Here is a 49,523-nt window from a genome sequence, read left to right as displayed (position 1 = left end):
CCGGCGGGGCGAGAAGGGGGACCCCTCCCGCCGCAGCTTGCGGACTGCGACGAGAGGGGCGTCTCGGGTGCGACCCTGACCCTGCGGTCGCCGTGGGGCCCCTTGTGCGCCGGGGCAGGGCGAGGTGTCAGCGGCGCGGGCGCCGGGCGTTGACGCAGCGAGCGTGGACGTGGCCGGAGCGGGTCGCGCCACCGGACGGGCTGATCTGGTCGTATTCCACCCAGTCGTCGCTGGGCTTGATCACCTGGTCGCAGGCCAGGCACATCCGGACGCCGGTCAGCGCGTCGTAGTGGTCGCACAGGGCCACCACGGAGCGGGCGAGCCGCTTCACCCGGTCGACCTCACCGAGCAGGCCCGCGGCCTCCGGCAGGGAAAGCCGCCGCCGGGCCTCCTCGACCCCGGCGAGCGCCACCTTGGCCTGCACGTCGTCGCTGTCCCGGTCAACGGCCAACTGCTCGATGCTCGGAATCAGCTCCCCCAGGTGGTCGCGGAGGTCCTGGTCGAAGGACTTCACGACGCCGTGGCGCGGCAGTGTGACCTGCGCGACGAACCAGGCTGCGGAGGCCCGCATCGTGGTGGTGGCCGGCGGGGCCGTCTCGGGACGGGTCGTGTTCACCTCGTCACCGCCTTACCGGCCCGGTGGATCGGGCACTTGCAGGGCGGGAAGTTGTTGGGCGGCACCGGTCCCTTGTGGTCCGTCACGCAGACGGTGCCCTGGTCCTCGGTGACCTTGCCGACGGGGTCGACCCGGTACACGTGGATGGTCATCCTGGCGCCGCGCTTTCTGCGGGCTGTAGCTTTCATGGTGTCGACGCTCCCTCGAAGCGTTGGCCGCGCCCCGGGACCGTTGCGAGCGGTCGCCGGGGTCTACGAGTTGTCCGAACGTTGGCCACGCTGCGGCACCCGCATGTGAAGACCTCCCACACGCGGTTGCTGCCACGGACCATGACGTGTCCAGCCGTACGCAGGCTCCGGTTGACCGCTCCGCAATCGAAGCACGCCTCACCATGCAGTCGGACGATGCTCACTCGCCCGTCGATGACCGTGGGCGCGGTCGGGAGTGCGGCTGGCATCCCCTGCTCCCATCTGCTGGCGTCCTGCGTGCAACAGATGGTGGGGGCTCACGAGGGGCACAAGTACCCCAGCAGGGGGTACCGGCCGCAGTCCGCTCAGGTGGCGGCGCACCACTCAGCGAAGTTGGTGAGCGACTCGGAGTCGGCGCGCTTCAGGCGACGCAGCGTGGCCGCGTCCTCGCGGACCCAGGGGTGTTCACGGGTGTGCTGGGGAGCGATATGCCGGGCGACCTTCAGTGACTCGAAGGCGTCGTCGACCAGGCCGGTCCACAGCTGAGCGCGGGCGAGTTCGATGTAGAACCCGGAGCGCCGCTCTGCGGGCAGCTCCTTGGGTGGCTTCCACTCGCCTGCGACATCCAGGGCGCGGCCAACGTGGTCGTCTCCGAGGCTGACGGCGACAGACACTTCATGGATGCGCACGGAGTCCGGGCCGAAGGCAGTACCGCAGTACACGGCCTCGGGGACCTGGTCCGCCAGTGTGCGAGCCTCAGTCAGGTGCTGCTCCGCCTCGGGGGCATCGTTGGCACGGCCGGCGATGACCGCAGCCCGCATGTGGAGCGCGCCGCGGGCTGCGATCGCCGGTGCGCCCGTAGGGGCCGGTGCCGCGTCCAGCGCCCCCTCAAGAGCGCGAAGGCCTGCCGTGTGGGCGCGGGCGGCAAAGAACGTCTCTGTGCGCACGTAAGCGACGGACGCGGACAAGACCGGATCATCGGCCGCGGGAACGGCCCATCGCATCAGCTCGATCAGGCGTGCGGACAGGTCGCCGGCGCCGAACTTGTATGCGACAGCGTCGGCGGAGCGGTAGGCACTAACCAGGAGCTTAGCGAGTTGGACCCGGTCCTCCCCCTGGGCTGCGTGGTAGGCGCGGGCGAGTTCGGCCAGCAGGTCAGGGAGTTCGCGGGAAATGCGCGTGTACTGGGCTGCGACCCGCCACTTGGCGGCATCCGCGACCGCCGTGCGCAGGTCTGGCAGCGGGCGGGTCGGGCCGTCGTCAGGGATGTCGTAGGCGGCGATCGCGGCGGAGAGCGCGGGAAGCGCGGCGTGCACGCGGGTGTGTACTGCGCCGCGGTCGGCGCGCAGCCGCCCGGGGTCGATACCGAGGGCGTCGGCGATTGCTTCCAAGGTGGCGTCGGTGACGCCGCGCTCACCGCGCTCGATCTTGCGGATTGTGCCGAGCGCGACACAGGCTGCGTCGGCGAGCTGCTGCTGCGTCATCTTCGGGCGTACGACGCTGCGGTAGTAGGCGATCCGACGACCTACACCGCCGTCCGCAAGTACGGGCATGCTGGCTCCAGTTCGGTGCGTCCCACTCCGAACGGTACCCGTGTCTGTACGCGGCGTGTACAGGAATGGCGCCACCAACCATTCGGCTGGTGGTGCCATTTCATGGCCGTCCTGAGCTGACGATTCCGACGAGCTGGGTGAGGCTGTCGATCCGCCAGTCGGCTGCCGCGATGACGTCGTCGGCGTCCGCCCACAAGTGCCCCCACGGGCCACGGCGAAGGTGCGCCGCACGCAGTCCTGCCGCCTTCGCGGGGAACACGTCGTTGGCCGGGTGATCGCCCACATACAGGGTCGCGTCCGGCGCCGCCCCGGATACGTCGATAACGCGGCGGAAGAACTCCGCCTGAGGCTTCGCGACGCCCCACTCCCCCGAGGTGACGACCAGGTCTGCTGGAAGATCCAGGTCACGCAGCAGCTCCCCAGCGCGAGATGTCTGGTTGCCCGCGACGACTACGCGCAACCCCAGTTCGCGGAGTGCAGTCAGGGCTGGACGAACGTCGTCGTAGAGGTCAGCCTCGGCGAGAGCTTCACCGTGGCCGGCGGCTTCTCGGGCGACGTATTCGGCCGCGACGTCGATGCCCGGCCGTGCCAGGCGCAGGGCTTCGGCATTGTCCTTACCCTGCGCTACAACCGCGCCGACAAGGGCGGACAGAGTGTGACGGGGAACGTCCAGCCAGTCGGCCCACGATCCCCAGTAGCGGTCGTCCCGGGTGATCGTCTCGCCGACGTCGAAAACGATGGTCTCAAGCACGACCGGAAGCCTACGGCCCGTCCCCGCTCACCCAGGAACCTGCATCCGCCACTCCGCATCGCGGGTCGACAGCCGGTACTCGCCGACGGCTCCCTGCGGTGGAGCGGCCGGCAGGTGGGCGGGGCGTTCGTAGCGGTAGCGGCGCATGACCTGCCGCCAGGCGCGGGCGACGGCCGGGTAGGGACGGATCTTCATCCCGGCAGAGTGGCAGACGACCGGCCGACGGCGGGCCACTCCGTCAAGATCTTGCCGGTCTGTTCGTCGGTGAGGGTGATCCGGGCGCCGGGCCGTCCCCAGCTGCCGATTTCGTACGCAAGCCGCAGCAGGGCAGGTGCGTCCTGCGGCGAGCGTCCCGTGTCACCGAGCTTTGACCGGGCGCCCTCGAACCTTGACGGCTGCGAGTTCGCGCCACCAGTTCGAGCGGTAGGTGGCGTAGCTGGTCAAGAGGTTGGTTCGATAGCGTCGTCGGCCGGGTCGGTGGACGCGGTCTGCTGAGCCTCTCGATACTTACGCAGGGCTTCCTTGTAGCGACTCTTGTCCTCGGTCGTGTACTGACGCAGCTCCGCAATCTGCTGCTTCATGCCGACTGCGGTCTTTGTCATAACCCGCACCACGCCTTCAGTGACGAGTATGAAGATGGAGACAGAACATGCGATGAAGGCGGCCTTTGCCAGACCGGGGTCCTCGTCATCGGGGCTATGGGTGGCGGACCACTTCAGCACTGCGACCTGCACCGTCACCAGGATCACGCAGATCACCAGCCATACCAACGACGCCACTAAGGCAGTGATCTTCTGGCGTACGAGGTCGTTTGAGTCAGCTTCGTCGATCTTTGCCAAGTCCTCCGCGGGGGGTTCCACGCCAGTTCTTCCTGCCTGGACGATGTTGTCGATGGACGTACGGATACCTTGGGTCCGCTCAAGGACACTGTCTCCCCACGCCTTGAAAAGGGTGTATGCCTGAACCGTTCCGATCAGCAGAACAGCCAGGATGACGGTCGTGATGAGGGCGGCGTAGTCGTCACTCATGGCCCACTTCATGTATCCCCCTGGTGATCACAGCGCGTATGGACGGGAACCTACTACCGTGCGGATGGTTCACGCCCCGAGTCTTGGATCTCGCCTAAGGTCCTGCCGGTCGCGCCTTGGGCAGGCGCTGGCCTGTACAGAAGCCTGAGCCCAGCCGATCGGGCACGGACGTCGGCGCATCGGACCTGATCGAGTGGCGGGGCGGTGGCCCCGAGGCCTGGACGCACTGAGCCCCCGCTGAGGGGTGCGCAGCGGGGGCAGGACACCGCCCCCGGGAGGCGCCGGATCGGGAGGGCTCCGGTGAGGCGGTGAGCGACCACAATGCGCCACCGTGGCCGGAAGGCACAAGGGTTCGGACATGACGAAAATCCCCGCCGCCCGGAGTGGCGGCGGGGCAGGCGTGGGGCGAGCTACGTAGCCGGCTCGTACGTCACCGTTTGGTCGGGGCAGCCGTCCGCCACACCTCGTAGGGCGGCCACTTCGGTTTCGTCGGCGGCCAGCTCCCAGCGCAGCTTGGTGGCGACCCACTCAGCGGCGTACCGGCAGTGCACGTCAGCGGCCGGAGGCAGCCACTCTGCCGGGTCCTGGTCGGCCTTGCTCCGGTTCGAGCGGGCGGTGACCGCGACCAACGACGCCGGCGCTCCCTGGTCGTTGGCGTACGCCTCGCGGCGTTGGGCTGTCCACGCCGATGCACCGCTGTCCCAGGCCTCTGCGAGCGGCACCATGTGGTCGATGTCCAGGCCGGAGGCGGACGTCACCGAGGTCGCGTCATAGTACGACCACCAGGTGCCGCCGGTGATACGGCAGCGGGGGCCGATGGTCGGCGGTTCCACGGCCTCGGCGATCAGCACTTCGTTCCGGGTTGAGCAGCCGTCGTCGGGGTCGTCGCCGCGGTTCCAGTGACGGAAGGCGTCGCGGGTGTAGCCGTCGCGGGACTCGGTACCCAGCGGCAGGCTGGCGACGGCCTCCGAGAGGGGCAGGGTCTCTGCGGCCTGAGCGGGTGAGGCGGTGAAGGACAGGGCGGTGAGAAGCGCGGCGGGCAGGACGCGCAACAGAGCGGTTCGCATGTGCTGTTGATAGCGACTGCCATGGGGGGCGCGGGAGGCGGATCGTGACTGCGCCCTCCGTGTGAGTGGAATGGTCGTACTGGAGATACGAACAGGCCCCGCCGCCTAGAGGCGGCGGGGCCAGCGGTGCCGTGATCAGGCCAGGCGGTAGACGGCCTCGCCTGGGTCATCCCTCGTCAGCAGTCCCTCGTCAGCCAGCTGTCGAAGCTTGCTGCGGGCTTCCTTCTGAGCAGCCGTGTCATCAGCTGGGTCGTAGCCTGCCACTCGCAGAGCCAGTACCGCACGTCGCGTGTCCCACTCGCCGCCCAGTGCCTGAATCACGGCCGCGAGTGCCTGCTTATGCGTCAGCGGAGCGTCGGTCATCGTGCCCTCCCCTTCGGAATCCGCCACGGGATTACACGATGAACCGGTGCCCGGGCGAGGCAAGCACGGTGGCCTTCAGACGGTCAGGCGACGAACACAGCGACCAGGACGCCAGCCGCCGCGGCGATGACGCCGCCGACCGCGGCCAGGGCGCTGACCACCGGCAGCGGGAAGCGGCGGCCTTCGAGGGCCTCAACGCGGGCGCGCAGCGGCTTGACCTCTTCGTCGCGGATCTTCTGAACCTCGGCTTCCATGTCGGCGCGCAGCTGGCGGACGTCGGCGTCCGTACGGGCGCTGCGATCGAGCAGCAGCCGGAGGCTGCCCTGGATGTCGGCGAGCGCCGTACGCAACTCCCCTCTGAGATCCGACAGGGCGACCGCGACGTTCGTGGTCGGGTCCGGGGCGGGCGGGGGCGCGGTCATGCCGAGTCCTTCGGCTCCCGGTTCGGCACGACCCAGGTGAGCCCCAGCACACCGAGCACGGACAGGACCGCGGCGGTGGCCTCACCGGACGTGAGGGTGCCGTCCTGCATGGCCGTTCCCAGCGAGGCGGACCCGGCGGCCACGCCGGCGACGACGGCCTTCCACATCTTGGAGATCTTCACGGTGTCCTCCGGGCTCAGGAGCTGAGGCGGGCAGCGAGCTTGTCGGCCAGGGTCTCGGCGAGGGCCTCGGTGAGCGCAGTGTCGGCGGCGAGGCGGTCGGCGATCCGCGCGACCTGCTCGTCAGTGAGTTGCACGCCGCCCTGGCCGGCCAGGGCGGCGACCTGGCTGACCAGCTTGGGCAGGGCCTGTTCCAGGGTGTGCACGCCCTGCGCGGTGCGCTCGATGACGGACTCCGCCATCCACGTGGGGTTGTCGGCGGTGCCCCACGGCGACTTCATCTTGCCGTCGTAGCGCATCACCCCGTCGTACAGCTCTTCCTTGCTGGGCATGTCGTCCTCCTGGGGGTTGGCGGCGCGGGCGACGATCCCGGGGAACACCACCTCGCGGAACTGCTTGATGCGGGCCCTGCCCGGGCACGCGGTGCCGGACGTCGACCACTGCGGGAACATCGAGTGGTAGCCGAACCCCGGATCGGAGTGGCTGCGGCAGATCCGTAGCGGGATGCCGTGTCGCTGGTGCAGCCAGGCGCCCACCGCGATGAGGTCTTCGATCTGCTTGTCGTTCCACGGGTCTGTCGCCGAGAGGTTCGACGCGGTCTCGGCGGAGACGGCGCCCGTGCCGTCGGACCGCCGGTTGGCACCTGCGTTGGCGTCGGCTCGTGTCTCGGTGCCGATGTACTGGCCGATGGTGCCGTGGTAGTCGATGCCGAAGTGGCTTTCCAGGTTGGTGCTGTCGCGCCAGTACTCGTAGGTGCGGCGGGCCGTCCACGGGGCGACGATCGAGTGGACGATGAACTGCGTCGGCCGGATAGCGGGCTGCGCGTCGGATTCCGGTTGCAGCTCCATCTTGACGGCGCCGGGGTACCAAGCCATCACACACGCTCCGGCCAGGACCAGGTGCCGGGCTCGGTGCCCATGTGGCGGGAGGTCGCCCACAGGGGCGGGTCCTGCCCGTCCAGGAGCACGCGCAGGTTAACGGCGTCGGCCGGGTTCGCGGGGAACGTCTTCACGACGATCGCCGGGTAGCGGTCGCCCTCGCGAACGTAGTTGCCGCTGATGCCGGTCTGGACGCGCTGGTGGGTGATGTGCCGGGCCTCTTCGTCCGTGAGCCGGTACATCACGATCCGGCCGGGGGTGGGGACGGACATGGTCAGCCTCCGATCAGGTGGTCGGCGAGCCAGGCGCAGAACCCGGCCACGATGGCGACGCCGGCCGGCCGCCAGGGGCGGGCGGGCTTGATGCCGGCGGCCACGCGCAGCAGTTCGGACGCGGTGTCTCCGCGGCGCCGGTTGACGATGGCCACGCCCTCCAGCACGCCGAAGGTGACGAGGGGAACGGCCCACAGCCACAGGGGGAAGTCCACGAGTGCTCCTACAGGACGGTGATCGTGTCGGGGGCCTTGCGGATGATGTTCTCGCCGGGCCGGGAGCCGACCGGCTGGGTCTGCACGAGGATCCAGCGGTAGTAGGTGCCGGGCGCCAGGGCGACGTCGGCGCCGACCTCCGGGCCGACCAGGGCGACGACGTCGATCACGCCGTCCTGCGCGAGCGGGCCGTCCGGCTCGGTGACGCCGTCGACGAGCTGCACCGTGGTGAAGTCCGACACCTGCGGCACGTAGTCGACGACCGTCGTGTGGTAGACGCCGACGGCGGTGACCTGGACCGGCCCGCCCCGCGTGAACGTCAGCGCGTTCGAGGTGTATTCGGTGGCCGTGCTGTAGATCTCCACCGCCATGTCAGGGCTCCCTTTCGACGATCGTGTCGGCCACGGCCGGGGACAGCCGCGTCGCTCCGACCCCCAGGGCCGCAACGCGGGTGGGGCCGACGGCGACGGTGACGTCCTCCGCTGAGGACTCGAACTGCCCCTGCACCGCGAGACCGGGCGCTCCGAGCACACCGGCAAGGGAGCCGCGGTGCACGACCCGGCCGGCGCCGGCGCCTTGCAGTCCCCCGAGACTGAGCGCGGCGGAGGCCGGGGAGGTGAGAACGCCGTTGAGCTGGGCTCCGAGTCCCCCGACGGTGGCGTGGAGACTGCCGGACAGGGTGTCGGAGGCGACACCGACGGTGTGGATGCGCTGATCCCCGCCGCCGGAGCCGCTGAAGTAGCCGTTGACGAAATGGACCTGAACGAGGGACAGGTCCCAGCCAGGCAGTGCTTCGACGCCTCCACCGCCGCCGGCGAAGGGGTTGACCCAGGTGAGGCCGTCCGGACTGGTCTCGAACAGAACCTGGGTGGCGGTGGTGGTGATCCGGCACCAGCGGTGGTCGGTGTCGGACCAGGGCACGAAGCCGTCTTCGGCGCCCATGAAGTAGCCCAGGCTGGTGGAGAACCGGCCGTAGTGGATCTCCTGCCCGGCGGTGCCGCTGCCGATGGTGCAGTACTGCTCCACCCCAGAGACGGCCGCTCCGGTGTAGGTCCACTCCCAGGTGAATACGTCCTCGGTGAAGTCCCGGGACGGTGGGGTGAAGCCGAGGAAGTTGGTGTAGGCGGCGGACGGGGCGACGGCCGCGTACCCGTCCCCGAGGGTCTGTGTGACGCCCACGGAGTCGTTCCACAGGGCGGTGTCGAGCCCGTCACCGTCGAACGGGTCGTAGATGGTGGAGAGCTTGGCCACGGCTCACCTCAGCCGGAGGCGGGCATCGTGAGCGTGCCGTCGGTGATCTCCACCGCCAGGCCTGTGCTGACGGTGGTGGTGTTGACGAGCAGGTCCGCACTGGATACGCCGACCGAGCCGTCCAGGACGGCCACGTTGTTGGAGTCGAGGATCCGGAACCAGGTCGCGGTGCCGTCGGCGACGGCGGTCACCGACAGTGGCACCCCCAGGAGCGCCGCGGCCCCGGCGGACGCGGCGGCGAAGGCCGGGTCGGCCAGGGTGAGTTCGGCGAGCAGGGTGCCGGTCGCTGCCGAGTCGGGGCCTGCGGGCTGGGTGCCGGAACGGATCTGGAGCTTGCCGCCGGCCGCGCCTGCGTTGACCAGCGCGGTGATCGCGTCAGTTGCGGCGGACCGGGCCGTGCCGGAGATGAAGACGGTCACTGCACACCTCTCAGAAGTACGTGGTCACGATCACGAGTCCGCTGCCGCCTTTGCCGCCGGCGGCGCCGTTGCTGTTCGCGGCGGCCCCGTTGATCGCACCGCTTCCGCCACCACCCCACCGGTTGTCGGTGGCGTCGAAGCCACTGCTGAGGGAGCCGGTGATGCCGGCCGGGCGCAGGCCCGTCCCGGGCCACGCGGTGCCGCCGTGCCCGACCATCACCGGGGACCCGCCGAAGCAGATGGTGTTCATGCCGTCGCCGCCGTGGGAGAGGAAATCGCCTGCGGTGCCGACGCCCCCGAAGCCGCCGGCGGTGGCCTGGTTCGAGCTGCTCTCCAGGCCACCGAGGCCGCCGTCGCCTCCGGTGGCGACCACGAGCGACCCGAAGCTGGACGTGCCGCCGGTCCCGCCGGTGCCGGCCCGGTTGCCGCTGCCGGTGCCGTTGAGGGCGGCGCCGCCCGCTCCGCCGGCTCCGACAGTGACGGCGACGGAGTCTCCGACGGACGCGGCCGGGATGATGCTCTCGGCGTAGCCGCCACCGCCGCCGCCCGCCCCGGCCGCGGCGGTGGACGCGGTGGTGCCGGGCACGCCGCCTCCGCCGCCCCCTCCCCCGAGGACCTGCACCAGCAGCCACTTGGCGTTGTCCGGCTTCGTCCAGGTGCCGGACGCGGTGAAGATCTCCCGCTGGGGCATGTTCAGCTGCGGGTTGATGGAACCCGCCATGGCCGCGAAGTGCTCCCACAGCCGGACGTTGTCGCCGCTGGACGGGAAGACGATCCCGTTCGACGTCGTCTCGCTCAACTGGTTCTCCTCCACGAGATCGTCAGCGTCCAGGCCGCCGACCAGCTGGCCTTCCCGGCGAGCCGGATGTACGGGGTGTCGGAGCTGATCGAGATGCCGATGCCGCCGCGGGTGCCGTCGACCATGGCCTGAGCCCACGACTTGGGGATCGCGAAGCTGGTGGTGGTCGTGTCGACCGCGAGGCGGGGCCCGGCCGTGGTCTCGTTCAGCGTGGGGAAGCCGCCGGGCCGGGTGGACTGGGTGACCAGGCGCAGCGTCGGCGTGCGCCCGGCGAAGTCGCCCGCGCGCAGGCGGCGCAGCTTGAGGGTGGCCTTGGTGACGGTCGCGCCCTTGATGGAGCGGGGCTTGGAGCCGTAGAACGCGAAGCCGTGGTTGCGGCCGAAGGAGCTGCCGCCGTAGCGGCCCTGGTAGGTGTCGGCCGACGTGGACGACCCGATGTCCGTCCGCCAGCGGCCGTCGCGCCAGGTGGACGTCGCCACCGGCGTGCACACCAGCGTGCCCGTCGTGACGACCGGCTTCGGCGCTGGAGGGGGGTCGCCGGAGTCCGGCGGCGGGGCCGGCTCGTCTGGCGCGGGCGGCGCGGGAGTCGGCGGCACGGCCGGCCCGGCCTGGATGACGGCCTGCACGAAGTACTGGCTGCCCACGCGGGTGATCAGCAGGGCGTTGCCCTCGGCGACGGTGAGCCCGGCGATGACGCGGGCGGTGACCCGGATACCGGCGATGTCCGCGAGGCACGCCCCGCCGGACGCCGCGGTGCGGGCGACACCGACGACGGAGCCCATGCCGCTGGTGCTGACGCGGTTGTCTGCCCAGTTCGCCATCAGAGCGGCACCCGCACCGTCGCGGTCATGTCCCGGGGCGTGTACGGCAGGGTGAACGCCTCCACCGTGCCGAGAGCGTCCCGCAGGGACTTGCCGGTGACGGAGACGGTGTCGCCGGCCTGGAGCCCAGGGTGGGGCACCATGGTCACCTCCATCCGCCGGTCTGCTGTGCGGCGCAGCCGGGTCAGCCTGGTCTGCGCGGCCTTGCGGCACTGGTCGACGGTCTTCAGCAGCGGCGATGAGAAGAAGTGCGGCACCGGCAGCGGGCTGAAGCTGCCGCCGATCCGGTACGGGCTGGTGAGGTCGTAGGCGACGCCGTGCAGCTGGTTGCCGTCGCCGTCCTCGCCCTGTGCGACGACGGCGTTGAACGCGCCGTCGCGGGTGCTCGCGCCCTGCCAGCGCATCACCGTGCCGCCCTGCCGGTCCGTCAGGGACAGCACCGGGGTGCCGAGGTCGGTGACGGGCTCCACGAGCAGGTAGCCGTCCTCGTGGACGCGGGCGTCGGCCGGCCACGCGTCCAGAACCTCGGTGAGGGCCCTGAGCCGGTCGTCGTCCCACTGCATGCCGAGCGGGACGTCCCGGTCGGCCAGGGCCTCGTCGACGACGACGGTGAGCGCGGGTTCGACCAGGCCCCGGACGGTGGAGACGAGGGTGTCGCCGGCGGCGGGCTGGTAGGGGGCGACGAACTTCGCCTCGTCGATGAGGGTGAGCAGGCCCTGCGCGGTGACGTTGACGTCGTCGCCGTCGGCTGCGCTCTCGGTGATGAGGAACCAGCCCCGGTCGAGCCACTCCATGTCGCCCTTGCCGATGTCGATGCCGTAGGCGATGTGCAGCTGCTGCCCGTAGGCGGCCAGCGGGTGATCGGGGTCGCTGCCGGGGTCCCAGTCCGTACCGCGGTCGCGGCGGGGCACCCTGAGGGTGACGCGCTCGGGGACGGCGAGGGACCGGTCCCGGGTCTCGGAACCGTCGGCGACGGGCACGTCGTCGGCCAGGAGCTGTCCGTCCCGCCAGGCGGAGACGCGGACCTCCATGGCGAAGGACCGCTGGAGGATCGCGAGGGCCTCCGCAGACATGTCGAGCACGTCAGCCGCCGAAGTCGTAGATCGCGATGTCCAGCAGGGTGCCGGGCGTGAAGAAGTCCGCGAGGTCCTGGAGGGTGGAGAAGTTGTCGGCCAGGTCCTCCAGCGTGAAACCCGCGGCCTCCAGTACGTCCGGCCAGGCCTCCACCTTCACGACGTCCAGGGACCAGAACTCGATGGCGTCGAACCAGCGCGGCGATTCGACGTCGGCGGGGACTGCGTAGTGGCCGTCCAGGCGCGGCGTCGCGGTGGCCCGGCGGATGAGGACGATGCCCTCGGTGGCGTCGTCCAGGACCGCGTTGAGGGCGTCCGCGGCCTCTTCGGTGAGGGTGCGCAGCGCCAGCTGCCCGGTCTCCTTCGACCGGCGGCGGGAGACGACGACCATGCGCCCACCGACGTTGAACACCGATGCGTCGCGGTTGCGCTGCTTCTCGGGGTAGGCCTGGAGGGTCACCGGCGCTCCGACACCGCGGACGGCGTCGGAGATGACGTCGCTGTCGACGACGGAGGTGACCGGCTCGGACGTGATCAGGGACTCGTCACCGAGGCTGTCGATCAAGCGGGCGGTGTAGGTGACGGGCACCCCGAACGGCTGCTCCCCGTCCACGCGGATCAGCGCGTCCTGCCCGGTGACGTCGATGCCGGAGGAGCCGCGCAGCTCCACCTGGTCGGCGCCGACGGTGCGGTACAGGGTGGCGGAGACGACGTCCCCGGCGAGCATCTCCGTGACCGTGATCAAGTTCCTTGGGGGGAACACGGACTGCTCGGTGACGGAGAGGACGCCCTTCGGGACGTCCTCCCGCAGCCGCAGCACCCCGCCGACGCCGGTCGCGGCGGCGGACAGCGTCGCGGTGACGGTCGGGGCCGTGCTGCTGGCGCCCGCGGTCACGCTGCACGTCGACGCCACCAGGTGCGCGCCGTTGCCGGTGACGGCGGAGTTGTCGGTGCGCGCGGTCACGGGCCCGAACGTGACACCGGCCGCGGTGACGTTCTCGCCACTGGACGTCGCCGACCCGTTGTTGGTGCCGTACCCGAGAATGACGAAGTCGCCAGGCCGGAACGTCACAGGATCGCTGCTGCTGGCAGAGAACCCGGTGCCGCTGCTGGTGTCCTCGCCGACGGCCGCCGACCACAGCCAGCCCGTGCCGACGCTGCGAGCGAGGACGTGGACGCGGGCCACGATCACAGAGCCCGAGGCGCCCGAGGGGATCGTCACAGTGGGCGCGGCGTCCCCGCCGGCGGCGACCCGCACGAACCAGGTCATGCGGCGCGGCCCCGTGCCCGGCCCGAAGGTGCCGCCTCCGCCGGAACGCGTCGCTGCACGCGTCCACCCCGACGGCGTGGACGGCACCGGGTCGTCCGGGTGCCCGGAGACGACGTGCAGCACCAGCAGCTGATCTGCTGCCGGCGTCGCCGGGTAGGTGGGGGACGCGCTGTCGGCGCCGGAACTCAGCGCGCCGGACCCGGAGTAGGAGATACCCATCAGCGGCGCCCGACTTTCTGTCGGTAGGCGGCCTCGTCCTGCGCGTCCCGGATCATTGGCCGCACGACGCCACGCACCGCCCCGAGGAACTCCCCGGAGTCGAGGTAGAGGTTCCCGGTGAACTGCCCGCCGCCGTCATCGGGCAGCCCGGTCGCCGCCCCTGCCGCGGTCGCGGCGGCAGCGGTGGTCTTCTTCGCGGTGATCATCTTGGGTGCCCGCATGGAGTTCAGCTCATGGAAGAGGGCCTGGCCGTACTTCCTGACGGCCGCCGCGCGGATGACGAACTCCCCGTTGGACAGCCACGGCCACGGCACGTCGTCGGAGGTGCCGGTGCCCGGGCCCACGACCGGGCCACCGGTGGAGTAGTGCGTGCGGAAGCCCTTGCCCGTGTAGTAGCCGCCTGTCGCACCGACGATGTCGTGCACGCTGCGGTAGGTCTTCGAGTGCGTGATGATCTCTTTGATGGTGCGCAGGCGCAGGGTCGTCGTCTTGCTGGCCGGCAGGGAGTTGATCTGCTGCTGGGCCGAAGCGATGTTGCTACGCCAGTTGCTGATGTCCGCGCGGAGCTTGGCCTGCTTCTCGCCCTTGGCGGTCTTCAGCTGGTGTTCGGCCTGTGCGACCTTCGCCCGCCACACCGCGATGTCCGCGGTGAGCTTGGCCTTCTTGTCACCCTTGGCGGTCTTCAGCTGCCGTTCGGCCTCCGCGACCTTGACCTTCCAGTCGAGGATGTCGGCGGTGAGCTTGGCCTTCTTGTCGCCCTTGGCGGTCTTCAGCTGCTTCTCGGCCTCGGAGATCTTCGTCTTCCAGTCGGTGATGTCCGCCTTCAGCATCGCCGTCTTGTCCGGCGTCTTCAGGATCTGGCTGGCCAGCTTCTCCGCCTCGGCCCGTGTGAGGCCCATCTGCACGGCGTTCTCGATCAGTTTCTGGCGGCCCCGCTCGTAGATGCCGTTGACGTACGACCAGGACCGGCCGGACTCCCGCGCCGAGCCGGCGGCTTCGTCGGTCTTCGTCGCCAGGTCCTGAAGGGCGGTCGCCGCGGCCTGCGCCTTCGGGCTGTTGAGGTCCAGCTCGCCGCCGACCATGCGGAGTGCGCCGGCGTTCTCCTTCGCGGCCTTCGCGGCGGCGTCGATGCTCGCCTCGAACGCGATCATCCCGCCGAGGCCTGCGCGCTGCACGTCGTTGAGGGCCTGGATGGCCTGCCTCAGTCCGTCGGCGCTGGCCTTCTGCTCGGCGAGCTTGCGGGAGGTCTCCTGCGCCTGCTGCCCGAACAGGCCCATGCTCTGCGCCACGAGTTCGGCTTCGAACTTGGCGTCCTCCAGCGCGGACTGGTAGTCGCCGAGTTCCTTGGTGAAGGCCTTGGTGTCCCGGCCGCCCTTGCCGTACTCCGCCGTGAGCCGTTTCAGTGCCGCCGCGGCGAGGTCGGCCCGCCCGTTCTTGACCAGGTTGGCGAGCGCCTTGTCGATGGAGTCGATTTGCTCCCTGGCCTGCTTGACCGGGGTGGAGTCCCAGTCTCCGAGGCCTCCCAGGGTCACGATCCACTGCTGGATGTCCTCGGCGGTGGACGGGTCGGTCAGAGCCGCCACCTTCTCGTGGAGGTCCTCGAGGTCTCTGCCGAAAGCTTTCGCCAGTTCGCCGGTCACCTTGCCGGCGCTGCCCAGCTTCCCGAGGGCGGTGGTCAGCCGGTCCACGTTCGGCGGGGCGTCGCGGCCGATCGAGGTCAGCTTGCTGAAGCCGACGGCGAGCGCCGCGACAGCGGCGATGACGACCGAGATCCGGGCCGCGGTGTTGAGGGACATGAACGCGGCCCGCAGGGCGGCCAGTGTGCCGGTCGCGCCACTGGCCGCGATCGACATGCCGAGCAGGGTCCGGCCGAAGGTGCGGGAGACCACGGCGAGGGCGGCGACGCCGGCAGCGACGGTCGACAGCAGCCGGTACGCGGCATACAGCTGGAGCACAGCCGCGATGAACCCGGGAGGGAGTGCGTTGACCATCTTCGCGAAGGCGTTCGCGATGGTTAGCGCCACGACGCCGACTTCGCTGCCCGCGGTGAGGACGTTGCCCGCGGCCTGCGCGATGCTCTTCAGCGTGTCGACGACCAGCGGGCCGTGCTCGCGGCCGAATGCCAGGAACTCACCCAGCCCGCCGGCGTTGGGGTCGAAGTCCTGCAACTCCCGCCCGAGGTGGACGACGCCGTTGACGGCGCCCCGCAGCACGCTCTGCGTGAACTCCGTCCACTGCGTCATCATCCGGTCCATGGCCCCGCCGGACACGGCCCCGCCGACGATGGTCATCAGCCGGTCCAGCTCCTGGCCGGTGACCCGCACCATCGGGGACAGCTTCGGCAGCAGCGCCCCGAAGACCGCGAACGACTTCGTGACCGCCGGCATGGTGTCGCCGGCCAGGCCGTCGGACCACTCCTTGTAGGCGTCCTTCAGCCCGAGGAAGGCGACGGTGGCTTCCCGGGTCGCCGGGGGCATCCCGTCCAGGGACCGCTGGTAGGCCAGCTGCGCAGTGGCGGCCTCCTTGGAGGTGGCGCCCGACTCCTTGACGGCCTGCCGGTACTTCGTGTGCGCCTTGGAGGCCTCCGCCACCTTGGAGACCTGCGGGCCGAGCGCGGCACCGAACGCGCCGACGGCTCCGACGGCGGTCCCCAAGGCCCCGGCGAGCGCCAGGGTGGAGGTGACGGCGGCGGCGCCGACCGGGACGGCGCCGGCCGCGCCAAGGAGCGTGAGGTCCTTCCGCAGCCGCCCGGCGGAGACACCGGCCTGCCGGAAGACGTGGGAGAGGCGGTCTCTGCCGACGAGGGTGAAGACGAGCCGGCTGTCGGCCAAGGGGAACCTCCCCTCAGCGCGTCAGCTGTTCTTCTCCAGCTGCTCGATGAACTGGACCAGGTCCACGGCCTGGTCAACGGTCAGCAGGTCCCACTCCCAGGGGCGGATCCCGAGGTGGTAGGTGAAAAGGCCGCAGTAGCGGGCCTGGAGGTCTTCCAGACCTCCCGGGACTACTCCGTGTCTTTTGGGTCCGCGGCCTCAGCTGCGGCGTCGTCCGCCGGCTCGGGAGCGTCGTCGACGCCGAGCATCTCCAGGGCCATCTGCCGGGCCTCTTCGGACATGGTCGGGTCGCCCTCCAGCTGCGCCCGCATGAGCGCCTTCTCCGCCGGGGCGAACTCCACATCGATCGCGTCGACCGGCAGGTCGTTGAGGTCGGCGAAGGTGAGGGTGGGCTCGAGGCGTTTGCGCAGCACCCACAGGGCGGCCTGGAGGGCGTCGATGTTGCCCTCAGCCAGTTCCTGCTGGAGCTGCACCCACTTGAAGCCGCCGGCCTTCTCCGCGGCGCGGGCCTCAGCGAAGGTGGCCTTGACGTCGGCCAGGTCCCAGCGCTGCTGTTCGCCGTTCTCCGGCCGGTAGATGATGATCACGTGCGGGGTCTCTCTTTCACCCGGAAAGGCGGCGCCGGACGTCGTCCATGACGCGGGCGACTTCGGCGTTGAGGCGGGGCATGCGGGGCCGGATGGTGTCCCACCACCAGTTGGGCGTGGCGTACTGGTCCACCCAGCCGCCGCGGCTCTTGTTGCCGAAGGTGGGGTGTCGCCAGTGGCCCTCGTTGGTGTTCTTCGGCATGGTCTGCCAGCCCGGCGGCAGCCTGGACTTGTCTGCCCAGATCTTCGTGCCGCCGCCGGTGGTGACGGACAGCCGGATGGACGCGGCGATCGTGGCGCGCAGCGGCGGCCCGTACCGGATGCGGGGCCGGTTCCGGCCGCTGCGGCTGCCCGGCCCCCAGATCCGCAGGTTGCGTGCCGCGCTCTGAAGGTCGCGGTGCACGGGGGTCGCCGCGTGCCGGATGCGCCGGTTGAGGCTGTTCCGCAGGTCGCCGCGCCCGGCCTGCGTCAGCTTGCGTTGCAGCTCGGACAGCTGGGACGTGTTCGTGATCCAGAAGTCCCGCTGCGCCATGGCTCAGGCCGGGATGACGACGTTCTCGGAGGGTTCGGACGTGACCGCGAACTGGACCTGGACCTGCGCGGCGTCCTCGAGGTTCCGCTGCTTGCCCTGAGCCAGGACACGGACGGGGAACACGTCCATGGTGCGGCCGGGGGTGTCGCCCTCGTCCATCCACACGATGTAGCCGTCGGAGCCGCGCTGGAGCAGGTCACGCACGTCGGTGCCGGTCTTCGACGCGTACAGGGTGAGCGCGCTGTCGTCAGCCGAGATCGGGCCGTCGATCTTCGCGTCGAAGCGGGAGCCGAGGGTCGGTGTCTCGACGACACCGGACTGGATCATCCAGCCCTCGACGGCGCCGACCTCGACGGACAGCTCGGTGCCCGCGTCCAGTTCGGCGCGGGTCGGGGACTGCTTGTTCGCGATCGTCGGCACCCAGCTGACCTTGGTCAGGCCGCGCCGGTAGTACCGGACAGCCGACGCGATCGGAGTCGCGGGCATGGGTCACTCTCCTTCGGTGGTGCGCCGGCGCTTGCGGGCGGGCTGCGGTGCGGGGGGTTCGGGGGCGGGCTCCGCCTCGGGGGCGGGCTCCTGCTCAGGGCCCGGGCCGGGCTCGGGCTGGGGGCTGTCGACGGGCACCCACCCGGCGGCGCGGTGGTGCGGGACCGCGCTCGCGGCGACCGTGATGGTCTGGTCCTCGGGCAGGTTCGGGTGGCGCATGCTCACGTAGTCGCTCATGCCGTGGCCGTCCTCACGACGCAGACGTTCACGCCGGTGACGCCGCCGGGGTAGGTGATGGAGGCGCGTCCCGTGGCGGGGTCCCGGTAGCGGTCGGTGACGGGGATCGTCGTGAGGCCGGTCGTCGCGGCCACGGTGACCGTGCGGTCACCGACGGGCAGGTCCCCGTCGATGACTTCCGGAGTGGCCAGCGTGACGTCCTTGCTGGACGCGTCGGTGTTCTGCACCACGAGCAGCACGCCGGGCCCGGTGGCACAGTCGTCACCGCCCGATGCGGCGGCGACGAGCTTGTCGTCGAAGCGCAGCCCCGTCAGGGGAACCACGTGGGTCGTGAGGGCGGCCATGGGAGTCCCTTCAGATGGTCCGGCAGGCGAGGGTGAGGACCAGCCGCGCCTGACAGCCGGCGTCGGTCTGGGGCTGGTAGAGCGCGGTGGCGCCGATGGCGCACTGGGCACCGGGCAGGCCCACGCTCGGGTCGGCTCGGAGCACGCCGACGATGACCTTCTTCATCGCGTACACGCGGTCGCGGGCGGCCTTGACCTTGCCGTCGCCGCGACGGGCGAGCAGCGTCACGGTGATGCGGGAGGTCGCCTCGCGGGACGACCCCAGTCCGGCCCAGTCCTCTTCGGTGGTCGCGGCCTGGAACTCGCCGCCCTGGTCGCCATCGAAGCCGACCAGCACCCAGTCGTCCCGGTCGCTGCCGGTCAGTTCGGGCCCGTCGGTGACGCCAGCACCGCTCAGGCCTTCCTCGGTGGAGAACCGGGCCACAAGGGCGTCGATCAGCTCAGGCACGTCGACGTCGTTCATCTACGCCACTCCGGGGGGAAGTCGGTCGGGTTCGAGCAGTTCCAGCGCCCGGTTGGGGATGGCGTAGCCGATGCCGGCGATGGGCTCGGTGACGGCGTAGTCGTCGCCTCCGGCGATGACCGGGCCGCGGGCGCTGCCACGCTGCGTGCGCCACAGGTGCTGAAGGATGATCCGCCCGGCGGCGGCGATGTTCGGCCGGACCTGTTCACGGCCGACGGTGTAGGTGAAGCGGAGCGGCCCGGACAGCAGGCCGCCGTCCCGCCGTTGCACGATGCCGGTGTCGCCGTCCAGGTCGAGGTCGGCCGGGTCGTACGCGGTCCCGGAGTCGAGGACCGGGGCTGCGGAGGTGATGGCGAGCGCCGGCACGTGCCGCAGCACCCGCGTCGCGGCCACGCCGAAGCTGTGCCGCTCGGTCACGGTGCGGCGGGCGACCGGGCCGACGAAGTGCTCCACGATCATCGTGGTCGCCGCAGACCAGTCGCGGATCTCCTCGTCGTCGCCCGTGCTGTCGGCGGGCTGGTTCAGGTGCCGCCTGGCGTCCGCGAGGGAGAACAGGAACCCAGGGTCGGCCGGCCGGACATCGAGGACGTCGGCGTAGGCCGATGCCGGGCCGGTGAACTGCCAGTGCACGATGTGCCGGCCGGGCTGCTCGGGGATGTAGTCGGCGCTGTACTTCCCGGTGGCCGCGGGCGGGTTGGTGACCGCGGGGCTGGTGGTGGTGCCGTCGGGCAGGGTGATGGTGAGCGTGACCGAGTCGGCGTTCACCGGGCTGCCGCCCGGGTCTGTGCAGGTGGCGGTGAGGCGGACCGCGTCACCGAGGTCGATCACGGCTCAACCCCTTGTCCGTCAGGCCCGCGCCGGCGGCATACGCCGCGGCCAGCCCAGCAGGATCACCGCGTCGTACAGGCCGCCCGTGACCGGGGCGCCGGTGACGTTGACGACCGCCCGCAGGTACCGCTGGTGCCCGACGTAGCCGATCTCGTGGACGCGCTCGTCGTTGGCCGACGTGATCGCCGGTTCGGCGCCTTGGAGGAACTCGTCGGCGACCGGCGACCAGGTGGAGCCGTCAGGGGAGTCCTCCACGACGACGGTGTGGGTGCCGTCGGTGACGGTGCCGACGTTGACGACGACCAGCGCCGACCGGAACCCGCCCTCGTCGGTCATCCTGTCCACGGCCGTCCCGGTCACGGACGCGGTACGCGCGGCGGCCGGGGCGATCGTCGGCCTGGCCAGGGCCACGTTGTACAGGCTGTGCCTCATGACGCGGTCCCCTCCTGCTTGCCGTCCGCGTCCTGCGGGGCGGCCTGCTCGGTCTCCTGCTCCTGCTTGGCCTGCTGCTTGGGCTCCGCCTTCGGCGTGGCCTTCTTCGCGGGCTTGGCCTTGGCCGGGGTCCGCTTGACCGCGGCCCGGGTCAGCGAGCGGCGGCGCCCGGGCGCCGCGGAGGCGTCCTCCACCGGCACGTCCCGCACCGCCGTCTCCACGTCCTCGAAGAGGTGCTCGCGGCCCTTCAGGATGGGGTCGTCGTCCCGTACGAGCGCCCCCGACTTCATCACGCGCGGCACACCGCGCACCGACGCCGCGAACGACGCCTTGCAGCGCTTGACCACAGCGCTTCTCCTTTCTGGAGCGCGAGGCCCGGACAGCGCGTGTCCGGGCCTCGCTAGGGGTCGTCGGATCAGACGCTGGTGGCCAGGTTGAGCAGGCGCATACCGGCGTCGTTCACCGAGTCGGCGCCGACGCGGTAGTACGCGTACCAACCGCGCTGCCCGGTCGGACGCCGGTTGGAGCCGACCAGGTGCGGGATGAACTCGACGGTCATGCCGATCCGGTCGGCGATGACGTAGTTGGACAGGTCACCGAACACCAGGACGTAGTTGTCCGCGGTGACCGCCGTGTCCCAGGTGGCGTCCATGTCCTCGGACTCCAGCGCCGGGTAGCCGAGCAGCTCGTTGGGCTGCCCGTTGCCGATCCGCTCCCACAGGTCCGCGCCGCCCTGCGTGTCGAACTGACGTACCAGGTTGTAGATCCGCTTGTTCGCCACCCAGGACGCGTTGCGCCGGTAGCGGGCCGGAAGGGACTCCTCCATGCCGTAGATGTCCGCCGACGCGAACGTCTCCGGCGTGACCGGGGAGATCTCCGACGGGGTGCCGGCCAGGGCAGTGACTAGGCCGGTGGGCTGGCCGGAGCCCGTGCCGGTGGCGAAGGCCTCCGCCTCCAGGATGTCCTTGCCCTCCGCCAGGAGCCTGCCGACCTCGGTGGTCACGTTGGCCTCGTCCATAAGCGCCTCGATGCTGATCGGAACGAACCCGTCAGCCTTGTGGACCGGCACGGTGGGCTGGTCGAACGCCGGGGAGTTGTCCCCGGCCTCCGAGCCCTCAGCCGACCAGCGCCACGACACGGCGCCCGCGGACACGCCGTTCCAGACGTCGCCGGTGGCGACGACCTTCCGGGCGGCCATGCGGATGTCGCTCTTGGACCCGTCGCTCGTGAGGATGATCGTCGGGTCCAGCTGGAACGGCACCAGGTAGCCGCCCTGGGTGTCGGTGAGCGACATGGCCCGCTCCAGGGCCCGCTGCTCATCCGGGGTGATCAGGTGGCCGTGGCCGCGGGCCATCTTCGACCAGGCGCGCAGGTACTCCGGCGAGGACGTCGCCAGGCACATACGGGCGATGGTGCCGTCCTCGTCGTCCCACCGCTCGAGGATGTCCGTCGCGGTGGAGCGGATGCGGTCGTTGCAGCCCCGCATCTTCTCGATCGCGGACAGGGCGCGGGCCCGCAGCTCGGTACCGATGTCCTCCTTGGACCGGCCGAACGTGCGCACCTCGCTGAGGTCCCACGGGTTGCGGAACCGGGCGTCCTCCACGGAGTCCGGGTGGAGGATCGGGTCCAGGTCGTAGGAGTCGCGGGCGTTGACCGGGGTGCCGCCCTCCACCTTCGTCGCGGCCGGGCCGCGCTCGGTGGACTTGGTCGCGCTACGGACCCGCTCCAGGGCGGCCTTGCGCTCCAGCTGGCGACGGTGGTTGTCGACCTCGGCGAACTCGCGGGTCAGCTCGTCGAAGGCCTGCTCGTCCTCGGCGGTCAGCTCGGGCTTGTCCCCGAGCCGCTCCAGCTCTTCCTTGATGTCCTTCAGGCGGATGACCGCCTGAGAGTGGCTCAGCTCCATCAGTCGTCCTTGACGGTGATGCGCGCGAGCTTCTCGTCCATCAGGCCGGCGATCTCTCGGATCTGGTCCTTCAGGCGAGTGGTGCGCGCAGACGGTGACGGGTGCTCTGAGTCGAGCGGCGCGTCGGGAACGGTCGGCGGGTGGCTCTCGGTGGCCGGCGCGCCAGGTGTTGCAGTGCGGGTGGACAGGTGCCCGTCGCCGGGCGGCGTGTCCGTGGCTCGGTCGCGGATGGCCGCGATGAGGCGGTCGATGTCCGCTGCGGTGGCTCCGCCCTCCAGGAGCCGTTCCAGCGTGACCGCGCGGCTACGCGGGCCGGCGGGGGCCGGGGCAGCGTCCCAGAACAGGCTCATGGCGAGCGCGCGGCGCAGCTCGGGGTCCTCCAGCTCCGCCGGCGGCGGGGCCCCCAGGGCGAGGCTGCGCCGTACCTCGCGGCACAGCTCACTGTCCTGAAGGAGGTCTTCGACCTGCTCGCGGCTCCGGACGTCGACCGTGGTCTGCGGGTAGGCAGGGAACACGACCGGCCCGAGTTCCGGCATGCGGACCTCGATCAGGGTCCGCTCCAACGGGCCGCGGTCGCCCGGGTCCCACAGCAGGTGACCCAGCTCGTCGGGCTTGACGAGCTTGCCGTCCCTGTCCCGCCACTCGTCACGGATGACGGTGAACCGGAACGACATGCCCGTGATGGACCGCTCGGCGATGGCCTGCCGGACCGGCTCGATCAGCCAGTTGTCGGACAGCCGCGCCCGGACGAACAGGCCCTGGTCGTCCTCAGCCAGCTGCTCGATCGCCCCGATGGGGATGGACCCGATGAGCGGGTGCCGGCCGTGGTCGAACTGGAGGACTGGGGTGTTCTCGCGGATCGTCTTCCGAAAGGCGCCCTTGCGGATCTTCTCGCTGAAGGTGCCTTCCCAGGAGTCGATCTCGGTGGGGGTGTCGAAGACGGCGCCGTAGCCCTCCAGGGTGCGGCCGTCTCCCTCACCGTCCGCGTCGCCGTCGGCGCGCAGAAAGGTGAAGGGGGCGGTGCGCAGCAGCCCTTCGCGCGGCGCGGCCTGCATGGTGACAGCGGACATCACTACTCCTGATCGCTGCTCGCGTCGGGGGCGGGGAGGGCGGGGGCGGCCTTCGTGCCGGGCGGCTGAAGCTGGACGCTGAAGAGGCCGGTGTGGCTGAGGAGCGACCAGTCCTCGGCGTCGACGGCCTTCTGCACGGACTCGGGGGTGAATCCGGCGTCCACGAGGGTCCGGATCGTCTGCGCCTGCCGGAACGCGATCTCGGCGGCGTCCTTGCGGTCCTCCCGCAGGAAGGGCACGTCGCGGGCGTCGTACCAGAGCCGCACCGCGCCGGACGTGGACTGGGAACGCACCAGGCGGGCGAGCGACCCGGCCGCGTTCTGCCACAGGGGGTGAATCGTTCCGTCAGCGAAGCGGCGCCGCGCCTGCGAGTAGTTCGAGTACGTCGCCGCTGCGAGGCCCTCGGACAGGCCCACGATGACCGGCGGCACACCGGCCGCCGCGGCGATGCGGGTCTCCCCCGCGCCCTGCACCCGCGCGAAGTCCAGCTCTTGCAGGTTGGAGCCGACGACGGTGACGTCCGCGCCACCGCCGACGTACATCGTCTTGCCGGCGTTGCGGGGGCCCTTGTGCTCCGAGTCCATGCGGGCCTGGAACTTCGCGAGCGCGTCGGGCTTGATCTCGCGGTCGAAGGCGACGATGACGTTCGGGGTGGCCCGGTTCTCGAAGTGGGCTTCCTTGTGCGCCGACATCAGGTTGTCGTTGCGGATGTCGCGGACCAGCGGGGTCATCCACGACATGCCGCGGAACGTGGCGAGCGGGTCAGCGCGCGGCGCGAAGTGGCACACCTCGTCGGGCAGCAGCGGTACCGGGTCGCTGCCGGGCTCGGTGTACAGGTAGCCCAGCTTCCGCCAGCCGAGGACTCCCCCGCGGACCCTGCGCGGCTCCAGAACGATGTCCACCCAGTCCGGGCGGAGCCGCACCAGGTCGCCGTCGATGCCCGTCCAGTAGCTGTTGCCCACCAGGTCGGCGTCCTGGATCATCCGCACGAGCAGGTCCTGCGTGGTGCCGCCCACCCACGGCTCTTCCAGGGGCCGCAGGTCGGTGTTGCCGAACATCTCGCTCGGGCGGCCGTTGTTGAGGCGCTGCCACTGGAACCGGGCCGCGCTGAACACGTCCTGGCGGACCGCGAGGCAGGCGAACAGGACGCCGTTGGTGGCAGCCTGGACGGCGTAGCCGGTGAAGTCGGCCGGCGCCTTCTCCCGCGCCTGGCCGGGCATCGTCTGCTGGATGCCGAGCTGCGGGTACGTGTACGTGTTGCCCGCGTACTGGACGGCCTGCACGTAGTCGTCGATCGTCGTGATGGATCGGCGGGCCGCCCGCCACAGGCTCACCACGTGCCGGACCTCCCGTCATCCGTGCCAGGGCCGGCGGGGCCGGCGATGTCGGCGACCAGCAGGCAGTAGGCGGCCAGCAGCACGCCGGCGACGACCAGGGCGACGGGCAGGCCCCAGCCGAGGCCGGTGCCGGCGGTGATGAGGCCGCCGCCGGTCCATGTGCCGATGCGGCTGCGGGCGAGACGGCTGAGCCTGGGACGACGGCGCTTCGGTCGCGGCCGGCGGTTCAGGCGTAGGCGACCCACGGTTCGACCTCCTCCGGCTCGATGCGCGGCAGCGCGAGGAAGACGGCCATGACCATGGCGATGCAGGCGTCGATGTGGCGCTTGGACTTGCCCTTGGACAGCCGCCAGCCGCGGTCGGTCTCGCGGGTCGCGGCGGCCAGGACGTGATCGGTGAGCACGGGATCGTCGCCGTGCACGAGAGTGCCGTCGGTGATGGCCCGGTAGGTGTCCTGGCAGGCCGGCACCATGTGCCCGGCGGACTGCGGCATCTCCGCCATCGGCAGGCCCTCGTCGAGGAGGACCTCTGCCGACCGCTGGAAGTACGCCGGGTCGTAGGCGATCGTGACCAGGTTCAGCTTCCGGTGCTGCTGCCGCAGGTGGTTCTCGACAGCGGCCACGTCGATCGTGGATACGCCCTTCTTCGGCGTCCACACCTTCGCCTGCACGCGGACCTTGCCGTCGTCTCCGAGCTGCGCGACGACCACGGCCACCGAGTCGTGCTTGTAAGCCATGTCGACCGCGGCGTAGGCCGGCGCGTCCGTGTCCAGGTCCACAGGCCCGGCACAGGCCTCCCAGGCGCCCGGCGGCAGCCACGACTCGTCCGCGCGGGTCCACTGCCCGAGGTTGTACCGCCGGAACTCGAACTCCGGGACCTGGTAGTAGCGGGCCACGGTGTCGTCGACCCGCACGAAGGCGCCGGCGGCCGGGTTCGCGGCCAGCACCGCGGCGCGCAGCTGTTCCTCGTCCTGAAGGTCGTACTGGCCGTCCTGGATGCCGTAGTGCACGAACAGGAACCGCGGGTCGTCGACGTCCCCGGTGTTGACGCGGTAGCCGTACAGGTGCTTCCGCCCGGCGAGGCTGTCCAGGTCCGCGCCCGGCGTCGTCGTGTTCAGCACGAGGCTGTTGGCGCGCTTGACCAGGCCGTTCGCGATGACCAGGTGCACGCGCTCCTTGCCGCCGACCCACTCGTGGATCTCGTCCGCGGCGAACATGCTCGGGCGGGGCCCGTCGTTCGTGCCGGCTGCCGCCGCGATCCGGTAGGCCCGGCCCGGCCCGTTCCGCACCAGGATCTCGGTGTCGAACACGTCGACGTGGTGCCGCAGGGTCGGCGACTCGGTGCAGCAGTTCTTCATGTCGCCGAACAGCAGGTCGGCCTGCTCGAACGAGGCGGCGCCGACCGGGATGACCGGCGAGCCCTTCGGCCCGAACAGCGGCGGCCCCAGCAGCTCGAAGAGCATCACCCACGCGGACAGCGGGGTCTTGCCGTTGCCCTTGGGGACTTCGAGCATCGCCTCACGGAACCGGCGCTCGCCCGTGGCCGGGTTGTACTCGTACAGCCAGTACAGGAACTGCCGCTGGAAGCGGAGCAGCCGTACGGGTTGCCCGAAGTAGTCGCCCTCCCCGTACACGCAGTGCTTCTCGATCCACCGGCAGACGATCGGCCCGTGCGTCGGCCAGCCCAGCGAACGGGGCGCGCTAAGCGGTCTCGCCATCGATGACGTCCTGACCTGCGATGACGTCGAAGCGGGGGTCGTCATCGTCCTCGCCCCCCGCCATGAACTCGGAGTTGAGGTCGGCGAGCGACTTCGCGGCTTCACCGAGCGTGACGTTCAGGGAGAGCCGGGCCCGCGGCGACAGCCCGAACCGGTCCTCCAGCTGCCTGATCTCCGCCTGCGTGACCTGCGTGTGCCTCAGCAGCGGGTGCAGCACCATCTGGCCCTTCGAGCCCCGCACCATGTGCCCCTGCTCCCGCACCGTGCGGTTGCTGCGCTCGAGGTCGTCGTACAGCCGGAACAGCCGCTCCAGCGCGGTCAGATCCGACACCGGGTCGGCCAGCTTCGACACCGGAGAAGCCCAGTAGTCTGCCCACCGGTCCCGCGTCACCTTCAGCAGGCCCGTGGGCGGGGCCGGCGGCTCCGGGACCCCTGTGGTGGTCTCGGAGACGACCGCCAGGTCCTTCGCCGTGTTACGGCGCTGCCGTTTCTCCGGGTCCTTCCGGGCTGGTCCCCTCCCCGCCAACAGGACCACCTCCCGCCCGCCAGCTGCGCAGTACCTCGTCGGCCGGGTCCGGCTCGTACCGGTCGAACCAGCGGCGTACGTACTCCTGCCACTGCGGCGGCCGTTCCTTCATCGCCCGCAGCAGGCACGTCTCTTCCGGCCACCACAGGACCACCGACCGGGCCCCGTACCGCTCCCGGTAGTACGCCCGCCGCTTCCGCTCCGGAGCGGTGGAGATAACCCAGCAGCGGCGCACCTGGTGCCCGCCGAGCAGCAGCCGCTCCAGGGCGGCGTCCCGGGCCTCCGTGACGATCGGCAGGTGCGAGGGGATGAACTCGTACGTCCCCGCCAGGCTCATGGCCTCCGACAGGGCGTCCAGGTCCAGGATCAGGTCGTCGGGATCGGCGTGCTCGCTGATGTACCGGTTCTTGCCGGCGCACGGCGGACCGGCCACCAGCACCACCGACAGGCCCGGCGCCCGGGTGTCCGCCATCGACGCGCCGCGAGAGCTGTTGCATGACCGGCACAGCACCCGCAATTCCCCGTCCTCACGGCCGCCCGCGCCGACCGCGACGACGTGGTCCGCGGTCAGGTTCTCCGCCGGGTGCGGGTCGCGCTGCCACCCGGGGCACACCCACCCGTGCTGCTCGACATGAGCCCGGACCGCGTCCGCGCGGCGGAGCCGCTCCCGCCGGGTGTACCCCTGCCGGGCCCGCGGGCCCGCTACGACCCGGCGCCGATCACCGGAGCCACAGCGCGGGCACTGGCCTCGGACGGGCAGTCGGCAGCCAGGGCAGATCGACGGCGGACGCATGATCACCGCCCTCGCTCCGGAGGTCGTTAGGAGGCCCCAACTCGGTTCGCAGTGAATAGCGATGCATGGATATGCAGTGCATGAGTATGCAGTGATCTTGGGCGAGAAAAAACGGTCGAACCGAGTTCGTGCGGATTAGCGAGGCTCCAGACCCGTACTGGATCTCCCTGGGCAGCGGAGCGGGGTCGTCGGGGGTGCCGGCGTTCTCGCGGGGGTGGTGCCCCCCTCCCCCTGGGCATCGACACCCCGTTATGTCCGTTTCGCCGTCTTCTCGCGGTGATCGGTCGAGTCGACTGCATAGTGATGCATGAGTATGCGTTGCATGGCTATGCAGTGGGTCTATGCAGGGGTGATCCACTATGCACTGCTATGCACTGGGCATGCAGGGGTGGGCAGGGCGTGGGGTGGGGGCTGCCTGGGGTGGGGGGGGCTACCCGGTTGCCCGGAGTCGGGCGTGCCGGGTGTCCCGGCAGGTGCGGTGGGCGAGGTGGGCGTTGCTGCGGTCGTGAGGGTTTCCGCCGTGCCAGAGGGGTTGGTCGTGGTCCACGGTCCGGGACCAGGGGTGGGGGGTGTTGTCCAGGGCGGGGTCTGCCCAGCGCTGGCAGATCCAGCAGTGGGTCTCCTCTGCGAACACGCGGGCTTGGAGTCTGAGCCTGTGCAGTTCGGCGAGGGAGGCGCGGGGGTCGAAGGCGGCCAGGGTGTTCATGCTGACGCCCCCCCCGTGAATGCGGTGGGGCCCGGCTGTTGAGGCCGGGCCCGGGGATGCTGTGCGGGTGGCTGTGGGGCGTTGAGACCTACCCCGACAGCGCTGCCACCGTCTCACAGAATGAGTGCGCGGTGATCTCCTGTCAAGTAGTCGCAGGTCAGGGCTCTTGACAGGCGGGGGTCATGCGGCTTGCTGCTGGAGGGCGTCGGTGATGTCGGCGAGGTCCCACAGGGCGAGGGCCTGGCCGCGGTGCGGGTTGGGCGTGGAGCCGGCGGGGGTGATGTGCCGGCGGCGTGCCCAGGAGCGGAACTGTGCGGGCGTCATGCCGAGGGAGTAGGCGGCCTGGGTGGTGGTGACGAGGGGGCGGCCGTCACGGCCGGTGCGTGTGGTGCTCACGCCTCCCAGTGTGCCCAGGCGCGGTCAGGTGCCGGCGGGTCCGCAGGCGGGGCACGGCTTGTCCTTGCCGCGCTGCTGGGCTTCGGAGAGGCTGACCTCTTCGACGGGGTGCACGGTCCAGCCCATCGTGCGTGCCGTGTTCTGCGGCCCGGTGATCTGCCCGCAGTCGGGTGCGGCGTGGTGCCGGTCGCCTCGGGCGGTGATGTAGACGGCCATGGGTTCCGTTCTCCTGGTGCTGGCGGTGGGCTGGCCTACAGGTCTCCGAGGACCTCACGGCGGGCGGCCTCCGCCTTGCGGTTGAGGGCGCTGGTCATGCGTACCGCGGTGACGGAGAAGGCGATGCCGCCGATGAGGAACAGGGCCTGGGTGATGACGCTGACGACGGCGACGTTCCGGGTGGTGGCGGCGACGATGAACATGATGATGCCGCCGGTGACCCAGGCGAACCAGATGCGGAACTTCTCGACTCTGACGGCCTTCTGGACGTCGCTGTAGCTGGGCTGCTGCATGCTTCCCCCTGCGCTGGCGTGTGCGCATTGTGGCGCCGCGCGGAGCCCGCGTGCAGGGGGCGTGACGGGTTTGTGACGTACGTCAGCTGTCGGCGCGGCGCTGAGGTGCCGGGCTTGGGCGTACCTTGCCCGGCATGGAGAACACTTGGGCAGGACGCGACCTGCCGGTACTCGAAGCCATCGTGAAGCACCTGGACGACTCGTACGGGACTTCGCTCCCTGAGCTGAGCGACATTGCCGAGGTCTCCGGCATTGACGTGACCGACGTCGGCAGAGCGGCTGTGGCTCTCCAGAGCGATGGCCTGATCGACCTCCAGATGACGCACGGCGAGCCGGGCGGCTGGTACGTCCGCAAGGTTTCCGGGGAGGCCCGTCGGCTAGTGGGCCAGTGGCCGACTCCTGAGCAGTTCGTCGACCAGCTGGTCCAGCGCCTGAATGCCGCTGCCGATGACGAGCCCGATCCCGAGCGGCGCTCCCGGCTGCGGGAGCTTGCGAGTTCGGCGGGCGATGTCGCCCGGAACGTGTTCGTGGACGTGGCGAGCGCAGTCATCTCCAGGCAGGTGGGGATGTGACATAGGAGGGTCTGGCGGAGGCCCGGGGTTCGACCCCGGCCGGGAGCACGACGTTCGCGCGGGCCTCCGGGGACCTGTCGGTGTACGGCCGGCTGGTGCTCCGTCCCGGCTCACAGGGTACGCGCGGGGCGCACCTGAGAAGTTGAGCGCCTCTTGGCCGCGAGGATTTTCGGCAAACCGACCACACGCGGCCGATCCGTCCGCTTAGATCTCAAGAGACGCTGATCGGACTTCCCTTGTCCCGTGAGCTGTTGAGCCGAGCCCAGGCTCACGTCGACCCCCGCTCGGGGGTCGGGACGGGCTCGAGGGATGAGGGAAGTACGAAATGCGTGGAACACGGCGCGACTTCGCGGCGTGGTGGAAGGAGCGTGCCAAGCGAGTCAGGGCACGGGCTTCACGTATGCGCGGCAGCAAGAGCTACGGCCGTGCAAAGCGTGTCGCCGTGTACGTCACGGGCCTGATGGTAGCGGCCATCGCCGATGACGTATGGGACTGGCTCATGCACGGCCTGTAGCAACCTTCCAAGTAGTTGGGGGCTGACGCTTACCGGGCAGAAGCCCCCACCTGCTTTTCACCTTCCAGATGGGCCGGCCGTCGGGGAACTGGACCGACACCGACCCCGCGCAATGCACTACTTAATGCATTACGCGTCTGACACGAGGTTAGCGCCCCGGGTGTTGATACGTGACCCAGTCCGCAAAATTAGTGGTTCACTAATCGCGGAACTAATTGGGTTCACACTTGTTCACTGAAAACGTTCACTCTCCAACCCGGGAGAAGGGGTCCGCGTCCCGCCTGTACGTGCGACGCCCCTTGAGCGCCCTCGTGACGGTGGAGCCCTTCCAGCGGTGCGCGCGACCCTCGGTGTCGTCCGGGGCGGGCCAGCGCCCCTTCGAGCGTTCTGCGCGGATGGTGGCGGCCGTGATGCCGGTCAGTGCTTCGATCTCCTTCGTCGTGTACAGGCGGGTGGGCTCCAGCTGGGGCACGGGGCGCTCGATGCGCTCGCTGACGGCCTGGTCGACGGCGGCCGAGTCGAAGAGGAGCTGCTTGCCGCGCTTGCCGATCGGCTTCGGCCACTGCGGGTGGCGTGCCCAGTGGTTGCGGACCGTGTCGTAGGCGCGGCCGTGGCGGGTGGCGATCTCTTCGTACGTCTCGCCTCGGGGGGTGTCTACCATGGGGGTGTCCGTCCCTTCGTGGATGGTTGGTGACCGGCAGGGGTTTTGCGGCGGCGCCTTCGGGTGCCGTGGGCTTCGGCCCGGCCTCTGCCGGTCTTCCCGGTCTCGCGGGAGGGCCCCCGGCTGGCTGCCGGGGGCCCTTGTGGTCACTCCTGGGGGTCGGTCAGCTCGTGGGCCGCGAGGTGGAGCGCGTCGGCGGCGGTCACGAGGTTGATCCGGACCTCCAGACTCACGAGGCGCTCGCGGTGCTCCATCCACCTGCCGTAGAGGTGGGCTGCGGAGAGCCAGTGGAGGCAGCCTCCCCAGATGGCTGCCTGGAGGTCTTCACCGAGCGGTTCGTCCTCGATGAGGTCGATGATCCGAGTGACTCCCTCGATCATGTCCGTGCCGCGAAGGATCTCCTCCTCGAAGTCGGGGAGGGTGATCGGGATGGGGAGGACTCCGCAGACCAGGGTGATCGTCTCGTAGACCGCGAGAAGCGCGTTGCCCAGGTTCTGAGTCTCCCGCTCGAACTCGTCAGACATGATGTCCGTCCTATCTGGAGTTGTGGTGGTTGGTGAAGGTCTGGGGGTTTGCGGCCCCTCATCCCTTCTGTCTCCATTATGGACGTTCGTGCATCGCTTTGCAACACTTCTGGGGAAGAAAGAGGCCCCGACTCCGGGAGGAATCAGGGCCGTTGACGATCAGGCCAGCTGCCAGGCCGACAGCCGGTCCCCCGGACCGACCACCGCGGTGAGCCGCCGGCCGGGCAGGTCACTCACCGGCACGCCGACCGCCGCGGCGATGTCCGCGGCCGGGTAGCGCTCGGGTTCGGCGCGCTCCTCCGGCGGGACGTCGGCGACGATCTCGGCCTGGTCGCCGAACAGCAGCAGCACACGGACGGTCACACGCTCGCTCACGACGGGGTTCCCTTCTGGTTGGCGGGTAGTTGGGTGTCACAGTCGGTGCACAGGTAGGCGAGCAGCTCGCCGTCGACGACGCTGCGCACTTCCTCGGGCTCCAGATGGTTGCAGGCGCCCCGGATCCACTCGGTGCGGCCGGAGACCTCGAAGGTCTGCACCCACTCGAAGCGGGGGTCGTCAGGGGCGCTCACGGCATCACCCCGCCCTTGGACGGCGGTGTGATGAGGTCCAGGGTCGCCGCGCCGGCCTGTACGAGGCGTAGCGCCAGCGAGCGGACGGCGCCGACGGGGTGGCGGGCGAACCCGGCGCAGATGGCGGGCGCTGGCGTCCCGATGGTGGCGTGGCAGACGACGTGCCCTTCAGCGGCGATGGCGGCGCGGGTCATCTCCTGGACGCGGCCGGGTTCCAGGTGCGCCAGGTTGCCGGGCCGGTAGATGCAGGTGTCGCACAGGTCGGCGCACTGGCGCACCGTGCGGGTGCGCCAGTCGGCGACGTCGGTGCCCGGGCCGCTCACGGCCGCTCCTCCATGCCTCTGTACGTGTAGACGAGGGTGCCGTCGTCGTCGCGCTGCGGGCAGCCGAGCGCGTCAAGGGCCTGGTCGTATTCGGCGATGGTGAGCGCGACTCCGAGAACAGCGTCCGCGGGGCCTGGCTCGACAGGGAGCCGGATCATCGGCGGCGGCTCGCTCGTGGACCAGGTCAGAGTGCGGCCGTCGCAGGGGCCTCCGACGATCCGGATCCGGGTGTGGTCGTCGTCGCGGTACAGGCGTACCAGATCGTCATCGGTCACGGCCGCCACACCTCGCGGTAGTCCGGGTGGTCCGCGTAGGGCAGCGCGAGCAGGCGCACAGCTTCCCCGAGCGCGTTGGCGTACCCATTCGCGTACTCCATCTCGTCGACGTCGTTGGGCGCGGCCTCGGCGTACTTGGCGAGCAGCTCCCGCTTGGCGTCGATCTCGCGCAGCACCCGCGCCGGATCGTGGCGGGCGATGTGGACCGCATCTGTGTGCGGCGTCATGCCAGGGCCGAACAGCGTGGCCCGGTCACCGGGGGCGGTGATGTGCTCGCCGGAGTAGTCGAGCCAGCCATCTGCCACCGGTTGCCATGGCTCGCCGTACTCGTGCCTCCACTCCCACGGGCCGGGTGTCGCTGCCCGCGCGATTCGCTCATCCTCGTCGAGCCGGGCGCTCAGGAACGCCACCAGGTCATCGCTCATCGCAGGTCCCTGGGCAGGTTGGTGAACTCGCAGGCCGGCCAGACCGCCGTGTGCCGTGCGCCGCAGGCCCGGCAGCGCCAGGGCCGGAGCCACTCCAGGACCAGGGTCACAGCCGTCCTCCGTTCGTGTGCTGGGCTGCGTGGGCGTGCGCGGCGGCCATGCAGGCGTCCCATCCTGCCCTGTCCAGGCGGGCGGAACGGCCGATGAGCAGCGAGTGCCCACCGTGTCCGCACGGCCCGCACCAGGCCGCCCACGCGCGCACCGGGGGTGCCGTGCTGAACCCGGCCGGCGGGAAGGTAGCGGGCCGTATCTGGAGCGGCGCGGTCACGGCTGCGCCCCGTCCTGCCGCTCCCCGGCAGCGACGTCAGGGGACGGGCGGTAGTTCACGGCGTGGGGCCTTCCTGGTGTCGCTGGGCTTCGAGGACGGTGTCGGCCATGACGCGGATGGCGCCCCGGGCCGCGGCGGCGTTCTCGCCAGGCGTGTCGGGCTTGGCGCGGGTGGCGCGCAGGATCGCGAGGGCCTGGCGCAGCGGCTCGTCGAGGATGAGGACCAGGCGGTCATCCTCTGGCGCGGCGGTGGCCGGTTCCGGCGCGGGGGCGGCCGGTTCTGGCGCAGCGGCGGCGTCCTCGTGGCGGATCGCCTCAAGATCCCGCAGCACGGTGTCCTTGCTGACCCCTACCTGAGCTGCGATCTTCCTGGCGCTCAGGTCAGGGGCCTTGGCGAGCAGCTGGCGCACGAGTGCCCGGCGGGTGGCGACGGTCATGGCGGGCGGCTGGCTCACTGCCCATCCCCCTCGGTGTCGTGGGTGGCGCGCGCCGGCGCGGTGCGGGCGTCGCACGGCTGGGTGAGGCGGGCGAGCAGCAGCGGCAGCGCCTGCACGTCCCCGACCTGCCGGGCGTAGGCGATGGCGTCGGTGATCTGCTGCCGCTCTTCCTCGGTGGTCCAGTGGGCGATCACGTGGTGGCAGTCGGCCACGGTCACTCCTGGAACTCGGGCAGGCCGCTGGTGTCCAAGTCCATGGAGGCGGCGACGGCGTGTGCGTGGTCCAGCGCCTCGGCGAGCAGGCCGGCGATGCTGGAGGCCGTCTCCAGGGCGGCGGTCAGGTGCGCGGTGGTGCGCTCCGGGTCGCCGCCCCCGGCGACCGTGAGCCGGCTGTCCTGGTGGGCGCGGGTGACGGGGCCGGCGGTCTGCTGGATGGCCTGCGGGAGCATGCGGGCGAGGTGGGCGAGCTGGCCGATCGCGTTGTAGGCGTCGCCGGGGTATCGCCAGTCGTCGGTGAAAGTGATCGTGCCGTGGTTGAACTGGCGGATCATCTCGGCGGCGAGCGCGGCGATCCGGTCGGGGTGCGTCATGGTGTGCTCCGGGTGGGTGGGGGCCCGGCGGCGGGAAGCGAGTCGGTGCGCCGTGGCGCGGGTCGCATGTCCGGCCGCCGGGCGGTCTACGGTCCGTCGCAGCGGCGGGACTCGAACCCGCGACCCAGGACTTATAAGATCCGCGCTCTGCCAACTGAGCTACGCTGCGTCGATCTTGAGTTGTGCGGGCCGCGCCCCGGTGGGGGGGAGGGGCGGGGCGCGGCCCTGGGAGGGCGGCCGGACCGAGGGGGAGGGAGTGCCCGGCCGCCGGTCTCAGGCGGTGCGCAGGAGCAGCAGCCGCTTGTGGGCCCTGGACTTGATGTCGTCGTCGGCGCCCTCGATGACGGCGGTCGCGCGGGCGATCTCCTCCGTCATGGTCTTGCCGGGCCGCCTCGGGGCGACGTGGTCCAGGTAGCCGGTGATGGCGCGCTCTGCCGCGTAGGCGGTGCGTCCGACGCGCCCGGTTTCGACGGCGAACCGTTCGGTGAGGGCGTCCACCCGGTGGGCGTGGTTGGTGCGGGTGCGGGCGGTCGCGTCGTCGTCCAGCGGCCACAGGTCGGAGATCACCTGGTGGAAGTCGGCGACGGCGATGTCCGTGCGGGCGAGCGCGGTCTCTTCGTCCTGGAACCGCTCGAAGTAGCGGACGGTGAGCCCGAGGGTGCGGCGGGCTTCCTTGATCTGGGAGGTGGCCCCGGCCGTGTGCCGGACCGCCCACCGGGTGACGGCGTCCCGGACCGCGAAGCGCTCGGTGTTGGCGCAGACCGGCCGCCACGGGGTGACGACGCATTGGAACTGGCCGTTCCCTGAGTGGTCGTTCATCACGGCGACGTAGGGCACGATCACGTCGTTGATGCCGTCGGCGTCGACCCGGACCGCCTCGGGCAGCCGGATGGAGATGAACACCCGCTTCCCGCCGCGCAGCAGCCCGGCCGACTCCCACACCACGTCGTAGCGGCCCACGAGTTCCTGAAGGAACTCGAAGCCCTGCCGGTTCTGGATGGGGGTGTAGCGGGCCCCGACGGCCCCGAGGGCGGCGCCGGTGTCGGTGCGGACGGTGTGCCGCTGGTCGGCGTGCTCGCGCAGTTCCTCTCCCCACCGGTACAGGGCGGGGACGGTGACCACGTCGAAGTCGAGGCCGGACAGCTCCAGCACGGTGTCGATGTCCGTGGTGCCGCCGGGGATGATCTGCCCGAGGCCGTGCCAGGCGGGCGAGGACGCGTAGAGAGCGATGGTGCCGTCCGCGCGGGTGTCGAGCCCGTGCTGCGCGATGATCTCGGAGATCTGGCCCTGAGCGTTCCGGGACACGGTGAAGACCTCGCCCCGGTCCCAGCCGGTAAGCACCTCGTACCGGTCGACGCCGACCATGCGGATCTCGCCCCGGTCGATGCGGGCCTGGAACGCGCGCTCCCGCTCGCGGGCGGCGTTGAGCTGGTCGGTCTTCTCCTGCGCGAAGGCGGTGTTGACGTCGGTGATGGTCACGGCTTCCCCTCGGATCGGTTGGGTGGTGGGTGGTGGGTGGTGGGCCCGGTCGGAGTCGAACCGACGACCGGGGTGTTTAAGACCCCTGCTCTCACCGCTGAGCTACAGGCCCTGGGGGCGGCCGGGCCGGGGGGTGGGGAGCCCGGCCGCCGGTGTGCTCAGCCGCAGGCGGCGGAGCGGGTGATGGATTCGCGGCGGGCGTGGTACGGGCCGGACTGCTCCCGCCACGGGTCGACCAGCGCGAAGCGGGCGTCGGCGACACCGAGCCGGTCCATGGCCCGGCAGATCTCGCACGGGCACGGGATGGCCAGGTACAGGCCGTGCAGCTCGGTGATGCTGCCGTGGTAGAGCACGAGGTCGCCCGGTTCGATCAGGTCCAGGGCCTTGAGCAGCGTGTCCGACATGGCTCCCCCTTCGGATGGTTGGGCGGTTACGGGTGGGCGCGGAGCGGGCCCGGGGTGGGCGTCCACCGCATGGCGTCGCCGCTGCCGTGCCAGACCGGGCCGGTGCGCCGGGTGGCGGCCGGGCGGGGCACGTAGCGTCCGGCGGTGCAGCCGTACAGCTCCCACGCGCGGGCGAGGATGTGCTGTTCGGCGGGCCCGTAGGTCATGACCTGCCGGAACCGGCCGTTAATGAACCGCCAGGCGCGGCCTGGCTCGCGGCCGTAGGTCTGCCGGTAGAGCCGGGCGGCGACGCGCCCGAGCGGGGAGCCGTACGGCCAGTCGGCGGGGAGGCCGCGCCGGACCAGGTACTCAGCGACGGTGATCCTGCGGTTCATGGCACCCCCCTGGACGGTTCCTACCGGGGCCGTTCTCCCGACCCCATGTAGAACATTGTACGAGGAAGTACGAGACAGTACAACACCTAGTCGTACTTTCTTTGACACTACAGGCCACGTCCGCCGCCCGGCCCGGCCCCCGCTACGACACCCGCCGCGCCCCCGTGCTGTTCGTCGTCAACAGGTACAGCCGCTGCCCCTCGTACCGCGCCGGCGCCCCCGTGTCCCCGTCCTCGCAGGCGTCGTTGATGCACCACGCCCGCGGCCGGTCATCGTCCGCGCGGCCGTACACCGTCCGCTGCTCGCACGCCAGACACAGCGCATGCCGGAAGTGCACGCTGGGGCCGCGCAACCCCAGCACCGTCAGCACCGTGCCGTGCCACCGGCCCACGATCCGCGCGACCTCCCCCACCCGGCCCGCGGCCTCCGCCCCCGGCGGGACCGCCTTCAGCGCCCGGTCCCAGCGCTGCGTGCGCGCCGACTGCCGCAGCTGCATGTCCAGGACGATCGCTTCCTTCTTAATCCGCTGCGACCACGACACCGCCTCCAGCGACGTCGGCGGCCGGGACCCGGGCGGGGCGTGACCGCCTGCGGCCGGCTGCCGGGTGCGCAGCCCGAGCGTGTCGAGACGGTGGATCAGGCCGGGCCCGCCGTCGCCGGGGTGCTGGTCGTCGCCGCGGTAGCGGTCGACGAGGTCGGCGACCAGGCCGTCAAGCGTCTGCATCGGCTTCCTCCAGCTCGGGGAAGGCGACGCCGCCCCGCTTCGGGCTCTTCGGCCGCTCCGCCTCGTAGGAGACGATCACCTCGCTGTCGGCCGCGGTGATCTGGATGTCGCTCACCTGGTGGTTGCGGCCCTTCCGGGCTCGTTCGGCGTCGGCCGACTGGACGGCCTTCTCCACCTCGGTGTGGTGGGCGGGGGACTTCAGCACCCACTCGTGTCGGTAGACCGTGATGACGCGGCGCTCAGCGTCCATCGGTGTGCTCCTTGCGGTAGATCTCGTTCACGGGGGTGCCGTAGCCGGGCTCAATGCTCAGGGCCCGGCAGCACGGGACGCAGCGGCGTCGTCCGAGGCGGGAGAACAGGCCGGGCATCCACCAGCGGCGGCGCATGCCGCAGGCAGCGCGGGCGGGCAGGGGCCGGTTGTCATCGATGGCGTCTCGCATCTGCTGCGGGCCGACGGCCGGGCCCGGCACGGCGTGCAGGCGCCGCCATTTCCCGCACACCAACCACCAGTGCCCGGCGTTCTCCGAGATCGGGTGGGCGGTCACTGGCCGCACCGCCCGCAGGGCAAGTAGGCCAGGTCGATGCAGACGATGCAGTCGAGGTCTTCGTTCTCGCTCGCCCACTGCTTCCCGGCGACCACCGCGCCGCACAGGGCAAGGTCCTCGTCGCACAGGCAGACGGCATGCGTGAGTTCGTCATCCGTGTCCGGCGTGGCGGCGGCCGGCTCGGGTGCGAGCGCGGTCATCGCTGCTCACCCCCGACCACGGTCACCCAGTCGCGCGGCGGCGGGAGCACCAGGAGCGCGGTGCGGTCCTCGGTGGCCACCAGGTCCGGGTTATCGGGGTCGGCGAAGGGGCGGCCGTCCGCGTTCCACTGGTACGCCTCGTAGCGGATGACCACGCCGAAGGCGCTGTCCTCGATGACCAGCTCGGACCAGACGGGCACGGCGTTCGGGTCGATGCCGTTGACGCGCAGCCACGCCTGTACGCCGCGCATGCCGTCCGGCTTGCGGAACTCCTTCTCATAGAGCTGGTGGCAGTCGATGACGAGACGCTCGCTCATGGGCGGGTCACCTCCAGGCGGCCACGGCCGCCGCGGTCCTGCTGCGTGGCGACGACGTGGTAGCCGCCGGCCCGCAGCTCGCCGGTGATGGTGTCGAGCTGGTCGGCCTCGCCGGGCCCGTCCCAGAAGACGTGCACGGCACGGCGGCCGGCCTGAGCGACGCGGACGCCGGGGTCCCAGTCGCCGTCCTCGAACACGCTGAACTCGTGGCCTTGGTCGCGAAGGAAGTCCTCCACTGCGGCGGCCCTGATGCGTTGCGCCACGTCAGGCCTCCCTGTAACGGACGGAGAACCCGGGCAGGCCCATGCCGAAGTCGGGGTCGGCGGAGGCGGGGCGGAGCGGTGCGCGCAGCTCGGTCTCGTCGACGCTGCACATCGGTTGTCGGGGCGAGGACCCGGCGGGGGCGCCGGTCCACCGGAACGGCTCACCGCAGTCTCGGCAGTTGACCTTGATGTCGGCGGAGTAGCCGACCACGGTCGGATCGTCGTCACTCTTGGTGAGCCGGTTGACCGCGACGCAGGCGGCGAAGTTCTCGTGCGGGCACGGCCGGTCGGGGTTGGCCACGTCAGGCCTCCTTTCGGATGGGCGGCCGATGTCCACACGTGCAGTGCGGGGACGGCTGGTCGGGCGTGCCGCAGTGGCGGGCGCCGGGCACGCCGTCAGCTGCGTCACGGCACGGGCGGCAGATCACGCGTCCTCCCGGGCGAGCTGCCGGGCGGCGTCGACGAGGCACTGCCGGGGGACGATGACGGCGCGTTCGTCGGAGCCGATGCTGGCGCCATGTTCGGCGAACGCCTCCGTGACGACGGTGCCGATGCCGGGCAGCTTGCCGATGACGATGAAGTCCCCGGAGTCGAGTTCGAGGACGTCAGGGCAGGTGGCGCCAGTGGCGGAGCCCCGCTGCTGTGGAGTGCTGCCGATGCGACGGACGATGCGGGTCATGGGTCACGCCTCCGTGTTGGGCTGCTGGGTTCGGCTGCGGGCGTGACGGACGCAGGCGCAGCGGGGCGGGCAGGACCACCGGACGTGCCGGTTCCGGTGCTTCCCCCAGCGGTGCCGTCCACGGCCGCACGCAACGGTGCGGACCACACCGTCTGGCGTGCAGACCTCCGCGGAGGACCAGCAGTGCGGGGACTCGCGGGGATCGGTGACGGCCACGGTCAGACCTCCTTGTCGGCGGGGTCGGGTCCGTTGCAGCCGTACAGCTGCCGCTCCGCACCGCGGTGCTTCGTGCACGGCTCGGCTGCCGCGTCGACCAGGCGCCCGACGACGCTGACGTCCCGGCCGCGGGTGTCGATGCCGACGTGCTCCAGCAGGCCACGGATACCAGTCGGCTCCGGCTCGATGGCGGTGAAGGCAGTGCCGTCAGCCGTCTTGTGCTCGGTGTGCGGTCCGCGCACGACACACGGACCGCCGGGAACGATGCCGGACAGCACCGGCATCAGCCGGTGGTCGCACTCGTCCGGGCCGTCCAGCTCGTCTCGGAGTTCGGCGCCGGCCGCCCGCACGAGGAACATCGACGTACCATGCGCGGCCTGCCAGCGGTCGGCGAGCAGGTACGCCCGGCCGGCGACGCCGCGCAGGCGCTCGATCTCCTGCTGCGCCCGGTTGGCGGCCTCGAGGTGGCTAGCCACCGGGATGGTGTCCTCGTCCAGCCAGACGGCGCGGGTGGCACCGTCGTGGCCGTGGACGGACAGCATCAACTCCAGGCTGTCCCACACGGAGGTCGACGGGCGCTCGCGCCAGCGCAGGACGACCGTGCCGTCCGGCCACTGCACGCCGTCGGCGACGTCACCGGGGCCGGAGACGCCCGTGACGTCCTGGTCCCGGCGGAGCACGAACAGGCGGGGTATCGCAGGGTTCACGGCTGGTCCTTCAGGTCGTCGGGGGTGGTGATGGCGGCGAGCCGGCGGCGGCCGTCCTTCAGCGCGCGGCGCCGTTCGCGGCGGTCGGCGAGGGCCTCGTACAGGCGGGCGATCGCGGCGTAGATGGCGAGCGCCAGGAGCACGAAGAGGACCAGGCCGACGATGGCGGCGAGGCCTCCGAGGAAGCCGATGGTGAAGATCTCCCAGGTGGTGAGGACGGCCATCAGCGACTGTCCTTCCGGGCGCGGTGGTCGGCCCAAGCTGCCCGCAGGGAGCCGGCGGCGAACAGGGCGGCGGCGGCCATGAAGGCGATGGCGCCGGGGTTGTTCGTCCGGTAGGCCTCGCCCATGGAGCCGAACAGGCAGGCCAGGCACAGCAGGCCGAAGAACCAGCTGTCGGGCAGGTTGAAGCAGAGCAGCAGGAGGGCCAGCAGGGCGACCGCTATGCCGATCAGGTTGAGCGGGGACATGGGGTGGTGTCTTCCTGGGGTTCGTAGTCGTCGATGGAGATCGGGACGGTGTCGATGCGGGTCTTCGGCGGCTCGCCATCCCCGGCGGCCTCTGCGCAGGGGCAGTAGCCGTAGGCGTCGCAGCCGCCGTACGGGCAGCGCCAGGCGGGGCCGGTCACAGCCGCTGGTGGACGTGCAGGTTGGGGATGAGCCCGAGCCGGTCACGGATGGCGCTGATGGTCCCGACGCGGGCGCCGAGCTGGTCGGCGATCTCCCGGTCGGACAAGCCCTTGGACCACAGCTGGTACACGTGCGGCGCCCGCTGCCGGGCCCTGCGGGCGGCCCGCTGCTGCGCGTACGCCTTGCGGCAGGCCTCGTCGATGGGCTCGCCGTGCCGCTGGTGCCAGCGATAGCCGGCGCCGGTACCGCAGTCGGGCCGCTCCGGCTTGGCCGGCGCCTCGCCCTGTGCCTTGCGGCGCTTCAGCTGCTCGTTGTACTCGCGGTTGGCGGCCACGCACTCCTCGCGGCGGCACCCGGCCTTGTAGCAGCTCCGGGTGCCGTGCTTGGGCCCCTTCCGCTGCGCCTTCGGCTTGCTGCCGTCCGGCTCCGTCTTCGGAGCCTTCGGGTCCAGGGCGTACCGCTCCGCGGCGGTGAGCCCGGCGACCACGCCGAACCGGTGGGCGAGGCCTTTGCCCCTCTCCTGGTTCATGACCCAGGCCTGGCAGTCGTAGAGCACAGGGCAGGCGAAGCACGTCTTCTTCGCCTCGGCTTCGTTCTGCGCGTCGAAGAAGTCGTCGGTGTCCATGCCGAGGCACAGGGCCCGCCGCTGCCAGTCGAGCGGGCGGGCCGCGGTGTCGGGGACGGCTCCGGTGTAGGCCACGGCTCACCTCGCGGGGTACTCGTCGCCGACGGCGGTGGCGCGCCACACGTCTTCGCTGACGCACACCTCGTCACCGCTGTCGAGGTCCAGCTCCCAGCACTCGGGGTGGAATTCGTGGACGCGGCGGGTGCCGTCCGGGACGGTGCGGCAGTCCTGATACGTCGATGTCGACTTGCCGATACGGCGGGTCTTCGTGGTGCACTGCTGCTTCGTCTTCGGAACGGTGCGCCACGTCGTACGGGCGTCCTCGTGCTCCTTGCCGGTGACCGTGCCGTGCGGGCCGGCCGATCCGCCGCAGCCAGCCAGCAGAGCGACAGCGGCCACGGTCGCGACGACCGCGGCGACGGCGCGGGGCGGGCAGATGCACGGGTAGTACCGCTTGCAGCGGGGGCAGACGTCGCTCACGGCAGCAGTCCCTTCGCGCGGGCCTGCGGCACCCACTGCCCGAACTCGCGGGTGAGACCGTCGTACAGGTCGGCGTCCGGGACGCTCATCGGGTCGCGGCCCGCGTGGAAGTAGGAGGCGTTGTCCAGGAGACGGCCGCGCATGGTGTCCAGCTCGGTGAGGAAACGAACGCGGCCCGGGCCGAACCCGACGAAGCTCCAGAAGATCGGCAGCTTGGACGTCTGCACGAGCTGAAGGCGGGTGTCCTCGGGGTCCTGCGGGGCACCGTCGGTCTGGAAAATGACCAGCGCCGGGTCGCTGGACCGGCTGCTCAGGTAGTGATCGATGACGGTGCGCATCGCGATCGTGTAGTGGGTGCCGCCCATCGTTGCGGCGCCGCCGTGCAGCTGGTGCTGCTGCGCGACCGCGCCCTGGTAGCGGTCCAGGTGGACGTCGACCACGGGGTAGGGCTGGGAGTCGAACATGACCAGCGGCACGATGCCGTCGTCGTCGACGGTCACGGACAGCCCGAGCGCCTGGTCGGCGAGGTGCTGGACGGAGCCGTCCGCGTAGTAGCGGTGCATGGACGCGGACCGGTCCGCGACCAGGTACACGGCGGCGCGCAGCCCGGACAGGCCGTTCTTCTCCAGCGACACCGTAGCCGTCTTCGCCAGCGACACGAGGCCGGCGGGTACCTTCTCCAGGCTGATCGCCGGGGTGTGCGGGGCGGCCGGGGCCGCGGGGGTCTGCTTGCGGTTGAACATGGGTGCTCTCTTCTGTGGTGGTGCCGCCCGCCACCGGGGCCGGTGGTCACCCGGCGGCGGGCGGGGTCTCGGGGCTCAGGCGGAGTCGAAGGCGAGGACGCCTTGCTGGAACCTCTGCTTGGCCAGTTCGTGGTAGGCGGCCTTGTTGTCGATGCCGACGTAGCGGCGGCCCAGCTGACGAGCGGCGGCCCCGGTCGTGCCGGACCCGCTGAACGGGTCGAGAACGGTTCCGCCGGGCCGACAGCCGGCCTTGATGCAACGCCGCGCCAACTCCAGTGGCATGACGGCGAAGTGGGCTTCGGGGTAGGAGCCCGGCGCGATGCTCCATACGTCGCCGGGATTGGGGCCCTTCGGGCTGGACGCGAGCGAGGGCACCGTTTCAACAGCGGCTGCTCCTGCAAGCCCATGGCGGGGGAAGTCGGCGCCGTTGGCCTTGCGGTCCCTCCAAGAGGCGCCCACGCTGGGAGCCTTCTCCCGGATGGCATCGAGGCTGAAGAAGTACCGGCGCTGCTTGACCAAGAGGAAGACGTGCTCGTGCTTGCTGGAGAGCCGGTCGTCGACGCGCTCGGGCATCGCCGACGTCTTGTGCCAGATGATCTCGTTACGGAGGATCCATCCGTCGTCCTGGAGCGCCAGGGCGACGCGCCACGGCACACCCATGAGGTTCTTGTTCGCCAGGCCCCGTGTCCCGGACAGCCCTTCGGCCGTGAATCGGCGCCCGGACCGCTGCCCTCTGCCTTGCCGTCCCGCGCTGCCGGGCGGGTAGACGTACGAGTCTCCGAGGTTGATCCAGCAGGTGCCGTCGTCGGCGAGCACTCGCCTCGCCTCGTGGAAGACAGCGCGCATCACGTCGGCGTACTGAGCGGGCGTCTCCTCCAGCCCGTACTGGCCGGGCGTGCCGTAGTCACGCTGCTTGTAGTACGGCGGCGAGGTAGTGATGCAGTCGACCGAAGCACGCGGCAGCCTGCGCAGCACCTCCAGGGCGTCGCCCAACAGCAACGTGACCTGATCGTCGCGGTAGTACTCGGTCATCACTCTGCGCCTTCCGACGGCTGAGCCGCGATCGGAGCCTGAGGCAGTGGGATGACCGGGATGCCCTGTGGCACGGTGGGCGCGTCGTCGTCGACCGGCAGCGGCCGTATCGCGAGGGCGTTGTCGAGCGCGGCGCGCAGCTCGGTGTTCTCGGCGCACAGCGAGTCGAAGGCCCGCAGTTCCTCCCGCAGGCCGGCGTTCTCCTCGCGGGCGGCGGCGAGGTCCTCGCGCGCCTGGTCCCGCTCCTTGTGCGCCACGGTGTTCGCCGTCATGAGGCGAATCACCTGGCACACCAGGTCGTCGGCCTCGCGCTCCAGCCGGGCGATGTCCGCGCGCAGCTGCTTGCGGGGGACGACGTACCGGTGCAGGCCGTGCCCGGCCGGGGCCGCGAAGTACACGGCCGCGGCGGTGCCGACGACGCCGGCGGACAGGAAGACGTACGCGATCACGCGGCACCGTCCTTGGCCGGGGCCGGGCACCACGGGCAGTTCGTCTTCACGCAGGCGGCGCCCCGTTCGATGGACAGTTCGTGGTAGGCGGCCTCGTTGGCGTGCTGGAGGTCGGCGAGTCGCTGCTCCAGCGTCCGGTTGACAGTCCGGGCGATTGCCAGTTGCGCGCGCAGCCGGGTCGTCTGTGCGTCGTTCAGGCGGGCCCGCCAGCGGCGTATGAACGAGGGGGCGGTCATGCTGCACCACCGGGAAGCTCGCTGACGTGGACCAGGTGCCCGAGCCCGCCGACCTTGCCGTACACGACCTCGTTGTCCGTCGGCAGGCCGGCCAGCGCGGACCGCACGGCGTACACGAGGGACGCCGGATTCCCCTCCATGAACATCCACGACCGGCCGAAGATGCGGTCGTTCCAGTCCTCGATGGTGAACTGGTGCTCGCCGGGTCCGGCGCCGTGGAGGTCGGCGGTGACGGCTACGGTCTGCCCGGCGAGTGGGTGTCGGGTGTCGTGCATCATCAGGCGTCCTTGCGGGTGCGGGCCGCGTCCATGCGGCGGGAGAAGGCGTCCAGGTCCTCGGTGTGGCCGGCGGCCATCGAGGCGGTGAAGTCGTGTGCGGCGCCGACGTAGCGGACCCACAGGTCCGCGCCGTCCTGGGTGAGTTCGTGGCGGGCTTCGAAGGAGCCGGCGGGCCGGTAGGCGGGGAGCCGGTCTCCCGTGCGGACCTGGTGCGCGGCCGATACTGCGCTGGCGCGGCTGCCGTACGTGGCCGCGAGCACCCACTGCCCCGGCATCTGCCGGGCCTGCTGCGCGGCGTGCTGGTGGTCGGCCCGGAAGCGGCCCTTGACGCCGCTCACCGGTCCTCACCGCCCTGGCGCGCGAGTTCCGGCGGGGCGAGCGGGCTCAGCATGCGGTGCCCTTCGAAGGGCCCGCGGGGCAGCAGCTCGCCCTGTCCCGGCGGCGTCGGCACCGGCCGCGGGTTCGGGTCGGGGTCGTCCTCGCCTCGGAACTCGGTGCACCGGTACTGGTCGGCGATCCCGTACCGGCCCTGCTCGTCACGGGGCCCGTCCAGGAACTGTGCCGGGGTGCGGCCCATGAGCGTGATCAGGATGAGCGGGCAGCCATCGGCTTCGCGGCCCTGGCGGGTGGGCTTGTCGTGGACGCAGCGGTCGCAGTTCGCGGCCATCCACCCGTAGCCCTCGTCTCCGTTGGAGAAGGCCGGCCGGTCCCGGGACTCGGCGTAGAGCCGGTCGTAGTCGTCGGGGCTCACAGCTCGTCACCTCCCGCCAAGGCGGCGGGCACGGAGGTGACGTGCTGGCGCAGCGTGCCGGTGGTGACGTCGTAGTCCTGCGCGACGTCCCATCGGGCGTCCGGGAAGGCGCCCCGGATCAGCAGTGCGATCTTCCGGTGCTGCGCGCCCTCGGGCACGGGAACCTCGCGGCGCCCCGAGGCGGCCCGGCCGTCGGCGACCAGGAGCATGACGACCCAGCGCTCCCCCTCCGGCCAGCGGACACGGGTAACGCGGACTTCAGCGACGGCCCGGCCGGTCATGCCGCGCAGCGCCGTGCGCAGCCGGTCCCGGGTGGCGGCGTCGGCGGTGTGGCGGGTCATGACGCACCGCCGGGGTGGAAGCAGTCGCGGACGCCGTTCATCAGCCGGTGGTAGGAGGCGACGGTCATGGGGTGCCAGCGATGCTCGGGCCCGGGGTGGGCCTCGCGGAACCAGCGATCGCAGGCAGCGATCAGCAGCTGCTCGCGTTCGGCGTCGCGCGCCAGGGCGCCGCCGTCGGCGGGGGTGACCGCCTCGGGGTGGTCGACAGCCAGCCGCATGAACGCGGCCTCCATGGCGGGGGCCTCCATGTCGTGCCGCTCCGGGGCGGGCAGCGGCAGCGCGTCGTGCAGCCGGCGGAACTCGGCATCCTGGACGCGCCGGAAGTGCCGCAGGGCGAAGGCGTCCCAGCGGGCGCGCAGCCCGGCGAGCGGGTGGTGCGGGGTGGTGCGACGGCCGATGTGCTGCGTCGTTGCGGTCATCGCCATCACGTCCCTTCGGTCAGTCGGTGTGGTTGGTGTGGTGCAGGGCCGCGCGGACGGCGGCGGCCCCGCGGGTTGCGGTGTCGGGGGCGGGCGGGCGCCGGCGGTGGCGCCACGGGTCCGGGAGGGCGTCCAGCAGGTGCTTGGGCTGGGCATCGGGGTCGGCGATCATCTGCGCGACGAGGACCAGGAGCCGGGCGAAGGTCATGCCTTCGGTGCGGGCCCGGGCCACGGCGTCGGCGAGGTCGCTCGGGGACCAGTCGGGCCGGGTGGCGGCGGCGAGGGCGAGCAGCTGCGGGGTGGCGGGCTGCGGCACGTCCGTCATCTGCTCCACCTCCGTGCCAGCTCGGCGGGGTCGGGCGGGCGGCAGGCGCGGCACACGCCGTCGGGGAACGGCTGCCGGGACGGGGCGCGGCAGGCCTCGCACTCGTGCAGCCGGGCGGGCGGCTCCGGGTGCCGGGCAGGGGGCTTCAGCGCGGCACCGAGCAGCCAGCGGCCCGGGTCGCGGATGTCCTCGGTGGACGCGAACCGGAACTCCAGCCGGGCGCGCAGTGCTTCGCCGTTGGCGCCCTGGTCGAGCTGGCGGCCGATCTCCCGCGCCACCTCCCGCACCACGTACGGCGACAGGCCGGGCAGCAGCGGCTTCACGGGTTCCAGGACTCGCCAGATCCGCGGAGCGAGCGTGAGCGGCGGGCCCGCGTACGGGCGGCGGAACGTCGGCGGGAGCGGAGTCAGGTCCTCGCGCCCGCCACTACCCGCAGTTCGCCTACGGCGGATGGAACCACCGGCCGGTGCTTCCTCCTGTGAGTCAGTCGGGTGGTGTTCCTTGTACGCGAGGGACCCGTCTCCAAGATCCCCACCCGATCCCTCTTCAGTGTCCGCAGTCAGTGCGCTCTGGAGGGGTTCGTCGTGGACGGTGTAGAGGTGACGGCCGCGGTATCCGGCGCGGCGCTCCACCGTGATCCAGCCGAGCCGCTCCAAGTCCCGCAGGATGCGTCGCACGCTGCGGGTGTCGAGCGCCTGGCCGGCGTTCTTCCCGGACCGGTGGCGCAGGACGCGCGCCAGTTCGGCGAGGGTGATGTGCTGGCCGATCGCCGTGGCGTACGCCAGTGCCGCGTAGGCGCGCAGCTGGCGCGGGGAGAGGGATTCGGCGGCGCGCGACGGCACCCAGGCCCCGTGTTCGCGGGGGGTGGTGGCGCGTATTCGGCGTACGGCTGTCTGCCCGGTGCCGCCCGCGTGGGTGCGCCGGTGGCTGAACAGCTCCACCACGTCGTCGGCCGGGTCCGGGCGCATCAGCTGCGTCAGGGCCCGCTCGACAGTGGAGCGCGCCAGCCCGAGCAGCCCGGAGAGGTAGGCGACCCCCGCCTCACAGCCGGTGTCGCGCCGGTCCAGCGCGGCCACCTTCACGTACACGCTGACGGTGGCGTCAGAGTAGGAGCCGATGATGACGCGGAGCGGCACGCGGACTCGCTGAGGCATGGGGGTCACCTCCCTTCAGGGCTCGGTGGGTTGGCGGGTCAGTCGTTGAGGAAGATCATCGAGGCGACGCCGAGCCAGGTGAGGACGGCCGCGATGAGGCCGGCGATCACGGCCAGCTGCCCGTCGTGGGACAGGGCGTAGGTGATGCCTCCGGAGCCGCCACCCATCAGCAGGCCAGCAAGGAACAGGGGCATGGCTCAGTCCTCGCTGCTGTGGTCGCGGGCCGTGTCGAGCACGGCGGTGAGGCCTTCGGCGAGGGTCTGCATCTCGTGCCGCACCTCGGTGACCGTCAGGTCGGGTCCGTGGATCAGGCGCTGCGCGTACTCCCGCCAGTGCTCCAGGCCGGCCCGGAGCCGGGCGACCTCGATGTTGGCGAGCAGGCCGGCGGTCAGCCGCAGGGTGGACTCGGTCAGCTCCAGCTGGCCGTCGTCGTCGAAGGTGCCGCGGGCGGTGCGCTGGAGGTGGAGGAAGCGCTGTGCCTCGCGGACGGCGCCCTCCTGGTCGCGGTTGGGGACCTCCAGCCCGGTGATGCGGACCTTGACGGACGGCTTGCCGTCGGTGTTCGGGGCGGGCTCGGTCCGCTCGATGTGCGCGAACTCGATGATCGCCATGCGGCGCCCGCCGGGCTGGTCGTACAGCGGCCGGACGTGCGGCTCCAGCGCCTCCTGCGCGGACGCCGACACCTTCGGGTCGAACTTCAGGACGGGCACGGGGACTCCTTGCTGGGGTCGGTCAGGCGCCAGACCCGGATGACGGCGCCGGGAGTGCGGAGGGTGTCTGCGCCCGCGACCACGAACCGCTTGGCGGTGTGGACGTCGGTGACACAGCTGTCGTCGGCGAGCACCCCGGCGTCCTTCAAGGCGTCCTGCGTGCAGCGCACGAGCTTGTCGAGATCGGGCTTGCTCGTCGGGTAGAGCGGGGCGGTCGGCTTTAGCTGCCCGGCGTTCTTGCCGGTGCCGTAGTGGCTCTTCGGGCGGCGCAGGCTGAAGGTGATGTCCAGGAGCACCGGGCAGGCCAGGGCCGTCCAGCCGTCGTCGTGGTGCAGCGCATCGAGGGCGGCCGTCTTCACGGCCTCCCGCCACGGCTTGACCTTCGCGGACGACTCGTACATGGCGCCCGCCCGGTTGCGGGTCTTCGAGCCCTGCGGGGCTGGCGTGCCGTACACGGTGAGCATCAGGGCGGGAGCGGTCACGGCGTCTCACCGCCGTCCGTCCGCCGGTCCAGGTCGTCGGCGGCGATCTGAAGGATCTCTGTGACCGCAGGGCCCGACAGGTCGTGCATGAACGCGAGGGCGCCGGCCGTGGCTCCGGCCGCGAGCAGGACGGTGGCGATGTCCTTCGGTGCCACGTCGGTATGCGCGGCGAGCCGGTCGGCCAGATCGGAGGCGAACTCCTCCAGGCTCTTCATGCGCGGGTGGTCGGCGTAGCGACGCCGGTTCTCGCGCACCACGTCAAGGGCGACCTGACGGGTGTACTGAGCGCTGGTCACGGCACGCATGCCACGGGCGTTGAAGGCTCGGACGACGGCTTCTTCAGCCTCTTCCCGGTTCACTCCTGCTCACCGGCCTCGCTGCCGCTGCCGGGCTGAGCGGTCTTCGGCCAGGCGGCCGGCGGCTGCTCGTCGTCCTGGTCGTCGCGGGAGATGACGGTGCCGCGGATGACGGGCGGCGTGGCCTGGTCGTCGTCGAAGTCGGTGTCGGCCTGCATCAGCTCCGTGAGTTCGGTGCTGGTGGGCACGACCTTGCGGAGGCGGAGAACGGCGCTCTTGGCCCACATGGCGTCGAAGTCGGTGTGCCAGGGCGAGTCGAACTTCTTCTGCCGTTCGGCCTTCTTGTACGCCTTCGAGTACTTGTCGCGG

The 49,523-nt window shown here is 71.1% G+C and carries 84 protein-coding genes and 2 tRNA genes (1 of these 86 cut by a window edge); 1 reads left to right on the top strand and 85 read right to left on the bottom strand.

Annotation, left to right across the window (positions count from 1 at the left end; translation table 11 throughout):
- Window positions 1-127: 127 nt before the first annotated feature.
- The 41 genes from ACZ45Q_RS30615 to ACZ45Q_RS30415 form a co-directional block, all read right to left on the bottom strand.
- Window positions 128-616 (bottom strand): DUF6415 family natural product biosynthesis protein, encoded by a 489-nt coding sequence (locus tag ACZ45Q_RS30615; RefSeq protein WP_468267289.1) that lies wholly within the window; start codon window positions 614-616, stop codon window positions 128-130.
- Complete coding sequence (locus ACZ45Q_RS30610; RefSeq protein ID WP_468267287.1) at window positions 613-804, bottom strand: hypothetical protein; 192 nt, start codon at window positions 802-804, stop codon at window positions 613-615. Before ACZ45Q_RS30610 ends, ACZ45Q_RS30615 begins: the two co-directional genes overlap by 4 nt.
- Before the next feature lie 365 nt (window positions 805-1,169).
- Window positions 1,170-2,357: a helix-turn-helix domain-containing protein gene (locus ACZ45Q_RS30605; protein ID WP_468267285.1), complete on the bottom strand. Its 1,188-nt coding sequence runs from the start codon at window positions 2,355-2,357 to the stop codon at window positions 1,170-1,172.
- A 100-nt stretch (window positions 2,358-2,457) separates the two neighbouring features.
- Window positions 2,458-3,108, bottom strand: a complete 651-nt coding sequence (locus ACZ45Q_RS30600; RefSeq protein WP_468267283.1) for an HAD family hydrolase — start codon at window positions 3,106-3,108, stop codon at window positions 2,458-2,460.
- A 27-nt stretch (window positions 3,109-3,135) separates the two neighbouring features.
- The gene (locus ACZ45Q_RS30595; RefSeq protein WP_468267281.1) at window positions 3,136-3,303 is read right to left on the bottom strand and encodes a hypothetical protein; all 168 of its coding nucleotides are present in this window, start codon (window positions 3,301-3,303) and stop codon (window positions 3,136-3,138) included.
- Window positions 3,304-3,548: 245 nt separating this feature from the next.
- On the bottom strand, window positions 3,549-4,136 hold the full coding sequence (locus tag ACZ45Q_RS30590; protein ID WP_468267279.1) for a hypothetical protein: 588 nt from the start codon (window positions 4,134-4,136) through the stop codon (window positions 3,549-3,551).
- A 410-nt stretch (window positions 4,137-4,546) separates the two neighbouring features.
- Complete coding sequence (locus ACZ45Q_RS30585; protein WP_468267277.1) at window positions 4,547-5,203, bottom strand: HNH endonuclease family protein; 657 nt, start codon at window positions 5,201-5,203, stop codon at window positions 4,547-4,549.
- Window positions 5,204-5,338: 135 nt separating this feature from the next.
- A complete protein-coding gene (locus tag ACZ45Q_RS30580; protein ID WP_468267276.1) occupies window positions 5,339-5,566 on the bottom strand; it encodes a hypothetical protein in 228 nt (75 codons plus the stop codon).
- Between the two features lie 83 nt (window positions 5,567-5,649).
- Complete coding sequence (locus ACZ45Q_RS30575; RefSeq protein ID WP_468267275.1) at window positions 5,650-5,988, bottom strand: hypothetical protein; 339 nt, start codon at window positions 5,986-5,988, stop codon at window positions 5,650-5,652.
- Window positions 5,985-6,170 carry a hypothetical protein gene (locus ACZ45Q_RS30570; RefSeq protein ID WP_468267273.1) on the bottom strand — a complete coding sequence of 62 codons (186 nt, stop codon included), beginning with the start codon at window positions 6,168-6,170 and terminating at the stop codon, window positions 5,985-5,987. Before ACZ45Q_RS30570 ends, ACZ45Q_RS30575 begins: the two co-directional genes overlap by 4 nt.
- Before the next feature lie 14 nt (window positions 6,171-6,184).
- A complete protein-coding gene (locus tag ACZ45Q_RS30565; protein WP_468267271.1) occupies window positions 6,185-7,042 on the bottom strand; it encodes a peptidoglycan recognition protein family protein in 858 nt (285 codons plus the stop codon).
- The gene (locus ACZ45Q_RS30560; RefSeq protein WP_468267269.1) at window positions 7,042-7,317 is read right to left on the bottom strand and encodes a hypothetical protein; all 276 of its coding nucleotides are present in this window, start codon (window positions 7,315-7,317) and stop codon (window positions 7,042-7,044) included. Before ACZ45Q_RS30560 ends, ACZ45Q_RS30565 begins: the two co-directional genes overlap by 1 nt.
- Before the next feature lie 2 nt (window positions 7,318-7,319).
- A complete protein-coding gene (locus ACZ45Q_RS30555; protein WP_468267267.1) occupies window positions 7,320-7,532 on the bottom strand; it encodes a hypothetical protein in 213 nt (70 codons plus the stop codon).
- A gap of 8 nt (window positions 7,533-7,540) precedes the next feature.
- Entirely contained in the window at window positions 7,541-7,903 is a 363-nt protein-coding gene (locus ACZ45Q_RS30550) for a hypothetical protein (RefSeq protein ID WP_468267265.1), read from the bottom strand.
- A gap of 1 nt (window position 7,904) precedes the next feature.
- Window positions 7,905-8,783, bottom strand: coding sequence for a hypothetical protein (locus ACZ45Q_RS30545; protein WP_468267263.1), 879 nt, complete (start codon window positions 8,781-8,783; stop codon window positions 7,905-7,907).
- Between the two features lie 8 nt (window positions 8,784-8,791).
- On the bottom strand, window positions 8,792-9,202 hold the full coding sequence (locus tag ACZ45Q_RS30540) for a hypothetical protein (protein WP_468267261.1): 411 nt from the start codon (window positions 9,200-9,202) through the stop codon (window positions 8,792-8,794).
- Between the two features lie 10 nt (window positions 9,203-9,212).
- A complete protein-coding gene (locus tag ACZ45Q_RS30535; protein ID WP_468267259.1) occupies window positions 9,213-10,001 on the bottom strand; it encodes a glycine-rich domain-containing protein in 789 nt (262 codons plus the stop codon).
- Window positions 9,998-10,822 carry a hypothetical protein gene (locus tag ACZ45Q_RS30530; RefSeq protein WP_468267257.1) on the bottom strand — a complete coding sequence of 275 codons (825 nt, stop codon included), beginning with the start codon at window positions 10,820-10,822 and terminating at the stop codon, window positions 9,998-10,000. Before ACZ45Q_RS30530 ends, ACZ45Q_RS30535 begins: the two co-directional genes overlap by 4 nt.
- On the bottom strand, window positions 10,822-11,895 hold the full coding sequence (locus ACZ45Q_RS30525; protein WP_468267255.1) for a DUF5047 domain-containing protein: 1,074 nt from the start codon (window positions 11,893-11,895) through the stop codon (window positions 10,822-10,824). The genes ACZ45Q_RS30530 and ACZ45Q_RS30525 overlap by 1 nt, the downstream gene beginning before the upstream one ends.
- 10 nt (window positions 11,896-11,905) lie before the next feature.
- Window positions 11,906-13,384: a hypothetical protein gene (locus tag ACZ45Q_RS30520; RefSeq protein WP_468267253.1), complete on the bottom strand. Its 1,479-nt coding sequence runs from the start codon at window positions 13,382-13,384 to the stop codon at window positions 11,906-11,908.
- Window positions 13,384-16,215 carry a hypothetical protein gene (locus ACZ45Q_RS30515; protein ID WP_468267251.1) on the bottom strand — a complete coding sequence of 944 codons (2,832 nt, stop codon included), beginning with the start codon at window positions 16,213-16,215 and terminating at the stop codon, window positions 13,384-13,386. The genes ACZ45Q_RS30520 and ACZ45Q_RS30515 overlap by 1 nt, the downstream gene beginning before the upstream one ends.
- Before the next feature lie 170 nt (window positions 16,216-16,385).
- Window positions 16,386-16,802, bottom strand: coding sequence for a hypothetical protein (locus tag ACZ45Q_RS30510; protein WP_468267250.1), 417 nt, complete (start codon window positions 16,800-16,802; stop codon window positions 16,386-16,388).
- A 16-nt stretch (window positions 16,803-16,818) separates the two neighbouring features.
- Window positions 16,819-17,334, bottom strand: a complete 516-nt coding sequence (locus tag ACZ45Q_RS30505) for a hypothetical protein (protein WP_468267248.1) — start codon at window positions 17,332-17,334, stop codon at window positions 16,819-16,821.
- Window positions 17,335-17,337: 3 nt separating this feature from the next.
- Window positions 17,338-17,820, bottom strand: coding sequence for a phage tail tube protein (locus ACZ45Q_RS30500; RefSeq protein ID WP_468267246.1), 483 nt, complete (start codon window positions 17,818-17,820; stop codon window positions 17,338-17,340).
- A gap of 3 nt (window positions 17,821-17,823) precedes the next feature.
- Window positions 17,824-18,057, bottom strand: coding sequence for a hypothetical protein (locus ACZ45Q_RS30495; protein WP_468267244.1), 234 nt, complete (start codon window positions 18,055-18,057; stop codon window positions 17,824-17,826).
- A complete protein-coding gene (locus tag ACZ45Q_RS30490) occupies window positions 18,054-18,401 on the bottom strand; it encodes a hypothetical protein (protein WP_468267242.1) in 348 nt (115 codons plus the stop codon). Before ACZ45Q_RS30490 ends, ACZ45Q_RS30495 begins: the two co-directional genes overlap by 4 nt.
- Window positions 18,402-18,411: 10 nt before the next feature.
- Entirely contained in the window at window positions 18,412-18,864 is a 453-nt protein-coding gene (locus tag ACZ45Q_RS30485; protein WP_468267240.1) for a hypothetical protein, read from the bottom strand.
- Entirely contained in the window at window positions 18,865-19,692 is an 828-nt protein-coding gene (locus ACZ45Q_RS30480) for a hypothetical protein (RefSeq protein ID WP_468267238.1), read from the bottom strand.
- A gap of 18 nt (window positions 19,693-19,710) precedes the next feature.
- Window positions 19,711-20,124: a hypothetical protein gene (locus ACZ45Q_RS30475; protein WP_468267236.1), complete on the bottom strand. Its 414-nt coding sequence runs from the start codon at window positions 20,122-20,124 to the stop codon at window positions 19,711-19,713.
- The gene (locus tag ACZ45Q_RS30470) at window positions 20,121-20,471 is read right to left on the bottom strand and encodes a hypothetical protein (protein WP_468267234.1); all 351 of its coding nucleotides are present in this window, start codon (window positions 20,469-20,471) and stop codon (window positions 20,121-20,123) included. The genes ACZ45Q_RS30475 and ACZ45Q_RS30470 overlap by 4 nt, the downstream gene beginning before the upstream one ends.
- A 68-nt stretch (window positions 20,472-20,539) precedes the next feature.
- Complete coding sequence (locus ACZ45Q_RS30465) at window positions 20,540-22,027, bottom strand: phage major capsid protein (RefSeq protein ID WP_468267232.1); 1,488 nt, start codon at window positions 22,025-22,027, stop codon at window positions 20,540-20,542.
- Window positions 22,027-23,097 carry an HK97 family phage prohead protease gene (locus ACZ45Q_RS30460; RefSeq protein WP_468267230.1) on the bottom strand — a complete coding sequence of 357 codons (1,071 nt, stop codon included), beginning with the start codon at window positions 23,095-23,097 and terminating at the stop codon, window positions 22,027-22,029. The genes ACZ45Q_RS30465 and ACZ45Q_RS30460 overlap by 1 nt, the downstream gene beginning before the upstream one ends.
- A gap of 2 nt (window positions 23,098-23,099) precedes the next feature.
- Complete coding sequence (locus ACZ45Q_RS30455; protein WP_468267228.1) at window positions 23,100-24,434, bottom strand: phage portal protein; 1,335 nt, start codon at window positions 24,432-24,434, stop codon at window positions 23,100-23,102.
- Complete coding sequence (locus ACZ45Q_RS30450; RefSeq protein ID WP_468267226.1) at window positions 24,428-24,679, bottom strand: hypothetical protein; 252 nt, start codon at window positions 24,677-24,679, stop codon at window positions 24,428-24,430. The genes ACZ45Q_RS30455 and ACZ45Q_RS30450 overlap by 7 nt, the downstream gene beginning before the upstream one ends.
- Window positions 24,661-26,151 (bottom strand): terminase large subunit domain-containing protein, encoded by a 1,491-nt coding sequence (locus ACZ45Q_RS30445; RefSeq protein ID WP_468267224.1) that lies wholly within the window; start codon window positions 26,149-26,151, stop codon window positions 24,661-24,663. Before ACZ45Q_RS30445 ends, ACZ45Q_RS30450 begins: the two co-directional genes overlap by 19 nt.
- A complete protein-coding gene (locus tag ACZ45Q_RS30440) occupies window positions 26,135-26,686 on the bottom strand; it encodes a phage terminase small subunit (protein ID WP_468267222.1) in 552 nt (183 codons plus the stop codon). The genes ACZ45Q_RS30445 and ACZ45Q_RS30440 overlap by 17 nt, the downstream gene beginning before the upstream one ends.
- Window positions 26,625-27,149, bottom strand: a complete 525-nt coding sequence (locus tag ACZ45Q_RS30435; RefSeq protein ID WP_468267220.1) for a hypothetical protein — start codon at window positions 27,147-27,149, stop codon at window positions 26,625-26,627. Before ACZ45Q_RS30435 ends, ACZ45Q_RS30440 begins: the two co-directional genes overlap by 62 nt.
- A 751-nt stretch (window positions 27,150-27,900) precedes the next feature.
- On the bottom strand, window positions 27,901-28,176 hold the full coding sequence (locus ACZ45Q_RS30430) for an HNH endonuclease (protein ID WP_468267218.1): 276 nt from the start codon (window positions 28,174-28,176) through the stop codon (window positions 27,901-27,903).
- A gap of 180 nt (window positions 28,177-28,356) precedes the next feature.
- A complete protein-coding gene (locus tag ACZ45Q_RS30425; RefSeq protein ID WP_468267216.1) occupies window positions 28,357-28,572 on the bottom strand; it encodes a hypothetical protein in 216 nt (71 codons plus the stop codon).
- A 24-nt stretch (window positions 28,573-28,596) separates the two neighbouring features.
- Complete coding sequence (locus ACZ45Q_RS30420; RefSeq protein ID WP_468267214.1) at window positions 28,597-28,788, bottom strand: hypothetical protein; 192 nt, start codon at window positions 28,786-28,788, stop codon at window positions 28,597-28,599.
- Window positions 28,789-28,823: 35 nt separating this feature from the next.
- Window positions 28,824-29,081: a hypothetical protein gene (locus tag ACZ45Q_RS30415; protein ID WP_468267212.1), complete on the bottom strand. Its 258-nt coding sequence runs from the start codon at window positions 29,079-29,081 to the stop codon at window positions 28,824-28,826.
- A gap of 134 nt (window positions 29,082-29,215) precedes the next feature.
- Between ACZ45Q_RS30415 and ACZ45Q_RS30410 the strand changes: the two genes are divergently transcribed.
- Entirely contained in the window at window positions 29,216-29,653 is a 438-nt protein-coding gene (locus ACZ45Q_RS30410) for a hypothetical protein (RefSeq protein ID WP_468267210.1), read from the top strand.
- 758 nt (window positions 29,654-30,411) lie between these two features.
- Here the strand turns inward: ACZ45Q_RS30410 and ACZ45Q_RS30405 are convergent.
- The 44 genes from ACZ45Q_RS30405 to ACZ45Q_RS30190 all read right to left on the bottom strand — a co-directional run.
- Complete coding sequence (locus ACZ45Q_RS30405; protein ID WP_468267208.1) at window positions 30,412-30,828, bottom strand: helix-turn-helix transcriptional regulator; 417 nt, start codon at window positions 30,826-30,828, stop codon at window positions 30,412-30,414.
- Between the two features lie 146 nt (window positions 30,829-30,974).
- The gene (locus ACZ45Q_RS30400) at window positions 30,975-31,352 is read right to left on the bottom strand and encodes a hypothetical protein (protein ID WP_468267206.1); all 378 of its coding nucleotides are present in this window, start codon (window positions 31,350-31,352) and stop codon (window positions 30,975-30,977) included.
- Window positions 31,353-31,511: 159 nt separating this feature from the next.
- Window positions 31,512-31,727, bottom strand: a complete 216-nt coding sequence (locus ACZ45Q_RS30395) for a hypothetical protein (RefSeq protein WP_468267205.1) — start codon at window positions 31,725-31,727, stop codon at window positions 31,512-31,514.
- Window positions 31,724-31,921 (bottom strand): hypothetical protein, encoded by a 198-nt coding sequence (locus tag ACZ45Q_RS30390; RefSeq protein ID WP_468267203.1) that lies wholly within the window; start codon window positions 31,919-31,921, stop codon window positions 31,724-31,726. Before ACZ45Q_RS30390 ends, ACZ45Q_RS30395 begins: the two co-directional genes overlap by 4 nt.
- Complete coding sequence (locus ACZ45Q_RS30385; protein ID WP_468267201.1) at window positions 31,918-32,244, bottom strand: hypothetical protein; 327 nt, start codon at window positions 32,242-32,244, stop codon at window positions 31,918-31,920. Before ACZ45Q_RS30385 ends, ACZ45Q_RS30390 begins: the two co-directional genes overlap by 4 nt.
- A complete protein-coding gene (locus tag ACZ45Q_RS30380) occupies window positions 32,241-32,519 on the bottom strand; it encodes a hypothetical protein (RefSeq protein WP_468267199.1) in 279 nt (92 codons plus the stop codon). Before ACZ45Q_RS30380 ends, ACZ45Q_RS30385 begins: the two co-directional genes overlap by 4 nt.
- Window positions 32,516-32,944, bottom strand: a complete 429-nt coding sequence (locus ACZ45Q_RS30375) for a DUF6221 family protein (RefSeq protein ID WP_468267197.1) — start codon at window positions 32,942-32,944, stop codon at window positions 32,516-32,518. The genes ACZ45Q_RS30380 and ACZ45Q_RS30375 overlap by 4 nt, the downstream gene beginning before the upstream one ends.
- 383 nt (window positions 32,945-33,327) lie before the next feature.
- Window positions 33,328-33,708, bottom strand: a complete 381-nt coding sequence (locus tag ACZ45Q_RS30370) for an HTH domain-containing protein (protein ID WP_468267195.1) — start codon at window positions 33,706-33,708, stop codon at window positions 33,328-33,330.
- 14 nt (window positions 33,709-33,722) lie between these two features.
- Complete coding sequence (locus ACZ45Q_RS30365; RefSeq protein WP_468267193.1) at window positions 33,723-33,920, bottom strand: hypothetical protein; 198 nt, start codon at window positions 33,918-33,920, stop codon at window positions 33,723-33,725.
- Window positions 33,921-33,922: 2 nt separating this feature from the next.
- Window positions 33,923-34,297: a hypothetical protein gene (locus tag ACZ45Q_RS30360; RefSeq protein WP_468267191.1), complete on the bottom strand. Its 375-nt coding sequence runs from the start codon at window positions 34,295-34,297 to the stop codon at window positions 33,923-33,925.
- 96 nt (window positions 34,298-34,393) lie between these two features.
- Window positions 34,394-34,466 (bottom strand) — tRNA-Ile (locus ACZ45Q_RS30355).
- A 104-nt stretch (window positions 34,467-34,570) separates the two neighbouring features.
- Window positions 34,571-35,776 carry a DUF932 domain-containing protein gene (locus ACZ45Q_RS30350; RefSeq protein WP_468267189.1) on the bottom strand — a complete coding sequence of 402 codons (1,206 nt, stop codon included), beginning with the start codon at window positions 35,774-35,776 and terminating at the stop codon, window positions 34,571-34,573.
- A gap of 37 nt (window positions 35,777-35,813) precedes the next feature.
- Window positions 35,814-35,888, bottom strand: a tRNA-Leu gene (locus tag ACZ45Q_RS30345).
- 46 nt (window positions 35,889-35,934) lie between these two features.
- Window positions 35,935-36,180, bottom strand: a complete 246-nt coding sequence (locus tag ACZ45Q_RS30340) for a hypothetical protein (protein WP_468267187.1) — start codon at window positions 36,178-36,180, stop codon at window positions 35,935-35,937.
- A gap of 26 nt (window positions 36,181-36,206) precedes the next feature.
- A complete protein-coding gene (locus tag ACZ45Q_RS30335) occupies window positions 36,207-36,554 on the bottom strand; it encodes a hypothetical protein (RefSeq protein ID WP_468267185.1) in 348 nt (115 codons plus the stop codon).
- Window positions 36,555-36,696: 142 nt separating this feature from the next.
- Window positions 36,697-37,278, bottom strand: a complete 582-nt coding sequence (locus tag ACZ45Q_RS30330; protein WP_468267183.1) for a hypothetical protein — start codon at window positions 37,276-37,278, stop codon at window positions 36,697-36,699.
- Entirely contained in the window at window positions 37,265-37,528 is a 264-nt protein-coding gene (locus ACZ45Q_RS30325; RefSeq protein WP_468267181.1) for a hypothetical protein, read from the bottom strand. Before ACZ45Q_RS30325 ends, ACZ45Q_RS30330 begins: the two co-directional genes overlap by 14 nt.
- On the bottom strand, window positions 37,518-37,823 hold the full coding sequence (locus tag ACZ45Q_RS30320; protein ID WP_468267179.1) for a hypothetical protein: 306 nt from the start codon (window positions 37,821-37,823) through the stop codon (window positions 37,518-37,520). Before ACZ45Q_RS30320 ends, ACZ45Q_RS30325 begins: the two co-directional genes overlap by 11 nt.
- Window positions 37,820-38,023: a hypothetical protein gene (locus ACZ45Q_RS30315; protein ID WP_468267177.1), complete on the bottom strand. Its 204-nt coding sequence runs from the start codon at window positions 38,021-38,023 to the stop codon at window positions 37,820-37,822. Before ACZ45Q_RS30315 ends, ACZ45Q_RS30320 begins: the two co-directional genes overlap by 4 nt.
- Window positions 38,020-38,340: a hypothetical protein gene (locus ACZ45Q_RS30310; protein WP_468267175.1), complete on the bottom strand. Its 321-nt coding sequence runs from the start codon at window positions 38,338-38,340 to the stop codon at window positions 38,020-38,022. The genes ACZ45Q_RS30315 and ACZ45Q_RS30310 overlap by 4 nt, the downstream gene beginning before the upstream one ends.
- Window positions 38,337-38,603 (bottom strand): hypothetical protein, encoded by a 267-nt coding sequence (locus ACZ45Q_RS30305; protein ID WP_468267173.1) that lies wholly within the window; start codon window positions 38,601-38,603, stop codon window positions 38,337-38,339. Before ACZ45Q_RS30305 ends, ACZ45Q_RS30310 begins: the two co-directional genes overlap by 4 nt.
- 1 nt (window position 38,604) lies before the next feature.
- Window positions 38,605-38,904: a hypothetical protein gene (locus tag ACZ45Q_RS30300; protein WP_468267171.1), complete on the bottom strand. Its 300-nt coding sequence runs from the start codon at window positions 38,902-38,904 to the stop codon at window positions 38,605-38,607.
- Window positions 38,905-39,027: 123 nt separating this feature from the next.
- On the bottom strand, window positions 39,028-39,282 hold the full coding sequence (locus tag ACZ45Q_RS30295; RefSeq protein ID WP_468267169.1) for a hypothetical protein: 255 nt from the start codon (window positions 39,280-39,282) through the stop codon (window positions 39,028-39,030).
- Between the two features lie 218 nt (window positions 39,283-39,500).
- Entirely contained in the window at window positions 39,501-40,205 is a 705-nt protein-coding gene (locus ACZ45Q_RS30290) for a hypothetical protein (RefSeq protein WP_468267167.1), read from the bottom strand.
- Window positions 40,202-40,429 (bottom strand): hypothetical protein, encoded by a 228-nt coding sequence (locus ACZ45Q_RS30285; protein ID WP_468267165.1) that lies wholly within the window; start codon window positions 40,427-40,429, stop codon window positions 40,202-40,204. Before ACZ45Q_RS30285 ends, ACZ45Q_RS30290 begins: the two co-directional genes overlap by 4 nt.
- Window positions 40,429-40,674: a hypothetical protein gene (locus ACZ45Q_RS30280; protein ID WP_468267163.1), complete on the bottom strand. Its 246-nt coding sequence runs from the start codon at window positions 40,672-40,674 to the stop codon at window positions 40,429-40,431. Before ACZ45Q_RS30280 ends, ACZ45Q_RS30285 begins: the two co-directional genes overlap by 1 nt.
- Window positions 40,675-40,828: 154 nt before the next feature.
- Window positions 40,829-41,533, bottom strand: coding sequence for a WhiB family transcriptional regulator (locus ACZ45Q_RS30275; RefSeq protein WP_468267161.1), 705 nt, complete (start codon window positions 41,531-41,533; stop codon window positions 40,829-40,831).
- A 3-nt stretch (window positions 41,534-41,536) separates the two neighbouring features.
- Window positions 41,537-41,938, bottom strand: a complete 402-nt coding sequence (locus tag ACZ45Q_RS30270) for a hypothetical protein (RefSeq protein WP_468267159.1) — start codon at window positions 41,936-41,938, stop codon at window positions 41,537-41,539.
- On the bottom strand, window positions 41,935-42,681 hold the full coding sequence (locus tag ACZ45Q_RS30265; protein WP_468267157.1) for a VWA domain-containing protein: 747 nt from the start codon (window positions 42,679-42,681) through the stop codon (window positions 41,935-41,937). Before ACZ45Q_RS30265 ends, ACZ45Q_RS30270 begins: the two co-directional genes overlap by 4 nt.
- A 75-nt stretch (window positions 42,682-42,756) precedes the next feature.
- The gene (locus tag ACZ45Q_RS30260) at window positions 42,757-43,713 is read right to left on the bottom strand and encodes a DNA-methyltransferase (RefSeq protein WP_468267155.1); all 957 of its coding nucleotides are present in this window, start codon (window positions 43,711-43,713) and stop codon (window positions 42,757-42,759) included.
- Window positions 43,713-44,162 (bottom strand): hypothetical protein, encoded by a 450-nt coding sequence (locus tag ACZ45Q_RS30255; protein ID WP_468267153.1) that lies wholly within the window; start codon window positions 44,160-44,162, stop codon window positions 43,713-43,715. Before ACZ45Q_RS30255 ends, ACZ45Q_RS30260 begins: the two co-directional genes overlap by 1 nt.
- The gene (locus ACZ45Q_RS30250) at window positions 44,159-44,398 is read right to left on the bottom strand and encodes a hypothetical protein (RefSeq protein WP_468267151.1); all 240 of its coding nucleotides are present in this window, start codon (window positions 44,396-44,398) and stop codon (window positions 44,159-44,161) included. Before ACZ45Q_RS30250 ends, ACZ45Q_RS30255 begins: the two co-directional genes overlap by 4 nt.
- Window positions 44,395-44,673 carry a hypothetical protein gene (locus tag ACZ45Q_RS30245; protein ID WP_468267149.1) on the bottom strand — a complete coding sequence of 93 codons (279 nt, stop codon included), beginning with the start codon at window positions 44,671-44,673 and terminating at the stop codon, window positions 44,395-44,397. The genes ACZ45Q_RS30250 and ACZ45Q_RS30245 overlap by 4 nt, the downstream gene beginning before the upstream one ends.
- Before the next feature lie 2 nt (window positions 44,674-44,675).
- Complete coding sequence (locus ACZ45Q_RS30240; protein ID WP_468267147.1) at window positions 44,676-45,014, bottom strand: hypothetical protein; 339 nt, start codon at window positions 45,012-45,014, stop codon at window positions 44,676-44,678.
- Window positions 45,011-45,427, bottom strand: coding sequence for a hypothetical protein (locus ACZ45Q_RS30235; protein WP_468267145.1), 417 nt, complete (start codon window positions 45,425-45,427; stop codon window positions 45,011-45,013). Before ACZ45Q_RS30235 ends, ACZ45Q_RS30240 begins: the two co-directional genes overlap by 4 nt.
- Window positions 45,424-45,768: a hypothetical protein gene (locus ACZ45Q_RS30230; protein ID WP_468267143.1), complete on the bottom strand. Its 345-nt coding sequence runs from the start codon at window positions 45,766-45,768 to the stop codon at window positions 45,424-45,426. The genes ACZ45Q_RS30235 and ACZ45Q_RS30230 overlap by 4 nt, the downstream gene beginning before the upstream one ends.
- A complete protein-coding gene (locus tag ACZ45Q_RS30225) occupies window positions 45,765-46,187 on the bottom strand; it encodes a hypothetical protein (RefSeq protein WP_468267141.1) in 423 nt (140 codons plus the stop codon). Before ACZ45Q_RS30225 ends, ACZ45Q_RS30230 begins: the two co-directional genes overlap by 4 nt.
- Window positions 46,188-46,206: 19 nt before the next feature.
- Window positions 46,207-46,512 carry a hypothetical protein gene (locus ACZ45Q_RS30220; protein WP_468267139.1) on the bottom strand — a complete coding sequence of 102 codons (306 nt, stop codon included), beginning with the start codon at window positions 46,510-46,512 and terminating at the stop codon, window positions 46,207-46,209.
- Complete coding sequence (locus ACZ45Q_RS30215; RefSeq protein WP_468267138.1) at window positions 46,509-47,666, bottom strand: hypothetical protein; 1,158 nt, start codon at window positions 47,664-47,666, stop codon at window positions 46,509-46,511. The genes ACZ45Q_RS30220 and ACZ45Q_RS30215 overlap by 4 nt, the downstream gene beginning before the upstream one ends.
- A 38-nt stretch (window positions 47,667-47,704) precedes the next feature.
- Entirely contained in the window at window positions 47,705-47,860 is a 156-nt protein-coding gene (locus ACZ45Q_RS30210; protein WP_468267136.1) for a hypothetical protein, read from the bottom strand.
- A 3-nt stretch (window positions 47,861-47,863) separates the two neighbouring features.
- Window positions 47,864-48,376 carry a hypothetical protein gene (locus tag ACZ45Q_RS30205; RefSeq protein ID WP_468267134.1) on the bottom strand — a complete coding sequence of 171 codons (513 nt, stop codon included), beginning with the start codon at window positions 48,374-48,376 and terminating at the stop codon, window positions 47,864-47,866.
- Complete coding sequence (locus tag ACZ45Q_RS30200) at window positions 48,364-48,858, bottom strand: RusA family crossover junction endodeoxyribonuclease (protein ID WP_468267132.1); 495 nt, start codon at window positions 48,856-48,858, stop codon at window positions 48,364-48,366. The genes ACZ45Q_RS30205 and ACZ45Q_RS30200 overlap by 13 nt, the downstream gene beginning before the upstream one ends.
- Window positions 48,855-49,154, bottom strand: coding sequence for a hypothetical protein (locus tag ACZ45Q_RS30195; protein WP_468267130.1), 300 nt, complete (start codon window positions 49,152-49,154; stop codon window positions 48,855-48,857). Before ACZ45Q_RS30195 ends, ACZ45Q_RS30200 begins: the two co-directional genes overlap by 4 nt.
- Window positions 49,155-49,213: 59 nt before the next feature.
- On the bottom strand, window positions 49,214-49,523 hold the 3' end of the coding sequence (locus ACZ45Q_RS30190) for a recombinase RecT (RefSeq protein ID WP_468267128.1). Its footprint extends 569 nt past the window's final position; only the last 310 of its 879 coding nucleotides appear in the window; its start codon lies off the right edge, out of view; the stop codon is at window positions 49,214-49,216.

Source organism: Streptomyces sp. NPDC031049 (genome assembly GCF_055571015.1).
The sequence above is the reverse complement of the archived record's forward strand: the minus strand, read 5'-3'. Positions and strand labels throughout refer to the sequence as shown.

Excerpts from the sequence above, each read along its gene's own strand:
- ACZ45Q_RS30610 (WP_468267287.1), bottom strand. The coding sequence starts at position 804 with ATGAAAGCTACAGCCCGCAGAAAGCGCGGCGCCAGGATGACCATCCAC.
- ACZ45Q_RS30605 (WP_468267285.1), bottom strand. The coding sequence starts at position 2,357 with ATGCCCGTACTTGCGGACGGCGGTGTAGGTCGTCGGATCGCCTACTAC.
- ACZ45Q_RS30595 (WP_468267281.1), bottom strand. The coding sequence starts at position 3,303 with ATGAAGATCCGTCCCTACCCGGCCGTCGCCCGCGCCTGGCGGCAGGTC.
- ACZ45Q_RS30590 (WP_468267279.1), bottom strand. The coding sequence starts at position 4,136 with ATGAGTGACGACTACGCCGCCCTCATCACGACCGTCATCCTGGCTGTT.
- ACZ45Q_RS30585 (WP_468267277.1), bottom strand. The coding sequence starts at position 5,203 with ATGCGAACCGCTCTGTTGCGCGTCCTGCCCGCCGCGCTTCTCACCGCC.
- ACZ45Q_RS30580 (WP_468267276.1), bottom strand. The coding sequence starts at position 5,566 with ATGACCGACGCTCCGCTGACGCATAAGCAGGCACTCGCGGCCGTGATT.
- ACZ45Q_RS30575 (WP_468267275.1), bottom strand. The coding sequence starts at position 5,988 with ATGACCGCGCCCCCGCCCGCCCCGGACCCGACCACGAACGTCGCGGTC.
- ACZ45Q_RS30565 (WP_468267271.1), bottom strand. The coding sequence starts at position 7,042 with ATGGCTTGGTACCCCGGCGCCGTCAAGATGGAGCTGCAACCGGAATCC.
- ACZ45Q_RS30560 (WP_468267269.1), bottom strand. The coding sequence starts at position 7,317 with ATGTCCGTCCCCACCCCCGGCCGGATCGTGATGTACCGGCTCACGGAC.
- ACZ45Q_RS30550 (WP_468267265.1), bottom strand. The coding sequence starts at position 7,903 with ATGGCGGTGGAGATCTACAGCACGGCCACCGAATACACCTCGAACGCG.
- ACZ45Q_RS30530 (WP_468267257.1), bottom strand. The coding sequence starts at position 10,822 with ATGGCGAACTGGGCAGACAACCGCGTCAGCACCAGCGGCATGGGCTCC.
- ACZ45Q_RS30525 (WP_468267255.1), bottom strand. The coding sequence starts at position 11,895 with ATGTCTGCGGAGGCCCTCGCGATCCTCCAGCGGTCCTTCGCCATGGAG.
- ACZ45Q_RS30520 (WP_468267253.1), bottom strand. The coding sequence starts at position 13,384 with ATGGGTATCTCCTACTCCGGGTCCGGCGCGCTGAGTTCCGGCGCCGAC.
- ACZ45Q_RS30505 (WP_468267248.1), bottom strand. The coding sequence starts at position 17,334 with ATGGCGCAGCGGGACTTCTGGATCACGAACACGTCCCAGCTGTCCGAG.
- ACZ45Q_RS30500 (WP_468267246.1), bottom strand. The coding sequence starts at position 17,820 with ATGCCCGCGACTCCGATCGCGTCGGCTGTCCGGTACTACCGGCGCGGC.
- ACZ45Q_RS30495 (WP_468267244.1), bottom strand. The coding sequence starts at position 18,057 with ATGAGCGACTACGTGAGCATGCGCCACCCGAACCTGCCCGAGGACCAG.
- ACZ45Q_RS30490 (WP_468267242.1), bottom strand. The coding sequence starts at position 18,401 with ATGGCCGCCCTCACGACCCACGTGGTTCCCCTGACGGGGCTGCGCTTC.
- ACZ45Q_RS30485 (WP_468267240.1), bottom strand. The coding sequence starts at position 18,864 with ATGAACGACGTCGACGTGCCTGAGCTGATCGACGCCCTTGTGGCCCGG.
- ACZ45Q_RS30475 (WP_468267236.1), bottom strand. The coding sequence starts at position 20,124 with ATGAGGCACAGCCTGTACAACGTGGCCCTGGCCAGGCCGACGATCGCC.
- ACZ45Q_RS30465 (WP_468267232.1), bottom strand. The coding sequence starts at position 22,027 with ATGGAGCTGAGCCACTCTCAGGCGGTCATCCGCCTGAAGGACATCAAG.
- ACZ45Q_RS30460 (WP_468267230.1), bottom strand. The coding sequence starts at position 23,097 with ATGTCCGCTGTCACCATGCAGGCCGCGCCGCGCGAAGGGCTGCTGCGC.
- ACZ45Q_RS30445 (WP_468267224.1), bottom strand. The coding sequence starts at position 26,151 with ATGGCGAGACCGCTTAGCGCGCCCCGTTCGCTGGGCTGGCCGACGCAC.
- ACZ45Q_RS30435 (WP_468267220.1), bottom strand. The coding sequence starts at position 27,149 with ATGGCGGACACCCGGGCGCCGGGCCTGTCGGTGGTGCTGGTGGCCGGT.
- ACZ45Q_RS30430 (WP_468267218.1), bottom strand. The coding sequence starts at position 28,176 with ATGAACACCCTGGCCGCCTTCGACCCCCGCGCCTCCCTCGCCGAACTG.
- ACZ45Q_RS30420 (WP_468267214.1), bottom strand. The coding sequence starts at position 28,788 with ATGGCCGTCTACATCACCGCCCGAGGCGACCGGCACCACGCCGCACCC.
- ACZ45Q_RS30415 (WP_468267212.1), bottom strand. The coding sequence starts at position 29,081 with ATGCAGCAGCCCAGCTACAGCGACGTCCAGAAGGCCGTCAGAGTCGAG.
- ACZ45Q_RS30410 (WP_468267210.1), top strand. The coding sequence starts at position 29,216 with ATGGAGAACACTTGGGCAGGACGCGACCTGCCGGTACTCGAAGCCATC.
- ACZ45Q_RS30405 (WP_468267208.1), bottom strand. The coding sequence starts at position 30,828 with ATGGTAGACACCCCCCGAGGCGAGACGTACGAAGAGATCGCCACCCGC.
- ACZ45Q_RS30400 (WP_468267206.1), bottom strand. The coding sequence starts at position 31,352 with ATGTCTGACGAGTTCGAGCGGGAGACTCAGAACCTGGGCAACGCGCTT.
- ACZ45Q_RS30375 (WP_468267197.1), bottom strand. The coding sequence starts at position 32,944 with ATGAGCGATGACCTGGTGGCGTTCCTGAGCGCCCGGCTCGACGAGGAT.
- ACZ45Q_RS30370 (WP_468267195.1), bottom strand. The coding sequence starts at position 33,708 with ATGACCGTCGCCACCCGCCGGGCACTCGTGCGCCAGCTGCTCGCCAAG.
- ACZ45Q_RS30360 (WP_468267191.1), bottom strand. The coding sequence starts at position 34,297 with ATGACGCACCCCGACCGGATCGCCGCGCTCGCCGCCGAGATGATCCGC.
- ACZ45Q_RS30340 (WP_468267187.1), bottom strand. The coding sequence starts at position 36,180 with ATGTCGGACACGCTGCTCAAGGCCCTGGACCTGATCGAACCGGGCGAC.
- ACZ45Q_RS30335 (WP_468267185.1), bottom strand. The coding sequence starts at position 36,554 with ATGAACCGCAGGATCACCGTCGCTGAGTACCTGGTCCGGCGCGGCCTC.
- ACZ45Q_RS30330 (WP_468267183.1), bottom strand. The coding sequence starts at position 37,278 with ATGCAGACGCTTGACGGCCTGGTCGCCGACCTCGTCGACCGCTACCGC.
- ACZ45Q_RS30325 (WP_468267181.1), bottom strand. The coding sequence starts at position 37,528 with ATGGACGCTGAGCGCCGCGTCATCACGGTCTACCGACACGAGTGGGTG.
- ACZ45Q_RS30315 (WP_468267177.1), bottom strand. The coding sequence starts at position 38,023 with ATGACCGCGCTCGCACCCGAGCCGGCCGCCGCCACGCCGGACACGGAT.
- ACZ45Q_RS30310 (WP_468267175.1), bottom strand. The coding sequence starts at position 38,340 with ATGAGCGAGCGTCTCGTCATCGACTGCCACCAGCTCTATGAGAAGGAG.
- ACZ45Q_RS30295 (WP_468267169.1), bottom strand. The coding sequence starts at position 39,282 with ATGACCCGCATCGTCCGTCGCATCGGCAGCACTCCACAGCAGCGGGGC.
- ACZ45Q_RS30285 (WP_468267165.1), bottom strand. The coding sequence starts at position 40,429 with ATGGCCGTCCTCACCACCTGGGAGATCTTCACCATCGGCTTCCTCGGA.
- ACZ45Q_RS30280 (WP_468267163.1), bottom strand. The coding sequence starts at position 40,674 with ATGTCCCCGCTCAACCTGATCGGCATAGCGGTCGCCCTGCTGGCCCTC.
- ACZ45Q_RS30265 (WP_468267157.1), bottom strand. The coding sequence starts at position 42,681 with ATGTTCAACCGCAAGCAGACCCCCGCGGCCCCGGCCGCCCCGCACACC.
- ACZ45Q_RS30260 (WP_468267155.1), bottom strand. The coding sequence starts at position 43,713 with ATGACCGAGTACTACCGCGACGATCAGGTCACGTTGCTGTTGGGCGAC.
- ACZ45Q_RS30250 (WP_468267151.1), bottom strand. The coding sequence starts at position 44,398 with ATGACCGCCCCCTCGTTCATACGCCGCTGGCGGGCCCGCCTGAACGAC.
- ACZ45Q_RS30245 (WP_468267149.1), bottom strand. The coding sequence starts at position 44,673 with ATGCACGACACCCGACACCCACTCGCCGGGCAGACCGTAGCCGTCACC.
- ACZ45Q_RS30230 (WP_468267143.1), bottom strand. The coding sequence starts at position 45,768 with ATGACCCGCCACACCGCCGACGCCGCCACCCGGGACCGGCTGCGCACG.
- ACZ45Q_RS30225 (WP_468267141.1), bottom strand. The coding sequence starts at position 46,187 with ATGACCGCAACGACGCAGCACATCGGCCGTCGCACCACCCCGCACCAC.
- ACZ45Q_RS30220 (WP_468267139.1), bottom strand. The coding sequence starts at position 46,512 with ATGACGGACGTGCCGCAGCCCGCCACCCCGCAGCTGCTCGCCCTCGCC.
- ACZ45Q_RS30215 (WP_468267138.1), bottom strand. The coding sequence starts at position 47,666 with ATGCCTCAGCGAGTCCGCGTGCCGCTCCGCGTCATCATCGGCTCCTAC.
- ACZ45Q_RS30210 (WP_468267136.1), bottom strand. The coding sequence starts at position 47,860 with ATGCCCCTGTTCCTTGCTGGCCTGCTGATGGGTGGCGGCTCCGGAGGC.